This is a genomic window from Bacteroides intestinalis (assembly GCF_003464595.1).
In the GTDB taxonomy this organism is placed as follows: domain Bacteria; phylum Bacteroidota; class Bacteroidia; order Bacteroidales; family Bacteroidaceae; genus Bacteroides; species Bacteroides intestinalis_A.
This window is the reverse complement of the sequence record NZ_QRZF01000019.1, coordinates 57672-115342: the sequence shown is the minus strand read 5'-3', so window position 1 is coordinate 115342 and position 57671 is coordinate 57672. Positions and strand designations below refer to the sequence as shown.

Here is a 57671-nt window from a genome sequence, read left to right as displayed (position 1 = left end):
TTTAGAAACCTACCGTCCGAAAGGACGGCAAGGCGCTTTGCGCTTAGCCTGTGGCGGCGGAAAGACCCTCATCATGTGCTGCGGGGCCTACGAGAAGAAACGCCTCGGGCTGGCCAACAAACCCATGATTATCGGGCTGAAAGCCAATATCCATGAAATAGCCCGGACGTTCTGCACCGCTTACCCGATGGCCAAAGTCCTCTACCCGGGCAAGGAGGATTTCACGCCCCGGAAGCGTGAGCGCATCTTCCGGGAGATACGCAACAACGACTGGGACGCCGTGATCCTCTCGCACGAACAGTTCGGCATGATACCCCAGTCCCCGGAGATACAGCAGGAGATATTGCAGGCCGAGCTGGACTGTGTGGAGGAGAACCTCGAAGTGCTCAAAGCACAAGGCAGGGACGTTTCCCGCGCCATGATGAAAGGGTGTCAGAAACGCAAGGCCAACCTGGAAGCCAAGTTGCAGAAGGTGGCGCACGCGCTGGAAACACGCAAGGACGACGCCGTGGACTTCCGCCTCATGGGTATCGACCACCTCTACGTGGACGAGAGCCACAAATTCAAGAACCTGACTTTCACGACCCGGCATGACCGGGTGGCGGGCCTCGGAAATCCCGAGGGGTCGCAGCGGGCGCTCAACATGCTTTTCGCGCTGCGTACCATACAGCAGCGCACGGGCCGCGACTTGGGGGCGACGTTCCTCTCGGGAACGACCATCTCTAACTCGCTCACGGAACTGTACCTGCTTTTCAAGTACCTGCGCCCGAAGGAACTGGAGCGTCAGAATATCCGCACCTTCGATGCCTGGGCGGCCATATTTGCCAAGAAAACCATCGACTACGAGTTTTCCGTGACCAACGAGGTCGTGCAAAAAGAACGGTTCCGATATTTCATCAAGGTTCCCGAACTGGCCATGTTCTACTCCGAGATTACAGATTACCGCTCGGCGGAGGATATAGGGATCGACCGACCGCAAAAGAACGAGATATTGCACAATATCCCGCCGACACCCCAGCAGACGGAGTTCATAGAACGGCTGGTGCAGTTCGCCAAATCGGGCGATGCCACGCTCCTGGGCCGCCTGCCGCTCTCGGAGCGGGAGGAAAAGGCGAAAATGCTCATTGCCACAGACTACGCCCGCAAGATGTCGCTCGATATGCGTATGATAGACCCCGAACTATACAGCGACCACGTGGACAACAAGGCGAGCCACTGCGCCCGTATGATTGCCGGTTACTACCGCCGTTTCGAGGCGTACAAAGGTACGCAGTTCGTATTCTCCGACCTGGGAACCTACAAACCCGGAGCGGGGTGGAACGTCTATTCCGAGATACGGCGTAAACTCGCGGAGGATTACGGCATACCCCAAAGCGAGGTGCGGTTCATCCAGGAGGCGACCTCGGAAAAAGCGCGCAAGGAGATGATCGCTGGTATGAACGCCGGAAAAATCCGCGTACTCTTCGGATCGACCGAGATGCTCGGGACGGGAGTGAACGCGCAGAAACGCTGCGTGGCGATACACCACCTGGACTGCCCCTGGCGTCCCAGCGACCTGGAGCAGCGCGACGGGCGGGGAATACGCACCGGGAACGAGATCGCCAAACTCCATGCCGACAACAAGGTGGACGTGATATTATACGCCGTCGAGAAGTCGCTCGACGCCTACAAGTTCGGGCTGTTGCACAACAAGCAACTGTTCATCCGCCAGCTCAAGACCAACAACATGGGAAGCCGTACCATCGACGAGGGGGCCATCGACGAAAAGAGCGGCATGAATTTTTCCGAGTATGTCGCCGTCCTCTCGGGAAATACAGACCTGCTGGACAAGGCCCGCCTGGAGAAGAAGATTGCCACGCTCGAAAGCGAACGCCAGGCATTCGTGCGCGGTAAATCATCGAGCCGCTACAAGCTGGAGCAGATCACGGAGAAGATAGAGAAGAACAACGACCTGATACGGCGTATCGGCAAGGATCTGGAACACTTCAAGGCCCGCGTCGAGTTCAACGAGGACGGCTCGTACCGCAATCCCGTGAAACTGAACGGGCTGGAAACCTCCGACCCCAAGCTCATCGGGAAACAGCTCAACCGTATCGCCGAAACGGCACGCACGCTCGACAGGCTCGAACCCATCGGGAGCCTCTACGGGTTCGAGCTGCTCGTCCAGAGCGAAACGACCGAGAAAGACGGGCTCGACCTGGTGCAGAACCGTTTTTATGTCCGGGGTGAAGGGGATTATCTCTACCAGTACAACTACGGGAATATCGCCTCCGACCCGCGACTGGCGGCGATGAACTTCATCCACGCGCTCGCGACCATCGAGCCGACGTTGGAAAAATTCCGGAAAAAGAATGAGGAACTGGAGAAAGATATTCCTGTCCTGCGGGAAGTGGTGGAAAGTTCCTGGCGTAAAGAACCCGAACTGACGGCCCTGAAAGCTGACCTGACGGAAATAGACCGCAGGATACAGCAAAGCCTCAAACCGATGGAAGAGAGCGAGGGAAAGGAGGCGGAGGAGGATAACGACGTGTGCCGGGAACGGCATGACACGGCGGAAGAGCTCCCGGGGAAAGACAACACGGCGGCTCGTATTCCTTCCCGGCTGCGGCAGATTGCCGACGCCTCCGGGGGGCGCATCGTAATTGCAGGCGTGGGCAGCCCGCCGGAGAACGGCCCCGCGAAGAAAGGGATCAAGATGTAAGCGAAAAGCCGACGGAAGTACAGATTTCCGTCGGCTTTTTTCATATGGCCGTGAGCGTTATTGTCACACTTCCTGCAAGAGTGTTTGCAGCTCCTCCTGCGTGGGAAGATAGGTCATGTACTGGGCGGCGAAGACCTGCTTTTCATCTTCGGGCAGCGTGTAACGGACGACCGCGTCGTTTTTCTCCGCGCAGAGGACGATACCCACCGGAGGGTTATCCCCGGGATTCATCAACTCACGGGTGTAGTAATTGACATACATCTGCATCTGCCCCAAATCCTGGTGGGTCAGCTCCCCGGATTTAAGGTCTATTAAAACGAAACAGCGAGCCAGGTAATTGTAAAAGACCAGGTCGATGTAGAAATGCTTGTCGTCGAAGGAGATACGCTTCTGTCGCGCGACGAAGGCGAAGCCTTTCCCGAGTTCGAGCATGAAGCGCTGCAAGCGGCTGATGAGCAGTTGCTCCAGATCGGTTTCCAGAAAATGCTCTCCCTGGGGGATACCGAGAAACTCCAGAATATACGGGTCGCGGATGATCTCTTTGGGTTCGACACGTCCGGGTTCGGTACAGGAAATCTCCTCTTTCACAGCCTTCTTGTCTCGGCTGGCCAGCAGGCGGTCATAGAAAAGCGTGTTGATTTGGCGGTCGAGCTGCCGGACACTCCAGTTTTCCTTGACGCACTCGTGCAGGTAAAAATCACGGGCGGCATCGCCCGACACCTTGAGAAGCGTGCGGCAATGCGACCAGCTCAATTTATCACACAGCGTGTGATATTTCGGGTAGCACTGGTAAAACTGCCTCATGTACCGCAGGTTGGTGGCCGTGAACCCGTTTCCGAACTCCGCCACGAGCCGCCTGGAAAGGGTGTTGATGACAGCCTTGCCATATCCGGCACGGTCGGTTCCCTGCTGCTCGTACTCCACTATATATTTCCCTACCTGCCAGTAAGCCCTCACAAGGGTCGAATTGACATGATGTATCACCTTCGCGCGCGCTTCCTGCAAGATATGGCGCACGTTATGCAGCAGCTCTTCCTCCCCTTTGTCGGCAGGATGTATTTTATCTGTTTCTTTCATTGTTCATTATTATATAGGCTTCCAAGTGCAAACATACTGATTTTACGGCAAATATCGAGCGGTTGTACCGTCTTGTCGTGCCTTATTCCATGTATCTCCGCGTTTTTCCATGACGCCGGACGCTCGGGACAGGGCCTAACCGGAACCGGCAGGACGATCCTTTTTCAGCTTGCGGAAGTTACTGAAGTTACGCTCGATGAACCGCAGGACGTCCGATTCCCGGTAGAAGGTCTTGTGATAGATCATCTCGTAAGGCAGCTCTCCCGAGGTACGGTAACGCTGGAGTGTGCGCTTGCTGATATTGAGCATACGGCACAGGTCGTAATTGTCCAGAAGACGCTCCCCGTCAGGCAGGATGGAAAGCGGCTGCTCCACGTCCCCCGCGCACAGCTTCTCGATACGTTCCAGCCGTTCCGAGAGCCGCTGCATCCATCCGTCGAAATATTCCTTATCCAGAAACATGGCCTACTCCTTTGGTCGGTTTTTGCGCCGCACGGAACGCTCCTTCAGCACACGGCGGATTTCCGTGAGGGAATAATACAGCTTCCGGTTGATGGCCGAATAGGTGATCACGTGATCCGAGCGGAGGCGTTGAAGGGTACGCCCGCTGATGCCCAGGTAACGGCAGACCTGCTCGCCGTCCATCCATTCGTCGTTTATATACTCCTTATTCCATGCACGCCCCTTTTCAGGGAGAGAGGCGATTGCAGCCTCTATTTTCTCTATACGCCCGACAAGCTCGTTATAGGCTCGCGAACTGATCACTATGATTTTCATACTCCTTTGTTTTTTAGTCTGTTACAAAGGTCGGGCTTATATGGACAGCTTAAAACGAGGTCGGTACGACTTTTTTTTGATAATTTGCAGTGAACTGATTCTCAACGGTTCATGCGGTGAAGAAGGCAGTGTTTTTTACCGAAATCCGCGGCCCGTACTCGGTATTTTTATTGGCAGAAATGCGATAGCATACTGTGATTCAACGCTTAACGGTGTTCTAATCCGGACGGGGCTACAACGGAACACCCGTATCGGCTCCTTATACGGGTGCAAATACGGGCGTTCGGGAAAGTTCCTTTCGAGAGTTACGGGGGAAAACCGACCTCGGTTCTTTTGTTATATACAACGCTGATTATCAGTGCTTCTATAAGAAATAGAGTGCTTTACCGGTTCATGTTCTACTCGGAATTGCCGTTTTTCTTGTTTCGCTTCCACGTCTGCATACGTTTAAGCAGGGCCTCTTTCGCCTTGTCAAGCCACGGTGTCGGGTTGTTTCGGATTTTCATATCGCAGAATGTCCTCGAAAGGTTCATGTCGAGGTGTACGTTGAAAGCGTTGGAAATGTAGCTGGCAAGTTGCGTGAGTGGCACATTGCCGAAACAGCCTTTACTGTCGAGCAGGTAAATAAGTTCCGTCAGATCCGTCTTCGAGTCCTGCCATGTCGGACGCACGTCAGGCAATGGCAGAACCATGTTCCGGAGGTTCGTGCTCTCCAGTGATTCCAATTCGCCCATAAGATAAACCGACAACATATCGTTGGCCAGGATTTTCGCCACCTTGAAATCCGCGTTTGTCGAAAACTGCGGGTCGAGTTCATAGTAGAAGGTTTCCAGGTATTGCTCCGTGTCGGTCTGCCCGCGCAGGAAATAGAGGCTGTCCAGGTGTGTAGCGCCGCTGCGGAAATAGCGGATAAAGTCGAGGCGTTTCTGCGTGTACGCGTTGATGGCCCGAACATGGGCGTCCAGGTACTCCCGTTGTGCCTCGATACTTCCTACCGGACGGTTCATCTCGATATTGTAGAGCTTGCGGTAATAGATCAGACGGCAAAAAAGACGAGGTTTGATTTCTTTGAAGAACTTTATTTCCTCGTCATCGTTTTGAAAACGGTAGCCGATGATATATTGTTTCAAACGGTCGAACGCTTCTCCCAGGACACGTGACGCTTCAAGCGACTTTTTCAACACGTCGGTATCCCGCGATTCGATACGTTCGATACTCCGCAGGACTTCGCTGTTTAATTTTTCTATAAATGCAATCATAATCCGTCTTGTTACTTTCGCGTATAAAGTTAGCGAATCGAAAAACCGGCGGATTACGATTTTTATCTTTCTCTTCGTTTTTTTATCACGGAGCCGATTTTAATGTCAGATCCGACCTTCCTGGCGGATGGAAGTGGGATTGCTCCCCATATTCCGCTTGCAAAAGTCCGTAAAGTGGGATTGGGCGGAGAAACCGCACATGTAGGCTATTTCCTGCAACGTGTAGTGTGTCGTCCGCAACAACTCCCCGATACGTTCGATACGGCGCTGACGTAACCACGAGGAGGCCGAGCAGCCGAAAACCCGCTGGAAACGCCGGCGGAAGGTAATCGTGCTGGAATACCCGCAAACCCCGGCGAGTTCCGTGACGTTATCCGAGGCAAGATAATTCGATTTGACACGGGAGATGAACTCGTAATCGTCCCCCAGGTGCAACAGCTCCTCGAACTCCCCGACATCGGCGGGAGTGAGATGTTCATAAGAGGCGTCGAGCATTTTCAGCATGACAGCAGCGTTACATTCAACGGGCATACCCAATGTCTTACGGGCTTCACGCAGGTAATTCTTGAACCGCAGCCGCAGCGTGTCGTGATGCGGGTAGGAACACTCGGACAGAATGGTGCAAACCGTCCGCAGTTCATCGACACAACAGTAGCCGAAATACCACGTTACAAGACGCTCGACGTAATGGACGACATGAAATTCCTCCGAAAGCATCAGAAGAAGCAGGAACGGGGTGAAATCCTGGTATTCCCTCGTTATGGGACGGGGTGCTTCGTCAAGCAAGGAGGCGATGTCCCGCATCAGCAGAGAATCTCCCGAGTACGCTTTTATTTGTTCGGAACTGCGGGCATAATCCCGGTAACGCGATATGACCGCCGACAAAGCATTGAACTTCACGGCGTGAACGCCTTCTATAAAGGAAGGGCGAAGACTGTTGTAAATGGATAAGTCGGTTTGCATAAGTCATTTCTATAAAACGGAGCCGCATCCCCTTGTTGCCAAAACTCCGCAAGTCGTTACTTATGAACCGCTTGGAACACGGTACGAATCCTAATTACAAATATATCGCATCTGATAATCCGGAACAAATATCAGCAGGTAAAAATGAAAATAAACCTCGTTATTTTTGATTATTACCTGCAATAATATTATATTTGCAAACAAATAAGAGTTGTTTGACAGCATGAGAAATATAGTGTATCAAAGCACTTTACCAATTTCTTATCCGTTGCCCATTCTCATGCGAGTTTCTTTTAATCTATTTGTAGTCAATTAAATACCTTCAGACTACATCAAATATAGGAAAAAAATACAGAAATGAAAGTCATTGTCGACAATAAAATACCTTTTATAAAGGAAGCTATCGAAAAGATAGCGGATGAAGTAATATATGCCCCTGGGAAGGACTTCACGCCTGTCTTAGTGAAAGATGCAGACGCATTGATCATCCGCACACGCACCCATTGCAACCGGGAATTATTAGAAGGAAGCCGGGTCCGATTCATTGCCACGGCCACAATCGGCTTCGATCATATAGATACAGAATATTGTCGGCAGGCAGGCATCGTATGGAAGAATGCACCGGGCTGTAACTCCGCATCCGTAGCCCAATACCTGCAATCCACACTTTTACTGGCGAAACTCCTGAAAGGAAAGAAGTTATCCGAAATGACCATGGGCATTGTCGGTGTGGGCAACGTAGGCAGCAAAGTAGCGGAGGTGGCCCGCGAACTGGGTATGCGGGTATTATTGAACGACTTGCCACGAGAAGATAAAGAAGGAAGCACCGGCTTCACCTCTTTACAACTCCTTGCCGAAGAGTGCGATGTCCTTACATTCCACGTACCTTTATATAAAGAAGGGAAATATAGGACTTTCCACCTGGCAGACCCGTCATTCTTCCGCTCACTGAAACGCGCACCTATCATCATCAACACTTCCCGCGGAGAGGTTATTGAGACGAAAGCTTTATTGGAGGCCCTCGAAAACGGGTTAATCTCAGATGCCGTCATCGATGTATGGGAAAACGAACCGGACATTAATCTCACCTTATTAAATAAGGTATTCATCGGAACGCCGCATATTGCCGGATATTCGGCAGATGGAAAAGCGAACGCCACCCGCATGTCGTTGGATTCTCTTTGCCAGCACTTTGGCATACAGGCTGATTATCGAATTGTTCCACCCGAACCGGAAAATCCGATGATCACTGCAACTACCGAAACAGAAGCCTACCTGCAGATGTATGATCCAAGACGGGACAGTGAAGCCTTAAAACAACATCCGGAACTATTTGAGAAATTAAGAGGAGATTATCCGCTGAGAAGAGAAAAATCGGCCTTCCGCGTAATGATTTCATAACATCTTCCTACCAACTCCGTATCAAGTCCGTACCAAGTCCGTACCAACTCCAAGCGTATAGATACGGAGATGATACGGACTTGATACAGCTCTGGTAAGTCCTTGAACAGAGTCTTAGACCTCGGATTCCAGCAATTTTTCTATTACCTTGGGATAAGTATCGTATTCCAGCACATGAATACGTTGTGCCAGTTCATCGGGAGTATCTTCCGGCAACACCGGACATTTAACCTGGCAAATAATGGCACCTTCATCATAATGCTCATTCGTATAGTGTATAGTAATACCACTTTCTTTTTCACCTGCAGCAATCACAGCTTCGTGTACGCGGTCGCCATACATTCCCTTTCCACCGAACTTTGGCAACAATGAAGGATGTATATTTATCATTTTATTAGGATAAGCATGCAAAATAGTATCCGGTATGCGAGCCAGGAATCCGGCCAACACTACAAAATCAATATTATGCTCCCGCAACACCGATAAAATCGCCTCTCCGCTCTCCCAATCACCCTTGGAAAAATAAAAGCAAGGCACTCCAAGCCCGCGTGAGCGCTCTAAAACGAACGCACTCTGACGATTAGTCAAAACCAGGGCCACACAAGCCACATTTTTTTCCTGGAAATAACGAATGATATTTTCTGCATTCGTTCCGCTTCCCGATGCTAAAACCGCGATCTTTTTCCTCATAAATCTTCTTTTTAGTGCACAAAACCGTGAAAAATGTGCAAAACATTGCATTTAATTCCCCAAATATTTGCGAGTGACGATAAATATTTATTCCTTTGCCCCGCAAATTTAAAGAAATAAAACTAATTATTAATTAAAAACTTAAAGTTATGTCTGAAATTGCATCAAGAGTGAAAGCGATTATCGTCGACAAATTAGGCGTTGAAGAATCAGAAGTTACTAACGAAGCTAGCTTCACTAACGATTTAGGAGCTGATTCTCTTGACACTGTAGAACTTATCATGGAATTCGAAAAGGAATTCGGTATCTCAATTCCGGATGACCAAGCTGAAAAGATTGGTACTGTAGGCGACGCCGTTTCTTACATCGAAGAACACGCTAAGTAATTCTATCCATCAATTTAATATGGAATTAAAAAGAGTTGTAGTAACAGGTCTTGGCGCCATTACTCCCATTGGCAATAGTGTTCCCGACTTTTGGGAAAACCTTGTGAATGGGGTTAGTGGAGCTGGACCTATTACTCATTTCGATGCTTCCCTTTTCAAGACCCAATTTGCCTGCGAAGTGAAAGACTTCGATGCAACCAAATATATCGACCGCAAAGAAGCCCGCAAAATGGACTTGTATACACAATATGCCATTGCTGTAGCTAAAGAAGCGGTTAGTGATTCTGGTCTTGACGTCGAAAATGAGGACTTAAACAGAATTGGTGTCATCTTTGGCGCCGGTATCGGTGGAATCCGTACATTCGAAGAAGAGGTAGGTAATTATGCCTTGACCGGTAAAGAAAACGGTCCCAAGTTCAATCCGTTCTTCATCCCCAAGATGATTTCGGATATTGCTGCAGGACAGATTTCTATCATGTACGGTTTCCACGGGCCCAACTACGCAACTTGCTCTGCATGCGCTACTTCCACAAATGCTATCGCTGATGCCTTCAACCTAATCCGTTTAGGCAAGGCTAACGTTATTGTGAGCGGTGGTTCGGAAGCTGCAATCACCGTTGGTGGTGTAGGCGGTTTCAATGCCATGCATGCATTATCAACCCGCAATGAATCTCCCACAACAGCATCTCGTCCGTTCAGCGCAAGCCGCGACGGTTTCGTAATGGGTGAAGGTGGCGGTTGCCTGATTCTTGAAGAACTGGAACATGCCAAAGCACGTGGTGCTAAGATTTATGCAGAAGTTGCCGGTGTAGGAATGTCTGCCGACGCTCACCATCTGACCGCTTCACATCCGGAAGGATTGGGAGCCAAGTTAGTGATGAGAAACGCGTTGGAAGATGCCGAAATGAAACCCGAAGAAGTAGATTATATCAATGTTCACGGTACTTCTACTCCTGTAGGTGATATATCGGAAGCTAAAGCTATTAAAGAGGTATTTGGTCAACATGCATTTGACTTGAACATCAGTTCAACAAAATCCATGACTGGTCACTTGCTGGGTGCCGCTGGTGCGGTAGAAGCCATCGCAAGTATTCTTGCGATCAAGAATGGCATCGTACCTCCGACTATCAACCACGAAGAGGGTGATAACGACGAAAACATCGACTATGACCTGAACCTTACGTTCAACAAGGCTCAAAAGCGCGAAGTGAACGTAGCTCTGTCCAATACATTTGGATTTGGTGGTCATAACGCATGTGTTATTTTCAAAAAATACGCAGAATAATCAGTCGTGTTACGTAATCAAATAGACAAAATAAGGCTCTTATTCCGTAAGGACAAAGAGTCTTATTTTTGTTTTTATAAGATACTGGGATTCTATCCCCGCAACATCCAGCTATATCAGCAGGCATTGTTGCACAAATCTACCTCCATCCGTTCGGAGAAAGGCCGCCCTTTAAATAATGAGCGACTGGAGTTTCTGGGTGACGCCATTCTTGACGCCATCGTAGGAGATATTGTCTACAAACATTTTGAAGGCCGTCGAGAGGGGTTCCTCACAAATACACGTTCCAAAATCGTGCAACGGGAAACACTCAACAAACTGGCGGTAGAAATCGGGCTGGACAAACTGGTAAAATACTCCACCCGTTCTTCCTCGCACAACAGTTATATGTACGGAAATGCTTTCGAAGCATTTATCGGCGCTATCTACCTGGACCAGGGTTACGAGCGCTGCAAGCGGTTCATGGAAGAAAAGATATTCAAGAATTACATTGACCTCGATAAGATGTCACGCAAAGAGGTGAATTTTAAATCGAAGCTGATTGAATGGAGCCAGAAGAGCAAAGTCGAAGTTTCATTCGAACTTATCGAACAGTTCCTTGACGAAGATTATAATCCTATGTTCCACACCGAAATACGCATCGAAGGCATATCGGCAGGGAAAGGAACCGGATATTCTAAAAAAGAGTCCCAACAAAATGCTGCTCAGGCTGCTTTAAAGAAAATAAAGAATGACGCCGCCTTCAAAGAACAGATTGAGGCAACTAAAGCGCAAAACCATCAGCAGGAAAATACGGAAGAAGCAGAAGAAATTATTGAGAGTGCCCTGATTGGAGAGAATCAGGAAGTTACTTCAGTTACCGGACATGAAGTGGGCGAATAATCATTCGCCCGTATTTCAACCAAAGCAGATTCCCATCCGTCGTCCTTGAACCACAAGGTCGTTATCTTCTGTTACCAACTTCAGCTTTCCGGCTATCTCTTCCAGAGGTGCAGAAGATATTTCATCCCCTTTCAATGTGATCATTCTACCGAATTGCTCTGTAGCTATTAGTTCTGTGGCATGTCCGCCCATGCGAGTAGACAGATTTCGGTCGAAAGGTGTAGGTGAACCTCCACGTTGAATATAGCCAAGCACCGTTTCACGGGTTTCAATACCCGTCTCGTACTCTATCTCCTGAGCAATGTACTCGGCGGCACGTTTCCGTCCATCCGTCTGTATGCCTTCGGCAACCACTACAATGGAATAAGGTTTTCCTTTCTTCAGGCGATTCAGAATAGTTTCACCTATATTATGTATATTATAAGGAATCTCAGGTATCAGGATCACATCTCCACCACCTGCCATACCGGAATAAAGTGCAATCCAACCTGCTTTATGTCCCATCACTTCAATCACCATCACCCGTTTGTGCGAACTGGCGGTAGAGTGCAACCGGTCGATGGCATCCGTAGCAATGCTCACAGCAGAATCAAATCCAAAAGAGAAATCTGTCCCCCAAATATCATTATCAATTGTCTTGGGTACGGATACAATATTCAGCCCCATGGCAGCCAGTTTCGCAGCAGTCTTCTGCGTACCATTACCACCGATACAGACCACGCAATCCAGTCCTAACTCTTTAACGTTCTGTTCAATAAGTGCCGGTTTATTCACATCGGACATCACACCATTCTTCTTGAAAGGCTTTTCACGGGAAGTACCCAGCATCGTTCCACCCTGGTTCAATAGACCAGACAAAGACTTATCGGTAAACGACTCCACATCTTTAGTCAGCAATCCTTGAAAGCCGCTATGAATGCCTATTACTTCCATTCCATAATGATTGATTGCAGTCTTGCATACTCCACGAATGGTGGCATTAATGCCGGGACAATCGCCCCCCGAAGTCAAAATTCCGATTCTCATAACAATTCTTTTTTTAGGGAACAAGTTAACGAGGTTTCAGGACACAAGGAAAGTTGTCTATTCCTCTTGTCAACTGGTCAACTTGTTATCTTGTCAACTGAATACATCCGTAAAGATAGAAAAAAAAGAGAAAAAAGATAGAGAAGCCAATAAATAAGATTATTTTTGCGCTACAAAATAGTTTTAACTAAGAGAGATGAATATCACAACATTGCTGAATAAGGTGTATTTTACCCCTCGCCTGAAAAGAATCGACTTATATGCCAACCGTGCAGAAGAGCTGCAGCACCAAGTGTTGAACCGTCTGGTGCGTATGGCCGAAAATACAGAATGGGGAAAAAAATATGATTATAAAAGCATTCATACTTATGAAGACTTTAGAAACAGACTGCCCATACAGACTTACGAAGAAGTAAAGCCGTATGTGGAACGCCTGCGTGCAGGAGAACAAAACCTGCTCTGGCCATCAGAGATACGCTGGTTTGCCAAGTCTTCGGGTACTACAAACGATAAAAGCAAATTCCTGCCCGTCAGCAAAGAGGCACTGAACGATACACACTATCAAGGTGGCAAAGATGCAGTTACTCTTTATCTGGCACAGAACCCCGACAGCCGTTTCTTCTCCGGACAAGGTCTGATTTTAGGTGGAAGCCATAGCCCCAATCTCAATTCCAGACATGGGCTCGTGGGCGACCTTTCCGCTATTCTGATTCAAAATATACATCCATTAGTAAACTGCGTTCGCGTTCCAAGCAAGAAGATCGCTCTCATGAGTGACTTTGAAAAGAAAATAGAAGCTATTGCCAACAGTGCTGTTTCAAAGGATGTAACCAGCCTCTCCGGTGTTCCTTCGTGGATGTTGGTACTCATCAAGCGTATTCTTGAAAAGACTGGCAAGGAATCTCTGGAAGAAATATGGCCCAACCTGGAAGTCTTCTTCCATGGAGGTGTTGCTTTTACACCTTACCGCGAACAATACAAAGAAGTAATCCGCTCGCCCAAGATGCATTACGTAGAAACGTACAATGCTTCCGAAGGATATTTCGGCACACAGAACGATCCGAATGATCCGGCTATGCTGTTGATGATTGACTATGGTATTTTCTACGAATTTATTCCATTGGAAGATGTGGAAAAAGAGAATCCCCGCATCTATTGTCTGGAGGAAGTCGAAGTAGACAAGAATTATGCACTGGTCATTTCTACTTCTGCAGGATTGTGGCGCTATATGATTGGGGATACTGTAAAATTCACGCAGAAAGACCCATATAAGTTCGTCATCACCGGACGTACCAAGCATTTCATCAATGCCTTCGGTGAAGAATTGATTGTGGATAATGCAGAAAGAGGGTTAGCTAAAGCTTGTGAAGCAACCGGAGCATTGATTTCTGATTATTCGGCTGCTCCTGTATTTATGGACGCCAAGGCCAAATGCCGCCATCAATGGTTGATTGAGTTTGCCCAGATGCCGGATAGCGTGGAGAATTTTGCCAAGATACTGGATGATACATTGAAAGAAGTCAACTCCGATTACGAAGCTAAACGGCAAAAGAATATCGCTCTGCAACCCCTTGAAGTAATTATAGCTCGTAAAGACTTGTTCCACGATTGGCTCGCCCAAAAAGGAAAGCTGGGCGGACAACATAAAGTACCGCGCCTTAGCAATACAAGGGTATATATCGAGGAGATGTTAGAACTGAACAAATAAAATTATAAAGTAATACAATAAATAGGAAAGGCCGTACTAATCTCTCAGTACGGCCTTTCCTATTTATTGTTTCATACCTTGAAACAAACAGTTTCATTACGGGAAACAAGTAGTTTCACACCGAGAAACAAACAGTTTCAAGTAATGAAACATTTTGTTTCAGCAGGAGAAACAGACAGTTGTCCCAGGCAATCAGAAATTATAAGCCAATCCAACACCCAGTATCTCTTTGAATTGTACTTTTGGACCTCTTTCAACGCCCTCATCAGTAAAGGTTTTCACATCATTATCATACTTTAAAGTCATGTTCAGAGTTGCCGAAAGTACTTTATTAATCTTCATGCTGATAAGTACATCCCAGTTTACATCTACATTGCCAAAGTCTTTATTATAAGGAGTAAAGAAGTCAGCCGTAGTAATCAGGTTTACATTCTCCATGACAGGCAATTCTGCACGAGCTTTCAGAAAAGCACCGGCTTCAATCTTAAAGTGGTCACCCGGATCAACTCCAAAGGAACCTAAATCTGATAGATAATCATCGCACACAAAGGTCATCTTGGTAGAAGCCGGTGAAAGGAAAATAGAATAGTTACTCTTCGGTCTATATTCCATACCTAAAGCGACATTGGAATAAGCGGGAGCGAAGAAATTGGAGATATAGTGACTCTTATCCGGATAATTATAACCTTTGGCAAACTGAGTATTCAAGTCAGCCATAAGCGTATAGTACCAAACTTTGGTGGCTGCATATCCCAACTGGGTAGATAATCCAATCTTATCAGTACTCTTTCTCATCCCCTGAGATTTGGTCTTCGACAGACCATAATCCAGCACCAGATTCGTTACCCACAGCCAGTCTCCGCTCTTATGCGTCAGCGAACCATTCAGGTAAGCATTCCCGGCTACAGAGTTCTCACCACCAGCCGACCAGTTTGTCATAGCAGTTTGCGACATGTTCACACCTGTCACACCTTTCAGTACCCATGCTCCTTCTTTGTATCCTTTATCGTCCGTTTGGGCAGAGACGATCGTTGCCAAGGCGGCAAATAGTATCATCAAATATATACGTTTCATACTGTTATTCGTTTTAATTGTTTCGTAAAAAATAGACGTCTTTCTATTTCAAACAGCGTAAACTATTTTTTGTTCAGGAATAAATAAAAGAATGACGGTATAAGGATTATATGATGATCCCTCCTCCCAACAGTAGACCAACCTCATCATAAAAAGCGGCAGCTTGTCCGGAAGCTATAGATTCCAACGGTTCATGCAGTTGCACATGGAGAAGATTCTCCCCAGTAATACGGACTGTACAATGATTGGCTTGTTTACGGTAGCGAATTCTAACGATGGCGTTCCGGGAATTTAGTAAGCGTGAAGCATCCACAATGTTCCAATCCTTCAGCAACATTTCTTCTTTATAAAGGGAAACAAGGGGAGCAAGTATCACCTCATTCGATGCTTTACGTATCTCTTTCACGAAGACAGCCCGATTCATATGGATACCCAATCCTCGGCGCTGACCGATTGTGTAGAAAGGATATCCTTCATGCCATCCTAAAAAAGTACCGCTTTCATCGAGAAATCGCCCTTTCTCCGGCAAAAGCTCCTGCGGAACTTCACGTTGTAGAAAAGAGCGGTAATCCATTGGGCAAAAGCAAACTCCAAGACTATCTTTCTTTGTTGCCGCTCGTTCAAAGCCTCGTCCGGCAGCATAAGTACGGACTTTATCTTTAGTCCAATCTCCCATTGGAAGAATCATACGTTCCAGAATATCCTGTTTTAGCCCCCAAAGAAAGAAAGTCTGATCCTTATCCCGGTCGGCAGCCGGAGCTATAAAATAATGGTTATCTTGAAAGACCTTGCGAACATAGTGTCCGGTTGAAATCCAATAAACACCCATTTCATCGGCTATCTTTGCCAGTAACGGCCACTTCAGTTCATTATTACAGAGCGTGCAAGGAACAGGAGTACGGGCAGAAAGATATTCATCTATAAAGTAACGGATTATACGTTCACGGAATAATTCGCGGGCATCATGAATGATATGCGGGATATTCAGGCGGGAAGCAAGAGTACGGGCATCATCCAGCGACTCCTCAAAGCCTTCCGAATCATAGAAACGAAACGTGACACCGGTAACTTCATAACCGGCTTCCTGCAATAACATGGCGGCAACGGAGCTGTCCGTACCTCCACTCATACCCAGTAATACACGTTTCTTTGATTTCATGGGTGCAAAAATAACAAAGGAAAAAGAAAATCACTACATTTGTTATCTTTAAAAAGACAACAACGCTAATGAACTACTACATCTGTGATCATATCACCTGGAAAAAATCCCTCTCACTACTAAAAAATGATATGGAAGGGCAACGTGTCTACTCCAACCTTTGGCAAATGACACGAGACGTACTGATGCTTTCACTCAGTCTTAGCGCTATGGCAAGTCTCGTTATATTAGTATTCGGGTTAATCAAGTTCATAGCTGACATCCTGTCCGGAACTACAGAACAGGCAACGACCTTGTTCGATGTAATCATCTTCTCAATGGCTTGTCCGGCAATATTTGTCGTTCCCCTCACTTGGGGGTTAGCTTATTTCGGATGGTATAAAAACCTCCGAAAGATTAATTCCCTTTTACAAAAGTTCATAGCCTCCCTTCCCGAAGCAGAAGATGTAAAACGTACTTCCCCGGTATCTTATACCTTGCACTACCATAAAAAAGAGTTTCACGCTATGTTCGAAGAGAAGGAAAAGACTACAACAGTGGCAGTAGCAAAAGGCGATCTCATACTCTTATTACCTTATCAGGACAAACAACAACGGACTACGGATGAACTATTTGAAGAAATAAAAGGATTCCTTGAAGGAAAGCTATTCGCCTCCTTTGCTATGGGGCCGAAATATATGCTATTCGCATTCAATAGCCGCCCTATCCCCTCTCAGGCGGAAGTTAAGCAAGCCGCAGAGACACTACTCTATCTGACAGAACGTTTCCAACTACAAGACCCTGACCCTGAGGAGGAGGAATAAATTCATCCGATAGCCGCTTCCCTCTTAGCTGTCAGTAAGAAAAAAGAATGAAAGAACTTATTATCTTATGAAATTGTTGTAACTTTGTGCTTTTAAAAAAACTAAAAATCAAACGTTATGGAACATCAACTGACAATTTACAACACCTTAGATAGGAAAAAGGAGCTATTCGTGCCATTGCACGCTCCACATGTAGGTATGTATGTCTGCGGTCCTACCGTTTACGGTGACGCGCATTTGGGACATGCACGTCCTGCCATTACTTTCGATTTACTTTTCCGCTACCTTACCCATCTGGGATATAAGGTGCGCTATGTACGCAATATCACCGATGTAGGCCATCTGGAGCATGATGCAGACGACGGAGAAGACAAAATAGCCAAGAAAGCACGACTGGAGCAACTGGAGCCGATGGAAGTAGCGCAATACTACATCAACCGCTACCATAAGGCTATGGAAGCGTTAAACGTACTTTCTCCCAGCATTGAGCCGCATGCTTCAGGACATATCATCGAGCAAATAGAATTGGTGAAAGAAATCCTGAAGAACGGATATGCATATGTCAGTGAAGGTTCCGTTTACTTCGACGTTGAGAAATATAACAAGGATTATCATTACGGAAAGCTTTCCGGTCGCAACCTGGATGATGTACTGAACACCACCCGCGAGCTGGACGGACAAGCAGAAAAGCATAATCCGGCCGACTTCGCTTTGTGGAAATGCGCCCAACCGGAACACATCATGCGTTGGCCTTCTCCGTGGAGCAACGGTTTCCCGGGATGGCATGCCGAATGTACAGCCATGGGTAAGAAATATCTCGGTGAGCATTTCGACATTCACGGCGGTGGTATGGACTTGATTTTCCCTCATCATGAATGTGAGATTGCACAATCGGTAGCATCACAGGGCAATGACATGGTACACTACTGGATGCACAACAACATGATTACCATCAACGGACAGAAGATGGGTAAATCATATGGTAACTTCATCAATCTGGATGAGTTCTTCAACGGCACACACAAGTTGCTGACACAGGCTTACAGCCCGATGACCATCCGCTTCTTCATCCTGCAAGCTCACTACCGCAGTACGGTAGACTTCAGCAACGAAGCTCTGCAAGCTGCAGAAAAAGGGTTGGGCCGAATGATGGATGCCGTAAACGGACTGGAAAAAATCATCCCGTCTGCTACATCCAGCGTAGATGTGAAAGCTGTGCGTGAAAAGTGTTATGAAGCCATGAATGATGATCTGAATACTCCGATAGTCATTGCTCACCTCTTCGATGGAGCCAGAATGATTAACAATATCATTGCAGGTAATGATACCATTACTGCCGAAGACTTGAAAGACCTGAAAGAGACATTCCATCTCTTCTGTTTCGATATTCTGGGATTGAAGGAAGAAAACGATTCCAATGAAGAACGTGAAGTTGCTTTCGGAAAAGTAGTAGACATGTTGCTGGAACAGCGCATGATGGCGAAAGCCAATAAGGACTGGGCTACCTCCGACAAGATTCGCAATGAACTTACAGCCCTCGGCTTTGAAATTAAAGACGGTAAAGACGGTTCTGAGTGGAAACTGAATAAGTAAATTCCACTGCCCTATAAAAAAAGCTGCCTCCCTCTGATTCTGTAGAATCGAGGAAGGCAGTTCCATTTAAAAAAGAGAGTTTTAGTAAGGTATCATGTCGGAAAGAATACGCTCCTTATACCAGGGATCATCTATTGCTTTCAATTCCTTGCCCATTTCACGGCAAAGCTCTGCAACGATCTCTTTATTTTCTTCCAATGGAAGATTATTCATCTGGTAAGGATCTTTTTCATCATCAAACAGCAGGCTCTTCTGCAACTTACGATCTTTCTTATCGATATAGAAAGCCAAAGTATAACGTGCTGTCTTATATCCTCTTGAAGAAGGGAAGTAAGTTTGCACCTTACCATCCGCATCTTTATCTCCATCCAAATTCTGAATATACAAAGCACCACAGGGACGTTCAATTTCCGCCTTTTCATCGAAGAAAAGTGGTGCCCAGTTACGTCCTTGCACATTGGTCGGAATAGAATCACCCAAACCACACAACCCCAGGACAGTCGGCATGATATCCGGTGCAGACATCAGAAGATTATCTACACGCGGCTGTATATGACCGGGATAACGTACCAGGAACGGTATGTTCATAGATTCGGAATAAGGAGAGTTCTTCGGGTCATCAGTAAACTGGCTACACATGGTTTCACCATGATCGGAAGCAAAGATTACAATCGTATTCTTATCCAGTCCTTGCTCTTTCAGTGTTTCCAGTATTTGACCAAAAGCACGGTCTACACCGGTAACAGAAGCAAAGTAATAACGTACGCTCTCTGCCTTCTCACGTTTCCTGTCTGCATTGGGACGAATCAGAAGGCTATCCAAAGGTTGGTCTTTGTACAGGTTGAAATCTTCTTCCATACAGTCGTCCAATGAACGGTACGGGCTGTGAGGCGGATTCATACCTACCATTATAAAGAATGGTTTCTTTGGATCGCGCACATTCCCTTCGTTCTTCAGATAAGAAACTACCATCTTGGACTCGTGCAACGGTGACCATTCTTTCGGATCGTGACGAATTCCATCCTTATCCCAGTAACGAGGATTCTTATGTTCATCGAAAGTACCATAAGAGTACCAGTAATTGAAACCGTGACGGCGTTCTTTCGGCGTATAAGCATCCCAGGCAGGTACACGTTCTTCTACATAATGACCGGGGCGTTGCGGATCGTTCGGTGTAGGAAAATCAGCATGCAACTTACCAAAGTAAGCACAGTCATACCCGGACTTATTGAACACATCGCTTATGCAATCCACATCAGTACGCAGGGAACTGATAGGGCGGTTTGAATTACAATTTAAAGGAATCCCACTTTTATTGGGATACATACCCGTCAACAACATACCACGGTGAGGGCTACTCAACGGACAGTTACTCTGGGCGGAACTCAACACCAGCGCTTCACGGGCAAAGCCATTCAGGTTAGGTGTATGCACCGGGTCATTGCGGAAGTTTACCTTATCGCGGAACCCGTCTTGTCCCCAAAACTCCATTGCCTGATTGCGGTATTGGTCGGGGAAGACATAAATAACATTTGGAAGTTGTGCCTGCTCTTCTTGCTGAGTTTTGCAGCCTTGCAAGGCAAACAGGCCCAAGCCTCCCAAAAACAAACTAAACCGATTGATTATCATTTTTCTAAGTCTCTTTTACGCATGATTCCTTCCAGGAAATAATAGTCTGCATAGTTCAATGGAACATCAATTTCAGCACCATGAGGAATACTACCTACAGAGTGCATCAGGATGAAGTTGCCATTAGTACCCACTTCAGCACGGTAAGCCGGAGAACCAAGGTTTTCCATAATCTTATCTGCTGTTTCCTTATAGTTTTTACCGGGAATATACGTACTCAGTTCATATAGAGCAGATGCTGTACAAGATGCTGCAGAAACGTCACGCGGTTCATTCGGAATATTAGGAGCATCGAAATCCCAATAAGGTACAAGGTCTTCCGGCAGGTTCGGATTATTAAAGATAAAGTTATAAATCTTCTCAGCCATATCCAGATACTTCTGATCATGAGTATAGCGGTAACACATGGTATACCCATAGATAGCCCAAGCTTGTCCGCGTGCCCAAGCAGACTCATCAGCATAGCCCTGCGCAGTTTGTCTCTTACGCACCTCACCGGTTACAGGATCATAGTCCACTACATGATAACAACTATTATCGTCACGGAAATGATTCTTCATGGTTGTATCAGCATGTTTCACGGCAATGTTATAGTAAGTAGAGTCCCCTGAAAGTTTGGAAGCTTCGAATAATAGTTCCAGATTCATCATATTATCTATGATAACCGGACATTTCCAGCCACGCTGTGCCTGCCAGCCTTTATCTGCATCCCAGGATTGAAGTACTCCTGCTCCCGGACGGAAACGAGTGGAAAGGGATTTTGCTGTCTGGATAATCACAGGCTTATATTCCTCTTTATTAGCAAAGCGGTATCCGTTCAGGTAACTACTACCAACCATAAAGCCTACATCATGATGCCAGGTCAGGTATTGTACAGAATCCAGCGCTTCAGTATACTTTTCAGCCAATGGCAACCATTTCTTGTCACCTGTCAGTTCATAGGTATACCAGATATTACCGGGAAAGAAACCGGAACACCAGTCATCAATGGGTACATATACAATGCTACCGTCTTTGTTAATGGTTCTTGGATTCAGAATTTTCCCTGATTTCTCAATAATGTCGGTCTGAATGGTCTCTTGTGCCACCGCATTATCAATATTCTCTTGGATAAAGTTGCTTTCGGCCTGCTTCTGACCTGTGCAACCCACCAAAACAAGGAGAGATACTCCCAATGTCGTGAGGATTGTTTTCATAATAATGATTTATTTATTAAAGTTTCATATTCTTTCGTCAGCAAATGTAGCGCAGGTTTATAGAAAAGACCCTCCTAAATTATACAGGAAAAGGGCAAAATTGTTACATTTGCGCATAAATCATACAGATTGAACTTTTTAATCATATCGAAAACATGACTCCACAAGAATTTTTCAAGAAAGATCTCTTTGCAGAACAAACCGGTGTAGAATTGCTGGAAGTGCGCGAAGGATATAGTAAAGCACGCCTTGTTATCACAGAAAATCACCTCAATGCAGGGCATCGCACACAAGGAGGCGCTATTTTCACCCTTGCCGACCTGGCACTGGCTGCCGCAGCCAATTCTCATGGCTCACTGGCATTCTCCCTTTCTTCCAATATTACCTTTTTGCGTGCCAGTGGTCCGGGCGATACGTTGTATGCCGAAGCACGCGAACGATACATCGGACGTACTACCGGATATTATCAGATAGACATCACCAACCAAGATGGAAAGCTGATTGCTACGTTTGAATCCAGCGTATTCCGAAAAGGCGATCCGCTACCGTTTTATTAGTGATTAGGGGTTAGTGATTAGCACCGTGCGGATAGCGCAGCCTACTAATCACTAATCACTAACCCCTCATTTCTTCCTTACAGCCGAAGTCATCGGATAGCGATTCCCCTGTACACTCTTAAAGAATGCCTTTGCCGAACCGAAATTGAGATACATATCCAAACGGATTGGAAGATGATTCTTATCATCTGAGATAAAGAAAGTAATCACCTCTTTTTCTTTTCCCTTCTTATATTCTACAAAAGAGAATACAAGGCAACGGTAAATCGTATCATTATTGGCTTTCACTTCCTCTTTTCCACGATAAATCAGCGTTTGTTCTTCTACCTTGCGTCCGGTAGCCATAGGAAACAGGATGCGGTCGCCTATTTTATAATCTGCCGGATCGTAAGAACGTGCCTGCGCCAGAATACTCAGCATATCGAAGATACAACGGCTGTCACTGTATTCCATCTCTTGCGGATCGCGGACCGGATTGTGCCAGATACGCCTCTGTTTTACGTTGGATACACCATCCTTATAGGAAAACCATGCCTCATCTACCGTATAGCGGTCACCCTCTTCGGCTGCCTTACGGAAATAAAGCGGTTCCAGTTTCTCACTGACATAGCATGTCAGCGTATCACGCATCTTAAAAAAGAAGTCCGTCTTTTTACTACCCACCGAAAGCAAGTTGAAACGGTAGGCTGGTTTCGACTGATAAGTTGTGGAGAAAGTTGTCAGGCTTGCCAGCCCTACCTTCTTCCAAATAAACTTCCAGTTAAAATATAAATCATACATCACATGCTCACCGGATTGAAAAGCGGTGTTTTCTGCCGTACATTGTGCTTTGGCAGGTGTAGCAATAGTAAGTAACAGGGCTCCCAATAGGCAGAATACCCATCCGCGTTTACCGGCGATTGCCGGAATTGCGGTTATTCTGGTTTTTCTTTTTCTTGTCTTCATCTGGTTTTTGTTTTTTGAGTTCTCCCGGTTTCTGTTTATCCAGTGGCCTATCATGTATATTCCAGCTCTGCGTCAGGTCAAAATTAGCTTTCAGCTCTAACACCTGATAGTAATAATACACTTCTTCCGGTTGCCGTTTATCTTCATATTTTCCGGTGTCCCATACACCGTTTCCATTCCTGTCATTAATGAGGCGTGCACTATATTTACCTGGATTCAGGAAGTAAAAATCCGCCCTGCCATTGACGACTGGCACTGTACGCACCACCTTGTCCTGTGCATCCAGCAAGTCAACAAATGCCAGCGAGTCCGCACCGCTCACATCAAAAAATATCTGTCCATATTCCTCAGGCTTCTTCACCTTGAATTCTTTCTTTACCTTATCGGTGAAAAGGCCGTATATTCCTTGGAAAGCCGTAGAATCCACCTCAAAGGTATAACTTTCACCGGGTTCCCAATCCGCATATACATTGTAACGCATCAGGTTCAATGAGTCCGGAATAAAGTCAAAAGGAACATCACGCCACAAGCTGTCTATCTTCTGTTTCAGATGAATTGTGCTATCAGCAACACTTGCCAGCGGTTCAGTGAACGTAAGGGAAATATAATCATAAATATCCATCGTACCCGGCGCATATACATCGACGGGCAAGAATACCGTCGGTTCTACATACTCCTTGCCTTCCTTTTCGGCTTTCTTTTTGGCCTTTTCAAGCTCTTTCTCTTTCTTCTCGCGTTCTTTCTCCAGTTCTTTCTCGGATTTGGGTCTAAGCTTCGACACGAGCTTCAGCGTATCTGTACGGGGAACCAGCTGATTGAGGGTATCCGTATAAAGGTAGGTAAGGCTCATCTTCAGGGTATCCATCTGATAAACCAAGGAATCCCTTATCCAGTATTGCAGCGTATCGATGCGTCCGGTAGGTTTCTCCACGATAAAAGCATCGGTTTCATCGAAATTCAGCCCCTTCAACAATGGTAAGCTGTCTGCCGGAGCCGAAAAATAGAAGGAGAACTTCCGAGGTTCGGGCCGCTCACTCTTAATAAGACGCTGCGATAAAGTAAGTTCCTTGAAACAGCGCAATATAACATCATCCGGAGAATAATGGGTATACATCTTCTCCATAATCGTATCTATCGTCAAAGAGTCTTTCCAGAGTGTGTCAAAGCGCATCCGCTGATCCATAGAAGGAATAATCAGAGAGTCTTCGAAAGCAATCACCTCGGTGGGCTGGCTATAGTAGAAGTTCTGGTCGGCATCCTGCAATCCATAGATACGGTATTCACCCGGAGCGACACCTCGAATCGTAAAACGTCCGCGGCTATCGGTGCGACCTACACGTTCGAAAGGTAACGTTGTAAAGGCTGAATCCGCCAGATTGGAATGCATACCTACCAGCATACCTTTCACCGGTTCCAGATTGAATGCATTCAATACGGTGCCGGATACCGCCATCGAGTCAATTACAGAACCGGTAGAGAAAGTAAATCCGAAATCAGGTAGCGGATTACCTTCATTGTTGTCCTGAATAGCATCCGCAAAGTCTATCGAATAAGTCATATTCGGCTTAAGGCTATCTTTCAAGGTGATCACCACCTTTTTTCCATTGGATTTTATTTCCGGCTGCTGCACCTGTGGAGGAGAAATCACAATCTTCTCACCCGGTTTATCAAGCTTGATGAATTCATCGAATTCAATCGTTATCTTCTTCCGGCTATTATTGAGCGCACCAGGCAAAGGCGTACTACCCACAAAGCGGGGGGGAGTTTCATCAATAGCACCACCCTCCGGACGACCGATGCTGGCGCAGGAATAAAGCACGGCAGCAACGATGGCAACACCTGCCAAACGATTGAAAAGAGATTTCATATTTGAATATTTGTTACGTAACATGCTGCAAAAATAAAGGTTATCCCTTAATAAGCAGTATGCTTTACAGTATTTTAATCAAAAAAGAGCAAGAAGATAGTTAAAACATATGAGATAGAGGAAAGGTTCAGCCCGCAACATCTCTATCGGGCAGACATTCATCATAACTCTGCTTCCCTGCTTCATTAAAGCATAAGAATCTTAACAATAATTCCGATGGAGCAAGTCTTAATGCTTCACCTACCAAGGTTTATTGTTCCATTTCTAAAGCCATAAAATTTTATATTTGGAAGATTTAAGACTCAGTAATCAAATATAAACAGTGGAATAGAGCACTTTATACAGGCAGAAAAGCGCCCTATATATAATATATGTATAAAACATAGTTAAAAATAGACGCAAATAGAACTAATCTGTTCAAAAATAGATAATTTTGCAGCCGGAAAACCGGAAGAGTGCTTTTAGTTTTCCCCTTTGTTCTCCGCATAATCCAACTATGACAAGACAGAAAAAGCCTGTATTTACCAAGATGAAAAAATAAACCAAAAGACAGAGAATAATTACAAGTATGAAGAGTAGATTGATTTTATTGGCATGTTGCCTGTCACTGTTCAGTTGCGGACAGAGTGACAAAACTACGGGTAAAGTACCCGAATTTGCAGTGATTACAGTGGAAACGACCACTGCTAACCTAACAAACAGTTATCCGGCTACAATCAGAGGTAAACAAGATGTCGAAATCCGCCCCATGGTAAGCGGTTTCATCACCAAATTACATGTAGACGAAGGTTCAGTAGTACGTAAAGGACAAGTGCTGTTCAGCATCGATCCCGTACAGTATCAGGCTGCCGTGAATTCAGCCAAAGCTGCTGTTGAAACAGCTAAAGCTGCCGTAAACACGCAAGAACTTACCGTAAACAACAAGCGTGAATTAAACAAAAAAAACATCATCAGCAATTATGACTTGCAGATGGCTGAGAATCAGCTGGCACAAACAAAAGCACAATTGGCACAAGCTGAAGCACAATTAGTAAACGCCAAAAACAATCTGTCGTATACCAGTGTAACCAGCCCCAGCGACGGCGTAGTAGGTAGCATCCCCTACCGTGTAGGTAGTTTGGTGAGCCCTTCCGTTACTACTCCGCTGACTACTGTTGCCGATATTTCTGAAATGTATGCTTACTTCTCCATGACTGAAAGACAACTACTTTCACAAATACGCGAGGGTGGCAGCACCAAGGAAATTCTGGAAAAGATGCCGGACGTACAGTTGCAACTCATCGACGGAACCATGTATGCCGACAGCGGACGTGTAGAAACGATCAGTGGTGTAATTGAACAGAAAACAGGTTCTGTAACTATGCGTGCCCTCTTTCCCAACAAACGTAATGTTCTGCGCAGCGGAAGTACAGGTAATGTAGTATTCCCCAACCCGATAACAAACGTTATCATGATACCGCAATCTGCCACTACTGAAATACAGGATAAGAAATTCGTATTCGTAGTGCAGCCTGACAACACATTGAAAAATACAGAAGTGCAAGTGTTCAAGCTGAACGACGGTAAATATTACTATGTAACCGAAGGCTTGAAAGCTGGTGACAAAGTAGTAATGGAAGGTGTGCAGAACCTGAGAGACGGAGCATCTATCACTCCTATCACTCCTGCAGAGAAAGAAGCTGAATATCAGAAAGCATTGAAAGACCAGAAAGAAGGTAATATCCAAACTGCGTTCAATTAACGTTTAACGGTTAATGATTAGCGATTAGCGGCTGCGCTATTATACCGCAGGTACTTATCACTAATCACCAACCCCTAATCACTAAATAAGCATGAAATTAGATAGATTTATTAATCGTCCGGTACTATCTACGGTAATCTCCGTACTGATAGTAATCTTGGGTCTTATTGGTCTGGCAACCCTGCCTATTACCCAATACCCGGACATTGCACCGCCAACCGTATCGGTGCGCGCCACCTATACGGGTGCCAACGCCCAAACGGTGTTGAACTCCGTTATTGCACCGCTGGAAGACCAGATCAACGGTGTAGAGAACATGATGTACATGACTTCCAATGCCACCAACAGTGGTTCTGCCGATATTTCCGTTTACTTCAAGCAGGGAACCAACCCGGATATGGCTGCCGTAAACGTACAGAACCGTGTATCTATGGCACAAGGTCTGCTACCCGCCGAAGTAACCAAGGTAGGTGTGACTACACAAAAGAGACAGACTTCCATGTTGATGGTATTCTCTATTTATGATGAGACAGACCAATACAACATCGAGTTCCTGGAAAACTATGCCAACATCAACCTTATCCCTGAAGTAAAACGTGTTGCCGGTGTAGGTGACGCGATGGTGTTGGGTACCGACTACTCCATGCGTATCTGGCTGAAGCCTGACGTGATGGCTCAGTATAAACTGATACCTAATGACGTAGCGGCAGCTTTGGCAGAGCAGAATATCGAGGCTGCCCCCGGACAGTTTGGTGAACGTGGTAACCAAACATTCCAATATACAATACGTTACAAAGGACGTCTGCAACAGTCGGAAGAATTTGAGAATATCGTTATCAAAGCAATGGAAAACGGAGAAGTACTCCGCCTGAAAGATATCGCTGAAATCGAGTTGGGACGTCTGACCTATAGTTTCAATAATACTGTAAACGGTCACAAGGCCGTCAGTTGTATCGTGTTCCAGATGGCTGGTAGTAATGCTACACAAACCATCAGTGACCTAGAGACATTGCTGAATGACTATTCCGATAAACTGCCCGCAGGCTTGCATATCAATATTGCACAGAGTGCCAACGACTTCCTGTTCGCCTCTATTCATGAGGTAATCAAGACACTGATCGAGGCTTTTATCCTTGTGTTCATCGTGGTATATGTCTTCTTGCAGGACTTCCGTTCTACGTTGATTCCCGCCATCGCTATTCCGGTAGCATTGATTGCAACATTCTTCGTACTGAAACTAATCGGCTTCAGTATCAACTTGCTGACTCTTTCGGCCATGGTGCTCGCCATTGCGATAGTGGTCGACGACGCCATAGTCGTCGTCGAGGGCGTCCATGCGAAGTTGGACCAGGGGTATAAGTCTGCCCGTGCCGCTTCCATCGATGCCATGAGTGAATTGGGTGGTGCTATCGTTTCTATTACGCTGGTCATGATGTCTGTATTTATTCCTGTAAGTTTCATGGGTGGTACGGCAGGTATATTCTACCGGCAGTTCGGTCTGACGATGGCTATCGCTATCGGTTTCTCCGCATTGAACGCTTTGACGTTGAGTCCGGCATTGTGTGCCATCTTCCTGAAACCGCATGATGAACATGGCGAAAAGAAATCGACCTTCATCAGCCGCTTCCATACAGGCTTCAATGTGGCTTACGACAAGTTGCTGAAGAAATATAAGAAGAATGTATTGTTCTTCATCCAGAAGAAATGGTTGAGTTTCGGCCTTGTAGCCGGTTCCATCGTATTACTGATTTTCTTCATGAAGATCACTCCGACGGGTATGGTGCCTAATGAAGATACGGGTACCATCATGGGTGTAGTAACTCTGCCTCCGGGTACTTCACAGGAACGCGCACAAGAGGTACTGCACCGTGTGGACAGCCTTGTAGCTGCCGAGCCTGCTGTTGCATCCCGTACCGTGATTTCCGGTTACAGCTTCATCGGCGGACAGGGACCTTCTTACGGTTCTATCATCATCAAGCTGAAAAACTGGGACGAACGTTCCACAATGCAGAATTCAAACATCGTCTACATCACGCTCTTTATGCGTGCACAGAAGATTATCAAGGAAGCGCAGGTATTGTTCTTCGCTCCTCCTATGATTTCGGGTTACTCTGCATCCAGCGACATCGAGTTGAACATGCAGGATAAGACCGGTGGTGATCTGAACCACTTCTTCGATGTAGTGAAATCCTACAATGCCGCATTGGAAGCACGCCCGGAAATCAACTCGGCAAAGACTACGTTCAATCCGAGCTTCCCGCAATATATGCTGGACATCGACGCTGCCGCCTGTAAAAAGGCAGGTATCAGTCCGAGCGACATCCTCAGCACGATGCAGGGATACTTCGGAGGTCTGTATGCTTCTAATTTCAACAGTTTCGGTAAAATGTACCGTGTTATGGTTCAGGCAGAACCCGAAGCAACCAAGAATCTGGAATCATTGTCCAGCATCAAGGTGCGCAACGGCGATGAAATGGCCCCGATTACTCAGTTCGTTTCCATCAAGAAGGTATACGGACCTGACATTATCAGTCGTTTCAACCTGTATACCTCTATGAAGGTGATGGTTGCTCCTGCTTCCGGATATACTTCCGGTCAGGCACTGGCTGCTATCGCCGAGGTTGCCAAAGAGAACCTGCCTGCCGGTTTCGCTTACGAATTGGGAGGTATGGCACGTGAAGAGGCCGAAACCAGTGGTAGTACCACAGGATTAATCTTCGTACTCTGCTTCGTATTCGTTTACCTGTTGCTGAGTGCACAGTATGAAAGTTATATCCTGCCGCTTGCCGTACTTTTATCTATTCCGTTCGGTCTGTTGGGTAGCTTCCTGTTCGTCAACGGTATGAGTGCCATTGGTAATATCTCCATTCTGAAAATGATAATGGGGTCCATGTCCAACGACATTTATATGCAGATTGCATTGATCATGTTGATGGGTCTGTTGGCGAAGAATGCCATCTTGATTATTGAGTTTGCTCTCGACCGTCGTAAGATGGGTATGAGTATAACGTGGGCAGCCGTACTGGGTGCCGCAGCCCGTCTGCGTCCTATCTTGATGACATCACTGGCCATGATTGTCGGTTTGATTCCGTTAATGCTGGCATCCGGTGCAGGTGCTAATGGTAACCGTACGCTGGGTACTTCTGCCATCGGTGGTATGTTAATCGGTATGATTCTGCAGATATTTATTGTACCGGCCCTGTTCGTTGCATTCCAATACCTGCAGGAGAAGATTAAACCGATGGAATGGACAGATGTGGATAACTCTGACGCAGAACCTGAAATTGAGCAATACACGAAGTAAATTAAGAATGAAGAATGGAGGACTTCGTTCACCATTCTTCATTAATATAGAAAGATTATGAAGAAACAGATTATAACTTTGATGTGTGCAACTGCTCTTCTGAGCAGCTGCCACATCTACAAATCATACGACAGACCCGAAGATATTACGGCTGCCGGACTGTATCGCGACACAACAGTTGTGAACGATACACTTGCTGCGGATACAGCAAACTTCGGTAACCTGCCTTGGAGGGAAGTATTCACCGATCCTCAGTTACAAGCGCTCATCGAACAAGCACTTGCTAATAACCCCGATTTGCGTAGCGCCGCTTTGAATGTGAAGAAAGCAGAAGCTGCCCTTATGTCTGCACGTCTGGCTTATGCTCCCACGCTGGCATTGTCTCCGCAGGGAACCGTTAGCAGTTGGGATAAGGGAAAAGCTACACAGACCTATTCGCTTCCTGTTACAGCAAGCTGGCAGATTGACCTGTTCGGTCAGATACTAAACCCGAAACGTGGTGCACAGGTATCTCTGAAACAGACACAGTTCTATGAACAAGCTGTTCAAACTCAGGTAATCGCCAATGTAGCCAATATGTACTACACATTGTTGATGCTCGACCGCCAGTTGCAGATTACAGAATCCACAGCCGATATCCTGAAAAAGAATGTGGAAACCGTAGAAGCAATGAAGGACGCAGGCATATACAATACGACTTCTGCCGGAGTAGAACAAACCCGTGCAGCTTACGCACAAGTATTGGCATCTCTGCCCGGCATGCGTCAAAGCATTCGCGAAACAGAAAACGCTCTTTGCCTGATGCTGAATCAGCCGGCACAAGAAATAGAACGTGGTGTACTGGAAGGCCAACAATTACCGACAGAATTCTCAGCCGGTATTCCTTTGCAACTGTTGTCTAACCGCCCCGATGTAAAGGCTGCCGAAATGTCTCTTGCTGCAAGTTATTACGATACTAACAGCGCACGTGCAGCTTTCTATCCGCAGATTACCTTGAGTGGTTCGGCAGGATGGACTAACAGTGCAGGTTCTGCAATTGTGAATCCGGGCAAGTTACTGGCTTCCGCTATAGGATCGTTAACACAACCGTTGTTCTATCGCGGTGCTAATATCGCCCGTCTGAAACAGGCCAAAGCACAGGAAGAGCAATCCAAAATCCAGTTCCAGACCACTTTGCTGAAAGCAGGAAATGAAGTGAGCAATGCCTTGTATCAATATCAAATGACCTCCGAAAAGGCCGTTTCCCGTGAGATTCAGGTAAATTCTGCCCGCAAAGCTGCGGAAGATACAAAAGAATTGTTTAACTTAGGCACGTCAACGTATCTGGAAGTTCTGTCTGCTGAGCAATCTTATCTCAGTGCACAAACGTCCGAGGTATCCGACACTTTCGACCGCATGCAAGCTGTTATCAGCCTGTACCAAGCGCTCGGAGGAGGAAGGAAGAATTAATTAATTATAAATGATGAATTATGAATTATGAATTGGCTGCGCTATGATACTGCATAGCTAATTCATCATTCATAATTCATAATTCAAGATTGAAAAACATGATAAGTCCATTAGCATTTGTAGATCCTGCCGCAAAGCTCGGCAAGAATGTAACGGTCCAGCCTTTTGCATATATCGAAGGCGATGTAGAGATTGGAGATGACTGTATTATCATGTCCGGTGCGCGTATCCTCGACGGTACACGCCTGGGGCAAAAGAACAAAGTGCATCATGGCGCCGTACTCGGTACCGTCCCGCAGGATTTCCATTATACGGGTGAGAAGAGTCTGCTGATCATCGGTGACCAGAACGACATTCGCGAAAATGTAGTTGTGAGCCGCGCTACACATGAAGGAGATGCTACACGTATCGGAAACGAGAACTTTCTGATGGATGGTGTACACCTTTGTCATGACGTGCAGGTAGGTAACCACTGCGTACTGGGACTTAAGACTATTGTAGCCGGTGATTGTCGCATCAGTGACTACACCATTCTGAGTAGTAACGTCATTTTGCAACAACAATGCCACATCGGAAGCTGGGTATTGATCCAGTCAGGATGCCGCATTGCGAAAGACGTTCCTCCTTATGTGATCATGAATGGTAATCCGGCCGGTTATCATGGCATTAATGCTGTTGTGCTACAGCACAAGCATCAGGTAACAGACCGCATTCTGCGTCATATCGTAAATGCTTACCGTCTGATTTACCAAGGTAACTTCAGCATACAGGATGCTTTGCAAAAGATTGAAGACCAAGTGCCGATGAGTGACGAAATACACAATATCCTTAACTTCGTACGCGAGTCTAAAGGCATTGTAAAATAAAAGAATACTCCTTATTCAGAAGGCGGTCGGGTTTACTCGTCCGCCTTTTTTGTTATCTTTGCACCATCTTACCCGTTCAATTATGAGAAAAAAGAAGAAGAAACAAACGAATAGCAAGAAACAACTGGTGCTCCTGATTGTCCTGATCATATGCGGCATCGTTACCGCTTATCAGACAACGAATTCTAAAGAAAAGACTACCGGCCCTAAGCAGACAGAAATCATCGTTCAGAGTACTCCCCAAAATTCCGATATATACATCAAGCAAACAACTGCCCCAAGTACTCCCGAAATACTTCTGCAGCGCACCGGATACCTCGTATCCTATAACTCCAACACCCGTATAGCAAACTGGGTAGCCTGGAAACTGACTCCCGAACGTTTAAAAGAAAATACCGAGCGAATCAATAACTTCCGCCCCGACCCTGATCTGCCCAAGAGCAAAGCAGTCACCACACAAGACTATAAAGGTAGTGGTTGGGATCGTGGGCATCTTTGTCCGGCAGGTGATAACAAATGGGATCGTGAAGCCATGATAGAGAGCTTCTACATGACTAACATCTGCCCCCAGCACCACAATCTAAACCGGGGCGACTGGAACGAGCTGGAACAGAAATGCCGCAAGTGGGTGAGAAAAGACAGTTGCCTTTACATTGTAGCCGGTCCTATCTTCTATGACCGGAAGCCACAAACCATAGGCGAGCATAAAGTTGCCGTACCGGATGCTTTCTTTAAGGTGATACTTTCTCTGCACAAGAAACCGAAAGCCATCGGCTTTATCTATAAAAATAATGAAGGGAACAATCCGCTGGACTCTTATGTAAACACTGTGGACGAAGTGGAGCGGATCACAGGGATAGACTTCTTCCCCGCCCTTCCCGATGATATAGAAAGGGCGGTAGAAGCAAGTTATAATTTGAAAGACTGGAAATAATTACTCAAAGTTCAATGTGCCGAAGAATTCGGGACAGTGAAAATTAGGCTTTTCCAGACCAATAGGATTCCAAGAAAGGAAGTGAGGCGTTTGTAGTTTATCACCACATTTATAGAAATTGGCACGAACCGTCTTTCCGTCAAGACTGGTGATCTGATGCTTGAAAAAAGCAGAGTATGGAATAACCAATGCCAGTTCCCAGTTACACTCTCCCACACGCTCCTCAAAAGACTGGCGTCCCAAAGAAGACCAGCGTTGCACTTTGTCCATCACTTCTTGCGGGGCATGTTCACGGTTTTCACGTCCGGCACCGGCACCAATCAGGAGAGTTCCGGCACAGTTACATTCCACATTATAATAAATTCCATCTCCTGCAGGGATAGAAAAGAACTCTACACAAGCATCTTCCCATACTGCACCGTTATCTCCGGCAGCTACAGCACGCACACTGGCTTCTTTTACTTTGTAATGAACCAAAATCGCATCATCCGTATGAGCTATACGAAACTGCACCTCCGGCTGATAAGGGAATGCTTTCCAATTCACCGTATTGATCGACTGAAAAGCCACCTTTTCTTTATCCAACAAAGCAGGAATATTCTCTACTGCTACATTAGCCAGACTTACTTTTTTTACATTCAACTCTTTCATTTCTTTCTTTTGGGGGTTAGTTGCAGACAAGGGGAAAACACAGAGCAGAGCTATTAACAAGACTGCTGATTCCAACACCAAGCATGCAGAGTTTTTTTTATTCATATTTTGATTACATTAAAACAACTCATTGCGGATGGGTTTTGAGGGAAAGTTGACGAGTTAACAAGGGGACAAGGGGACAAGGTTCCATGCGGCACAGAAGCATTGCGCAGCCCCTTGTTCCCTTGTCAACTTATCAACTGGTTTCCTTTCTTTCCCGTTATGAACAGACCTTATACCAATGACTCCTTTATAAACTCCTGCATTTCCGGTGTATGTTCTTCCACACTCTGCAACAGTTTGAACTGCGCTTTTGTACGTACAAGATTATGCTCAGGATATTTAGTTTTATAATAAGTGTCACCATTAATATAATCCGCCAGGAAACGAACGCACTGCATATAGGGGAATAATGCAGCTGCATACGGCAGATTCTCAACCTCTATCGGAAGCAGGAAGACTTTCGCAGATTCCAGGTAACCTTTTGCAAACGCCTTGAATATCTCCATATTGAAATTCACATTATCCAGATTCTCATCATCCTCGGCACCTGTATTGGCTGCAGAACGAAGGAAATCGCCGAAATCAGAGAAGATAAAGTTAGGCATCACCGTATCAAGATCAATGACGCAGAGCACCTTGCCCTCTTCATCAAACATCATATTATTCACCTTCGTATCGCAATGACATACACGTTTTGGCAATTTGCCTTCGCGATACAAGCGTTCACCTTTGCACATCTCCTCAGCACGTTTTTCTATCTCATCCAGATAGTACTGCACTTCTTTCACCCGGCCAACCACATCCGCAGCCACCGCATCACGAAGTTGTTTCAGACGAAACTCCATATTGTGAAAATCAGGAATAGTCTCTCCCAGCTCATCAGGAATATCCGCAAGCATTGCCTGGAAATTACCAAAAGCTACACCGGCATAATAAGAATATTCTGCATCCACCGTCTCATAAGTCTTTGCATTAGGAATGAATGTCATGATACGCCAATAGTTTTCACCATCGTACCAATACGTTTTTCCGGTATCGGCAGGAATAAAAGAGAGCACTTTACGATCTATATCATCCGCACCTTGTTCCACAAGCTTTTTGCGGATATGCCGGGTTACGGCTTCAATGTTCGCCTGCAACATCTCCACATTCTGGAAAATAGCATGGTTCACACGTTGCAATACATAGTCGGGGGCATCTGCTTCAAGAGTAGTCACTTTATACGTGTCGTTAATCAGCCCGCTGCCTAAAGGCTGGATTTCATTAACTGTACCCTTCGTATTAAAATGGGATACAATGGATTGAAGGTTGTTCATGATATTCTATATATAGATTTAAAATTAGTATGCAAATATACGTCTTCCTCATCAATGAAAAAGTCCAAATTCGTCCGACAAACGCCCAAAATTATACATTTAAACAGACATAACCATAAAAATCAGATAATAAACTTCCCCCCTTTAAGCAAAACGCCTTATATTTGTGTTTGAAACCTTAAAAATACCGGAGGAAAAGTGCAAAAGTTTATCAGAACGCTGTTTCTTGTCTTAGTAAGCATAGCTACAGCAAACCTACACAGCCAGAATATTACTTTCAATCATCTGACAACCGATGACGGTTTATCTCAGTTTAGCGTCAACAGCCTGTACATTGACGAGAACGGTATCTTGTGGATTGGTACGCGTGAAGGTTTGAACCGCTACAACGGTAATGATATACAAACCTATAAACTGAGCAAAAACGACCCTTACAGTCTTTTCTGCAATACCGTGTTGCGCATGGCAGGCGATCAAAACGGTAAAATCTATCTGCTCTGTACCGAAGGCGTTGCCCAGTTCGATCTGACTACACAACGCTTTACGACTCTCCTTCAAGGTAACATTAACAGCATCTATTATAAAAACGGCCTGTTCATCGGAAAAAAGAATGAGATCTACCGTTACAATGAACAGACCGACAACTTCGACCTCTACTACCAGATGGCGGGAGAAAACATCGAGATCTCCTGCATGTTCGAGGATAAAGGACACATGTGGATAGGAACCACCAGCGAAGGAGTCTTCAACTTGAAAATAGACGGACATCAAGTCACCCATCCCATTGAAAAAGGAAACATTACCAGCATCTACCAGGACAATTCAGGCGAATTATGGATAGGCAGCTGGGAGAAAGGACTCTTCCGGATAAAAACAGACGGAACCATTGAAAACCTGCGAAACGACCCGAAGAATCCGCACAGTATATCTTCTGATTTTGTAAGAGCTTGTTGCGAAGATAATCTTGGCAATATCTGGATAGGAACCTTCAACGGCCTGAACCGCTATAACAAGACAACAGGGCTTTTCCAGAACCATACTTCCAATGACATGCAGAACGAAGGTCTTACCCACTCCTCTATCTGGTGCATCGTAAAGGATAATCAGGGGACACTATGGCTGGGCACTTACTTTGGTGGTGTCAATTACTTCAATCCTGAATATGAAATCTACACCCAGTATAAAGCCTCCATAAACGAGAAAGAAGGTCTGAGTAGTCCTGTAGTAGGGCGCACCATTGAAGATAAGAACGGCAACCTATGGATCGGTACAGAAGGTGGCGGACTCAATTTCTATAACCGCCGCACACGTGAGTTCAAATGGTATCTTGCCGGAAAGGGGGATAATAGTATCTCCCACAGCAATGTAAAAGCCCTCTATTATGATCCTGCCAAAGAAATCATCTGGATAGGTACTCATCTCGGTGGACTGAACAAGCTCGATATCCGTACAGGAGCATTCACCCACTATCTCATGGAAGAAGGTAATCCGGAAACGCTTCCATCAAACATTGTTCGTGACATAGCACCCTATCATGACCAGTTAATTGTCGCCACGCAGAATGGCGTATGTTTGTTTGATCCCCAAAGCGGAAAATGCCGGCAACTCTTCAAAGACACCAAAGAAGGACGCAAAATAACCATGGTGGCCGATGTAGAAGTAGACAACAATGGCACACTCTGGATTGCCGCCACGGGCGAAGGTATCTTCTCCTACCGTTTCGATACCAACAAACTGACCAATTACCGGCACGACGTGGCACAACCGCACAGCCTCAGCAACAACAATGTGAACAACATCATGCAAGACAATAAGGGCAATCTCTGGTTTTCCACTTCAGGAAGTGGCCTCGACCTGTATCGCCCTGCCAGCAATGACTTCGAGAACTTCGACAAAGATAAAAACGGACTCGTCAGCGATTGTATCTATGATACGCAGGAATCCCCGGTCAGCGGCAAACTGATACTTATCACCAACCAGGGGTTCTCCATTTTCGACCAGAAAACAGAAAAGTTCCAGAACTATAGCGCAGAAAACGGCTTCCCGTTGACAGCTGTCAATGAGAATGCACTGTGTGTAACGCGAGATGGCGAAGTATTCCTCGGCGGCACACAAGGTATGCTTTCGTTCAATGAGCTGGAACTTAACTTTACTCCGAAGCCCTACAAAATCATCCTTTCCCGCCTCATCGTAAACGGTTCCGAAGTGAAAGTCAGCGATGAAACGGGCATTTTGACGCAATCTTTATGCCATACACAAGAGATCACCCTGAACGCAAACCAAACCATGTTCAGCATTGAATTTGCAACTTCCAACTACGTGGCAGCCAATAAAGATGAGATCATTTACAAACTGGAAGGTTTCTCCGACGGCTGGAACAGTACGCGCGGCCAGCCCATCATCACTTATACGAACCTGAATGCCGGAACGTACAATCTGCTGATTAAGCCCAAAGGGAAAGAAGAATCCCTTTGCCCGCAGGTACATCTGACTATCCACGTATTGCCTCCTTACTATAAAACACCTCTTGCCTATCTCATTTATCTGATAGTGACAGCTATCCTTTTATGGTATCTGGTCAGAACGTACAAATCGAGAATCAAACTACGTGAATCGTTGAAGTATGAGCAAAAGCACATACAAGATGTAGAAGCCTTGAACCAGTCCAAGCTACGCTTCTTCACCAACATCTCACACGAATTCCGTACCCCGCTTACCCTTATCGTGTCGCAGGTGGAAACCCTGATGCAACTGCAGAACTTCACACCCACTATCTATAATAAGATATTGAGTATCTACCAGAATAGTATCCAATTGCGCGAACTGATCACCGAACTTCTTGACTTCCGCAAGCAGGAACAAGGACATATGAAAGTAAAAGTCAGTCCGCACAACATCGTACATTTCCTCTATGAGAACTATCTGATCTTTATGGAGTATGCCAGCAGCAAGCAGATCAGTTTCAACTTCGAGAAAGACAGCGAAAGCCTTGAAGTATGGTACGACCAGAAACAGATGCAGAAGGTTATTAACAACCTCCTGTCCAATGCCATCAAGCACACCCAGGCAGAAGATACCATTACCCTCAGTATTACCACCGAAGGTAACGAAGCCGTCATCCGTGTGACTGATACCGGCAGCGGCATCGACGCCAAAGAGATAGATAAGATATTCGACCGTTTCTATCAGACCGAACAAATGGATAGCCTTACCACTGGCGTTGGTACCGGTATCGGACTGGCCCTCACGAAAGGTATCATCGAACTGCATCACGGCACTATCAAGGTAGAGAGTGAACTCGGCAAAGGCAGTAGCTTCATCATTCGTCTCCATCTTGGAAACGCTCACTTCAGTCAGGAAGAAATCAGTAAGAAGACCGAAGCTGTACAACAAATAGAACAGGCACAAACTTCTGAAATCGATGCTTCACTCAAAGCAGAGTTGGAAGAGAATGCTCCTATAAAACGCATGCCTGATGTTAAAATGGTTATCGTAGAAGACAATGCCTCCATCCGTGAAATGCTGGAGAATATCTTCCGCCCATTCTACCAGGTACTGACTGCCGCAGACGGAGAAGAAGGTCTGGAACTGGTACAGAAGGAAATGCCGAACATCGTAGTAAGCGACGTGGTTATGCCTAAGATGTCCGGTACCGAGCTATGTAAACAGATCAAGAACGACTTCAATACCTGCCACATTCCGGTAGTGCTGCTTACAGCCCGAACCGCCGTAGAACAAAACATCGAGGGCCTGCGTATTGGTGCAGATGATTACATCACCAAGCCTTTCAATACGAACCTGCTGATTTCCCGTTGCAACAATCTGGTGAACTCACGCATCCTCCTACAAGAGAAGTTCAGCAAGCAACCGCAAGCCTATGCCCAGATGCTGGCAACGAACCCGATAGATAAGGAAATTCTGGATCGTGCTATCAGTATCATCGAGAAGAATCTGGATAATACGGAATTTAATGTCAATATCTTCGCCCGTGAAATGGCAATGGCTCGTACCAACCTGTTCACCAAGCTGAAGGCCATCACCGGACAAACACCGAATGATTTCATCCTGACCATCCGTTTGAAGAAAGGTGCCTTGATGTTACGGAACAATCCGGAACTGAACATCACCGAAATCTCAGACAAGATCGGATTTAGCTCTTCCCGCTACTTCTCAAAGTGTTTCAAGGATATATATCAGGTAAGTCCGCTGGCTTATCGCAAAGGAGAGGATGCGGATACAGGAAGTAAGGATGAGGAAGACGAAGAAGGTTAATAAGCCGTATGAATCTTCTCATCTTTCTCGCTATGGTGAGAATCTTTTCTCATCGAACAGAGAATCTATTCTCATCACATTGAGAAGAAACTCTCACCACATTGAGAAAAGATTCTCTATAAAGGGAGAATATCTTCTTCTGTACATTCTAGTGCTCTCATTAGCATTATGTACATTTTCGTCCTTCCCTTGTACTCCCTTATACACTCAATTCCGGAAAAGCCACTACCTTTGACCTCAGAAATAACAATCTAAAGTCAAAGAGCTATGAAACATTTTTCCCCTTTATGGTCCCTTCTTCCAGGCGCAGCCCTGATAGCCGGATGCGGAAATCCGTCGAAGAAAGAAGCCGCCGACACTACCCGTCAGAAACCTAATGTTATCTACCTGATTGCCGACGACCTGGGTATCGGTGACCTGAGTTGCTATGGCGCCACTAAAATAAGTACCCCCAATATCGACCGCCTTGCCGGACAAGGTGTGCAGTTCACTAATGCCTATGCCACCTCTTCCACCAGTACCCCCTCCCGCTTCGGTCTGCTGACAGGTATGTATCCCTGGCGACAGGAAAATACAGGAATCGCCCCCGGCAACTCCGAGCTCATTATCGATACAGCTTGTGTCACCATGGCTGACATGTTTAAGGCAGAAGGATATGCTACCGGAGCCGTTGGAAAATGGCATCTGGGACTTGGTCCTAAAGGAGGCACAGACTTCAACCATCTTATCAAGCCGAATACCCAGGATATAGGATTTGATTACGAATACATCATTCCCGCCACTGTGGATCGTGTGCCTTGCGTATTCGTAGAAAACGGACACGTTGTAGGCTTAGACCCCAACGATCCCATTACCGTCAATTACCACCATAAAGTAGGTGACTGGCCTACCGGACTGGAAAATCCCGAACTCGTAAAACTGAAACCCAGCCAGGGTCATAATAATACAATAGTAAATGGCATTCCCCGTATCGGTTGGATGACCGGTGGGAAATCAGCCCTTTGGGTAGATGAAGACATTGCAGATGTCATCACCGGTAAAGCCAAAGACTTTATCATAAAGCATAAAGACGAACCTTTCTTTATGTATATGGGCACACAAGACGTACACGTTCCCCGCGTACCTCACGCCCGTTTTGCCGGCAAGAGTGGCATGGGAACCCGTGGTGACGTAATCCTGCAACTGGACTGGACTGTAGGCGAGATTATGAATACTCTGGATAGTCTGAACCTTGCAGATAACACTATCTTTGTGTTCTGTAGCGATAATGGTCCCGTTATTGACGACGGCTATCAGGATCAGGCTTTCGAATTGCTGAACGGTCATACTCCTATGAAACAATACCGTGGCGGTAAGTATAGTGCTTATGAAGCCGGAACACGTATTCCATTCATTGTACGTTGGCCCGCCGGTATCCAGCCTTGCAAACAACAAGCTTTGTTCTCTATGATCGACGTATATGCCTCCTTGGCTGCCTTACTGAATCACCCGCTTACACCTGCAACCGTTGCTCCCGACAGCCGTGACCAACTGTCTACTTTCTTAGGGAAAGATAATACCGGATGTGATTACGTCGTGCAGCAGAATCTGAATAATACCTTATCAATTATTCAAGGAACATGGAAGTATATCGAGCCGAGCGATAAGCCCGCTACCGAACATTGGACGAAGATGGAATTAGGAAACAATCCAAAGCCCCAACTGTACAATATATCCATAGATCCATCGGAAAAAGACAATGTTGCAGCAGCGCATCCGGAGACTGTAAAAGCTCTCTCAGCACTACTGGAGCAAGTGAAAGCAGGTAAGAATCAGGGGACAAGGTAAGGAATCGTACAGAACAGGTCTTCTTTATCAAGAATGTACAAATTCGTACTTTTTGCGAACTATTAACGAAAGTCGTCTCCTATCTAATCACATACATTTGCATTGTGATTCGAGTCGTTTAACGAGAAAGAACAACCTTTTTAATAACTAATTAATTTAATATTTATGAAACAGAAAGTAACCTTAATGCTACTGGCAACTTTTCTCTGCTGCGTATTAGGCGTACAAGCACAGACAGGTAGCCAAGTTACAGGTAAAGTTGTTGATGCCATGGGAGAAGTTCCCGGAGTTAGCGTCGTTGTGAAAGGAACTACAAACGGAATTATTACTGCACTCGACGGTAGTTTTAAACTGGACAATGTCAAATCCTCTGATATCCTGCAATTCTCTTTTGTAGGTTATAAAACTCAAGAAATTAAAGTTGGAAATCAAAAGACTTTCAATGTTACTCTGCAAGAAGATGCACAGGCACTGGATGAGGTAGTCGTTGTGGCTGTTGGTTATGGTGACGTAAAACGTCGCGACTTAACCGGAGCTATCGGTAAGGCCAACATGAGTGACTTAACAAAAACCCCTATCAACAACGTAGCTGAAACACTGGGTGGACGTATCGCCGGTGTACAGGTATCTTCTACAGATGGTGGTCTGGGCGACAACTTCAATATCGTAATCCGTGGTGCCGGTTCTTTGACTCAAAGTACTGCTCCGCTATACGTTATCGATGGTTTCCCAAGTGAAACTTCCGGAATGAGCGCCCTCAACCCGAACGATATTGAATCTATCGACGTATTGAAGGATGCTTCTGCAACAGCAATCTACGGTTCTCGTGGTGCCAATGGTGTTGTTATCATCACAACCAAGAAGGGTAAAGCCGGAAAAGCTACTCTTACTTATAACGGTAGTGTCAGCATGAGTAAAGTGAAAAACACCATGGATATGATGAACGGTTATGACTTCGTCAACCTGCAAAAGGAAATCATGGAAGGAAACACTAAAGAAATAGATGGAGAAAAAGTAGATGAATTTGCTTATTACTACTTAAAAGATGGTATCACACTCGATGATTATAAGAGATTCAAGAGCTATGACTGGCAGGATGAAATCTATCGCACGGCTATCAGCCATAACCACTATGTAGGTTTAAGTGGTGGTAGCGATAAGATGGACTACTCAGCATCACTCTCCTACAGCAACCAGGAAGGTGTTATTATCAATTCTGATCTCTCTCGTTACCAAGGCCGTTTCAATTTTAATCAAAGAATTAACAAGAGCATAAAAGTTAATGCAAATGCAAACTTTGCAAGCAATGTACAAAATGGTCCTAATCCCTCTACTGCACAGACCAGCGTATCCAACTCACTGATGTATAGTGTATGGGGATATCGTCCGGTTTCTCCTTCCGGTTCCGACCTTCTGGCAGAATTGTACGATAGCGACGTGGACATGAGTAATGACTATCGTTTCAATCCGGTACTTTCTGCAAAAAATGAGTATCGCCGTACAACGACCAACCATCTGCAAGCCAACTTAGGTGTAGAATGGGAAATTATCAAGAATCTGAAGTTCAAAGTTACTGCCGGATATACCGGACGCGACATAAAGAGAGAAGAATTCAATGGAAGCCAAACCCGTACCGGTAATACGCATCCATCCAATACACAAAGTAAAGGCATCAATGCATTCCTAAGACAACAGGAAACACGCAATTACCTGAATGAGAATACTTTGTCCTACGTTTATGCTAAAAACGATCATAACCTGAACGCGTTGGTTGGTGCTACTTTCCAAAAGTATACCAGCTATCTTAGCAGCATTACCCAAGAACAGATTACGAACGAGGCTTTCGGAATGTCAGGCATCGGTAAAGGTTCTGCAGTTCCGGTTGTCACAGCATCACAAGGAGAAAACGCCATGATTTCTTATCTGGGACGTATCAATTACAACTACGCATCCAAGTATTATGTTACAGCTTCTATGCGTACTGACGGTTCTTCCAAGTTCGCTCCGGGCAATCGTTGGGGTTATTTCCCATCAGGTTCACTGGCTTGGGCTTTCGGACGCGAAAACTTTGTTTCCGATGCACTTCCTTGGCTGTCTAATGGTAAATTGCGTTTAAGCTGGGGTCTTACAGGTAACAACCGTATCGGTGACTTCGACTACATGGCACAGTTAGTAACCAGCTCTAATGTCTACAAATATCCTTGGGACAGTTCTTTCTATCCCGGATACGTATTAGGTTCCATGGCTAATGAAAAGCTAAAATGGGAAACCACTGAACAATATGACTTCGGTTTGGATTTAGGATTCTTCGATGGACGTATCAACGTTACTATGGACTACTATATCAAAACTACCAAAGACCTGTTGTTGGGTGCAGACGTTCCCGCAAGTTCCGGTTATTCCAGTGCAACTTTGAACGTAGGTAAATTACGTAACAAGGGTTTCGAACTTACCTTAGAAACCATAAATATCAAACAAAAGAACTTTAGCTGGACCTCTAACTTCAATATTGCTTTCAACAGCAATAAGATTGTAGAGCTTAATTATGGCCAGGATGACATGATCAGTTTTGTAAACTGGGATAATAAGTACAAAACAATGCCTGCTTATATCAGCAAAAAGGGTGACGCAGCCGGAAGCATGTACGGTTTCATCTATGATGGTACTTACAAATATGAAGACTTCAACACTTCAGTAGATGCAAACGGAAAAACAATCTATACACTGAAAGATGATGTAGTTCGTATCTCAGACTCTGCACAACCGGGTGATCCTAAATATAAGAAGTTGAGCGACAAAGAAGGTAATAAAATTACTGATGACGATCGTACTATTATTGGTAACGGACAGCCTAAGCATACAGGTGGTTTCAGCAATAACTTCGTTTACAAGAACTGGGATCTCAACATCTTCCTGCAATGGAGCTATGGCAATGATATATTGAATGCTAACCGCATGGTGTTTGAAAATCCCCAGAGCAAGAAGAATACCAACATGTTTGCTTCTTACACAAACCGTTGGAGCGCTGAAAATCCGACCAGCAATATGCCGCGTGCAAGAGCTATCGGCGCTGAATACTACAGTTCTTTGTATATAGAAGATGGATCATTCCTGAAGTTGAAAACCATTTCATTGGGTTATAATTTTACACCCAACACATTGCGTTCTTTGGGTATCAGCGCAGCCAGACTCTTTGTTTCGGCAGAGAATATAGCTACCATTACAGGTTATTCCGGTTCCGATCCTGAAGTTTCTACACGTAACAGTGTATTGACTCCCGGCTTCGACTGGTCCGCTTATCCGCGTTCATTCAACGCATCACTTGGTATTAATATAACCTTCTAATCACCTAAAATCAAGAAACTAATATGAAAAGTATCAATAATATCTTCAAGAAAGTTTGCATCCTGGCAGTAGTTGCTTCTATGGCTGGTTGCGATATGCTTGACACCAAGCCCTACGACTTTGTAGCGCCTGAAACATTCTACAAGAATGAAACTGATTGCACAATGGCATTAGCCGGTGTATACTGGACGATGGCAGCAGAACATGTATATGGAAACCGTTATTCCTGCATGTTATCCAATATTGATGATTTGAGCTATTACTATCGCCAAAACCAAACAAGTGCAGTAGTTGCCAATTCACACAATACAGGTAATACTGACTTATGGAATACATGGGAAGCCCTCTATTCAGGGATCAACAATGCCAATGTATTGCTTGACAATATCGATGGAGCCAGCATCTCTGACGACAAAGTGAAAACACGCATCAAAGGAGAAGCTAAGTTCTTGCGTGCATATTATCACTTCTTATTGGTACAAGGTTGGTACGAAGTTCCTATTCGTAAAGAAACAGTCAAAGATATCACAGTCAGCAGTCTGGAGGCTACCCCCCACGCCGAAGCACTCGACTGGATTATTCAGGAAATGGAAGACTGTATCGATATGGTAGATAACAGTAGTTATGACTTATCCCCTTCACATGTGAAGAAAACTGTAGTGGAAGGCGTTCTGGCCCGCGTATGTTTGTGGCGTGCAGGCGAACCTTCAAAAGGTGGAAAGCCATTTTATGAAAAAGCAGCCAAGTATGCCAAAGCAGTTTATGATTCCAAGAAACATAAGTTGAATCCTGACGTATATGCTACGTGGAAAGCTTTAGCTTCTGACCAATATGAAACCACATACAATGAAAGCATGTGGGAAGTGGAATTTGTTGGAACACGTGATGATGGTAGCTATACTGAAAGCCGTATAGGCAATGTAATCGGTAATCTTCAAGAGAACTCAGCTGGTACAGGTGCAGGTTACACATATGCTTTCTATGCAGGTAGCTTGATTCTCTGGGACTTGTTCGATGCTAAAGATGCACGCCGCGATTTGGCTATGGCACCTTATAAACTCAACAATAAAGACGTGCAAGTTGCATGGAAAGACAACCAGATTGTAGACCGTCGTTGTGGCAAATACCGTCGCGAATGGGAAAGCAGCAGTCCTAAGCATAAAAACTATACTCAAGAGAACTATTGCCTCTTGCGTTATGCTGATGTATTGCTCATGCTTGCTGAAGCTGAAAATGAAGCAAACCAAGGTCCTACAGCATTAGCTTATACATGCATCAACGAGGTACGTAAACGTGCAGGAATTGACGAAGTGAAAGATTTGTCATACGGTGACTTCCAGAAATTGATCCGTGATGAACGCGGTCGTGAACTCTGCTTTGAGTCTCTCCGTAAGTACGACTTGGTACGTTGGGGTATTTACTACAAGGCTATAAAAGAAGACTTGGGAGCAGCCGTAAATGATGCGCGTTGGTCTACTGCCAACAATGCTAAAGGAGCAGCTCAGTACGTAAGTAATACAACTGAAAATAACCAGTTCCTCCCCATTCCAACTAAGGAACTCGGTGTAAACACCAAATTGGAACAAAACAAATATTGGAAATAATCATTTAGTTACACAGAACTTCTAACCTTAAAATGAAATCAAATAGACCTTAATCAATTTGATATGTATGGAGGAGAGTGACCGTGAGGTTCCTCTCCTCTTTTATAACTTTAAAAAAACAATATGCCTTATGACCAGAAAACACTTGCTATTTATCCTTGCGTTGCTATGCAGCCAAGTATCTTTTGCTCAATTCATAGGTTTTGAGACTGAAATCCCCAAAGAGTTTAAAACAACCGATAAGGGAAAAATCGCCCTGTCCACCCGGTATTATAAAGAAGGGAAACAAAGCCTGGAATGGGATTTCCGTTCCGGTTCCAAGCTCAATGTTTCTCTGGAACAGCCTCTAACCCTTGATGAGCAAATGGAAAATTCATACGGAATAACCCTATGGATTTATAATGAAGTCCCCCAGCAAGATTCCATTCGCTTTGAGTTCCTTTCCCCCCAAGGAGATGTATCTTATTGGTTCAGTTTCCAGTTGGCATCGGCTGGCTGGCGCGCTTGCTGGATCGGCTTCCAGCACATGAAAGGAGATAAACAAAACAAAGAAATAGCAAGCTACCGGCTGATAGCCCCTGAACGAAAAGGCCGCATATTTCTGGATCGTTTGACTTTCCCTGTGAAAAAGATGAACGACCGCACTACCCCCGACTTGCAGATGCCTTACAATAACTCCCTCTCGTATCGAGACCTGTGGCATTGGTGCCGGGTTTGGCAATGGGAACAATATAAGTATGATATTCCACTACCTTCCGCCCTCAATCAAGCAGAAAAAGACGAGCTGCGTACTGTAGAACAGCGGTTAACCACCGCCCTTGATATTCAGAAAGCACCGAAGGAAGCAGTTTCCAAAGCATACGATGTTTTTCAGAAAGCCAATATTCAACGCTCCGGAACTGGATTCACAGGTGCTCCTATCCTGACTCCCGATGAACTGGACCGTTCCAAAGGAGAAATATCCTGGAATGACCTGGAAACAATGCTCTCCGGATTCGCTTACGATGCTTATTACAATCATTCCGAAACTTCCCGTCAGAATTACTTCACCGTCTGGGACTTCGCCATCAATCAGGGGTTCTCCTTCGGTAGCGGAATGGGAACCAATCATCATTACGGATATCAGGTACGGAAAATTTATACTACAGCCTGGTTAATGCGCGACGTCATCTGGAAAGCTCCCAACCGTGATAATATCTTATCCACCCTCATATTCTGGTCTGCCTTGCAAGAAACCCGTCAACCTTACCAATACGGCAGAGATGAACTACTGGACAGTTGGCACACCCTCTTAATGGCTAAAACAGTTTCAGCACTACTGTTCACTGACGAGCGAGAACGAGTACGCGCACTGAAAGGCCTTTCCCGTTGGGTATCCTCTTCTCTTCAATACACTCCGGGCACTATCGGAGGTATCAAAGTAGACGGAACCACTTTCCACCATGGCGGTTTCTATCCGGCCTATACCACAGGTGTCCTTGCCATGGTAGGGCAATTCATCTCCTTAACCAATAAGACAATCTATGAACCTACCGAAGAAGCCCGTCAAGTACTGAAATCCGCCTTTATTGCCATGCGCAACTACTCCAACAAATATGAATGGGGAGTTGGCATCAGCGGACGACATCCTTTCGGCGGCTCGATGAAAGCGGATGATGTAGCAGCTTTTGCTTATCTAGCCCTGTCAGGAGACTTATCAGGAGAAGGTAATGCCTTCGATCATCATCTGGCAGCAGACTATCTACGGCTTTGTGAAAAGGATACCCCGGAAGCACGTTACTTCAAAACGCAAGGTATCACTCCCGCCTCTGCCCCACAAGGCTTCTTTGTATATAACTATGGAGCAGCAGGTATTTTCCGGAGAAGCGATTGGATGGTAACCTTAAAAGGATATACCACTGACGTCTGGGGATCTGAAATTTACCGGAAAGATAACCGCTACGGACGTTATCAGAGTTATGGTTCCGTCCAGATCATGGGATACCCCTCACGCCTTGCCAGCGGTTACGATGAGAACGGTTGGGATTGGAATCGCCTACCGGGAACTACGACCATCCACTTACCATTCGAATTACTGGACAGCCCGCTACCGGGAACTACCATGGCACATTCCAAAGAAAATTTCTCAGGCAGTAGTTCATTGGAAGGGAAAAACGGCATGTTTGTTACGAAACTGATGGAACGTGAACTGAAAAACTTCACTCCGGATTTCGTAGCCCGCAAATCCGTCTTCTGCTTTGAAAACCGGATGATCTGTTTAGGAACAGGTATTCATAACAGCAATAACGAATATCCAACCGAAACAACTCTCTTCCAAAGTACATTCCAAAAGGGAAAGAGCACCATCCTCGTTAACGGAGAAGAAGAAAAAAAGATTGGTTTCAAAAAGAAACTTTCCGGTACTACTGAAAAGTTACTTTCTATCAGGGACGGTTACAATAACCATTATTTCGTGAAAGACGGTAATGTACAAATACAGATCACGGAACAAGAATCCCGTCATGAAAAAACACGCGCTGTAACACAGGGAACTTTCGCTTCAGCATGGATTGAACATGGAAAAGCCCCTAAAAACGGAACGTATGAATACCTCGTATGGATACAGCCAACCGAGCAGGAATTAAAAGAACATGAGGCTTCGCAAACATACGAAGTATTACAACGGAATGATAGTGCACATATCGTTCACGACCGATTAACCGATATTACTGCCTATGCTGTCTTCGAAACCTATCGTTCGCAACGGGATAGCCTGCTTAGTCTTATTCCGGCAGAAACAATGGTTATGTATAGGAGGGACAAAGCGAATATCATTATGAGCGTTTGCGATCCAAACCTAAATATTGAGGAAAAGGCATATACCACCAAGAATCCCAGCCGCATTCTTGAAAAGAGACTTGAATTAAAAGGAAAATGGAAGATCAGTACACCCAATGAAAAAGTAACCCTGACAGCAGACGGAGAGAATACCATTCTCACTGTTCATTGCCAACATGGACAACCTGTAGAATTCAGCCTTCAGCAAGATTGAGAATTCAGAAAGAATTTTTGTAGCAATTACTCTGCTACATACCTGAGCCATACCTGAACCGTACTTGCTCCGTACATTCTCCACTCAGAGGTACCTCTACACGGAGAAAGTACGGGGTTGGTACGGAGCAAGTATGGTTCAAGTATAGTTCAGGTATGGTTTTAATGAACATGGTTATTCCGCTAAAATAGTTACCTTTGCAGAAATATTGAATAACTGATTGATATGCAGAGTACCCTCCCCATTCATTTTGCCCCGCTGCAAGGTTACACCGAGGCTATTTACCGACAAGCACATGCCCGTATATTCGGCGGTATAGAGAGTTATTATACTCCTTTTGTACGTGTGGAGCACGGAGAAATCCGAAAAAAAGACATGCGTGAGATTACTCTGGAAAACAACCGTGGCGTGCAGCTTATTCCGCAACTCATTGCTCCCGATGTGGACAAAATGGAGCAGATAATTGCCCTATTCATCGAAAAAGGATATAAGAATGTGGACATAAATCTGGGATGTCCTTTCCCTCTTTTAGCCAAACGGCACAATGGTTCGGGAATGCTTCCTTATCCCGAAGAGGTACGGGAATTGTTGACTGCTGCCATAAAGAGTCACCCCGACCTTCAGTTCTCTGTCAAGATGAGGTTGGGTTGGGAGAACGCGGAAGAATGTCTGGCTTTGCTGCCCTTGCTGAATGAACTGCCACTGACACATATCATCATGCATCCCCGATTGGGAAAACAACAATATAAAGGGGAAGTAGACTTAAAAGGCTTTGAAACCTTCTACAACGAATGTCGCCATCCGCTTATTTATAACGGTGATTTACTTACAGTAGAAGATATACAGACTATCAGCGAACGCTTTCCACAACTGGCAGGTATCATGATAGGTCGTGGACTGCTTGCCAATCCCGCCTTAGCTTTGGAGTATCAACAGGGACATCCGCTTTCCGAAAAGGATATGCAGGAGAAACTCAGATTGTTTCATGCTGACGTATTTGCCCAGTATGGCAATCTTCTGGAAGGGGGAGACAAGCAACTGCTGACGAAAATGAAGAACTTCTGGGAATATCTGATGCCGGACGGAGACCGGAAGGCAAAAAAAGCAATTCATAAGTCCAACAAGCTGGAAACTTACCAGGCGGCAGTCCGCAGCTTGTTGGGATAATCATTGATCTCATTCCGGATTTACGCCCGGAATCGTATGTACATCTTTACGTATCTGCGCTACATGATGCAGCTTCATCCAATCGTGCAGGTACTCCCGGTGTTGCAACAGAATCTCTTTGTATTTCTCCTCGATGGCAAGGTTCCGCATTTCACCACGGTCTTTTTCCATATCAAAAAGTTGCTCACGGTAACGGCCTTTGTCATACAACACATATTTATAGCGAGAGGTACGCAAAGCCCAGCCACGTGTATTTCCACCTTTATCGAAAGTGGTTTCGGTTACGATATAGTCCTGATGCTTCAATGCCGGATCCGCTTTCTCTACCAGCGCTCTGAAAGAGACACCATGCAGCCCTTCAGGAAGCCGGATGCCTGCCCAGTCGCAAACTGCTGCAAAGAAATCGACACCATTATTCACGAGTTGCGGCATCTCCTTGCCGGCATTCTTTTTTCCCGGTAAGGTTACAATCAGAGGGATATTTACCACCTCTTCATATAAAGCCGACTTCTGGTTCCAATGGTGTGCTCCCACTCCGTCGCCATGATCACTGGTAAATATCACGACTGTATTCTTCCATAAATCCTGTTTATCTATAGCATTCAAAACCTTACCGATTTCTGCATCCACCTTTTCAACCAGACGGTAATAGAGGCTTCGGTAACGGCGCCAATCATCCGGAGTGTAGTTACGGGTAGGATAAGCCGAATAATTCAGGCTCTGCTCATAACTGATAACATCAGCGTCATAGGGATTCTTAGCGAAATTAAGAGGTAGTCCCGGCCACTCATTCTGCGGCAGGTCTTCTATATTTCCCCAAGGCAAATTCTGGCTACGTGCGTACTCACAAATATTATGCGGGTTATCGAATCCTGCCACCAGGAAGAAGGGTTTGGTATGCTTTTGTTCCAGAAAGTCGACACAGGCTTCCGCCAACCCATTATCACTATGAGGATGGATAGTAGTAAAACCGAACTCTTTATCCGGCATGGAGGCAGTATGTACATGCCATTTACCGGCATAGATACAGTCATAACCGACATCCTGCATCAGAGTTCCCAAAGTCCGGTTACGCAATGAATCCGGTATCGGCGTACCATTTCGGGCAAGTCCTACTTCGTGCGAAGTATAGCCTGTAAACATTGCCGCCCTGGCAGGTCCACTCAGGGGTGTAGAACAATAGGCATTACGGAACAGGACACCTGCCTCTGCCAGCTTATCCATATTCGGAGTATGCAAGTCATCGTTTCCCATGCAACTCATCGCAGAGGCTGTCTGTTGATCGGTTACAATGTAGATGATATTAGGCAACTCTTTCGCCCAAACCAGGGAGGGAGCGACAGCCGTTGCACACAACATTATATTCTTTACTTTCATCACAGTGCTATTTTAAGGATTAACTTCATTATTTTTTCAGCTCCACATCGAAGCTGGCGGCATCTCTGCACGTAAATTGCAAAACAGTCTGCTGCTTATCTTTGGAAATCACTTTGCAATAAGGAGTTTCTGCAACATTCCATTCACCCTTTAAAGTAACGGTTACAGGTATTTCACCACTATCATTATCAATCCAGGGACGCGAATAGATACTGCGTTCCATACGTTTGCCATCCTTGTCAAAAGCCTCATCGCTCGGACCTCGATACAGCGCCAGATCCGGTTGGGAAACGGTCAATAAGAGCTTATCTCTGTCTTCACGTATCATGACGAGGCAGGAAGTATCAGCTTTCTGTAACAATCCCTCCCCGGGCAATGCCTGTGGTGTTTCAAAAAGTACATATGAAGTCAGGTTATCAGTCATAGAACGAACGATATGAGCATTGCGGTCCTGTTGTAATACCTTATAAGACGGTTTCTTTGCGAAAGCTTTCAAGAAAACTGTATTCGTACGGGGTAGGACAGCATATTCATAAGAAGCACCTTTCGGAGCTTTTCCATGCTCTAATACCAATGAAACCCAATCACCGGAAGTAGGCTTCGGATTACGTTCACCTACGGTAACTTGTGGGAAGTTCTTTTCATATTTTGCCGCTTTCATCGAGTTTTTCGACAGATAATAACCTACTCCGTTAGGATCGATATAGGTCTGTCCGTCACTTTTATAAGCTGCCCAGTAATCATGCATTTTGGGAGTAGTGGCTGCCAACTGGAAAACGGTAGTTTCTGTCGGGAACTCTTCATTTGTATTCTCAATATCCGTTCCCAGACATACAATCGTTCCATTGAAGAAGTGATAAGATTTACGGGCACGGTGTGAACCGTTGTACTTGTCATGCTCGTGAAGCTTCATGCCGAAGTTACCATTTAATTTTGCCTGAGACAAACCACCTGCAAAAGCCTCATCAGAATATAGCATTTCTTCCATACCGGAGAAAGTATCTACATTCATCACTTTGGCACGAAGCTGATCGAATGGCAAATGAATAGTTGTCGTACCGGGGAAACGGTTCCAGTCGAAGCCTGCTTCCTGCCAGCCGCTGGTTGTAAAAGTAACCATTTCATCGGGTTTTCCGGTCAATATCTGCATACTTCCGTGAGCCAGGTAGCGACCGAAGAAATTGGCATCCAGATAATGTTCTGCTGCCCAAAGGTAACGGGAATGCCCACGTACCACAGCAGCCCAATTATCCCGGCGCTGTACTGAAACGCAGCCGTACCCTAACGCCAAATTACCTTGCGGATCGGGTTCGGGACGGAATCCCTGTGCTTCAAATAACTGTTTCAGCTTCTTTTCATAGGCAGTAGATGCTTTCGGTAGATAATCAGGAGCATTCTTATCAGGAGTTTCCGTATAAGAAACCAAACGCAGATAAGCAGCAGCCAGTTCAGGATCATATTCCTGCTTTCCATCGGGAGTGCCAGCCAATGCCAAAGTAGCATATTGTACGGGAATCAATTGTCCCTTTCCATTGGGATGGCGTCCTGACATGGAAAGAGCCCATTGCTTGGTATTACAATAGAAACGCATAGTGAGCAATACATTCTTTACTGTTTCGTGCGCTACTTCAGATACTTTGAATCCTGTTCCACTCAACAGATAAATCATATTCGTGGCACCATCCAGACCGCCGACCGCATAAGCCGGATAGTTATTGCGATGGTGGAAACAAGCACCGTCTTTTTTGAAAGAACCGGCCAATCCGAGTGCCGGGCGGCAACCATAATCTATCCAACGGGAAAAAGAACGGAGATATTGAAGTTTTTCAGGAGTATCTTCCATAATCAAGATACTTGCCATGCGCCCCTGCGTCTGTGTATTGAAAGTATCTATATCAATGCCATTGACCGTAGGTTTAGGATATACTTCATTGGTGATGGCATACCAACGCAAAGTGCGTTCCGCCTCATTCAGCTTTCCGGTTTCCCTCAATACATCTTTCATAAGGAAATAGGCCACATACAAACCGCGCATACTGTATCCGTAATGATGGATATTCCCCCAACAACTGCCATAAGCCACTCCCTGATCGGTGATGTGGTCGTACATCGCCAGGAACTTCTGTTTCAGCTCATCCTTTGTCACAGCATCCGAAGCATTGTTATAGGCATAAGCTATCCGGCGCATCAGATTGAAATACTCACTCATCTCCATCCCTAACTTGGTGAACATACCTTTATCCCAGTTGGGATACATACGTTCATAAGCTTCTGCCTGGCGTACCATGAAGATGGGTAGTCCGCTTACAACACCGTTCTTATAAGTAATCCCATAAAAATCATATTTCTTACGGATGCCTTCCATCTCTTTTTCTGTCAGTTTAGAAGGAGTATAAAGCATATCGCGGAAACGTTTTTCCATCAACTGCATGTCTTGTCTGTCCTTCTCACTAACCGGAGTAAGGGCTATTTCCGGTTTCCACAGGGAGTGTTCATAAATCACCAGCCAATGGTTGGTGGTTCCTTTATTAACGAAGGGTACCTGCACATCAGCTGTTTGCTGACGGGCATCCACTTTACTGGCAGTTATCAGATGGTCGATGAACAACTCTCCTTTCACATCAGGTGCAACGATACGCAGTTCATTCATCCCGGGTTCAGGAGTGCCTTGCATATCACGCTCGTAGCAGACCCAGGCAGCACGCCAACCTGTGAAATTAATACCGAAAGGAAAAGAAGTGCACTTCTTTCCGTCTTTCAGGAATTCAAACTCAATAGTAGTATCCTGGGCTTTTGCGTTGTACACCCAGACAATGAAAGCGGAAAGGTAAGTATCTTTTCCGGTAGGGTCTTTCTTCTCGAACTTCAGATCACGCTGAAGGGTTAGTATAGAGCCGGGGTCAAATGTCCAACGTAAACTATGCGTACCGTCTTTATAATGTTGGTCGCTGATGCCGAGCGTAGCTTTCGTTGCGCTCAGCCCGGCAGGAAGCTCTGGTTGTTCAAAAGAGAGTAACCGGTCATTCTTTACAACTTGTGCCGACAGGCTAAAGGAAAACAGTGCAGCACATGCAGCAACAAGGGTAGATTTCATCAGATTAAGTTTCGTCATCATGGTATGAGAATATTAATGGGATTAATTCAAGCGTTCGATATGGAAGTTCGTGAAACGAACATGATTTTGCAGAAGGCGCAGGCCAAAATGACCATCGCCTGCACCGGTTTCGAGAGGCAGACGGAAAAGCTCCTCACCATCTACTAAGAAAGTTGTGCTATTATTCTGAACACGAATCCGGATATGATACCATCGGTTCGGCTTCAATAGATGAACAGGATCGGTATATTCTTTAATCAAAGGTTTGATGCGAGCCTCATCCACATCGTAGAACTGACCGTAGTAACGACGGAAACGGGTAGTGGTATTATCATTACCACCATAGCCTACATAGAACAGATTCAATGTATTATAGTTACGGAAGATGCCATTTCGCCAAGTGGAGCGGGCTAATAATTTGCCTGGGTGTTTCGGATCGTTTGCAGCCCAGAAGCAGTTCATGTCGCTAAGACGATCGTGTTCCCCACCATTCATCACCATGCAGATATGATAACTGATTTCATAATCACCGGTCAGACGGTCTTTATACCATAAAGTAAGCCCTTCGGGCACGATAAGTTCAAGCGTATCTTCACGGATGGTGAAGTCCATCATCCCCGACTGGTCTTCGGCAATCCAATGGCCCAAAGAAGCGTGCTCTTGCGCCAATAAAGTACAAGGGAGAACAAGGAAAATACATTTCCACAGAATATGTATGAAAGTTGAATGTGTCATTTCCGGTATTAGTTTCGTTTTACAATATTTCCACATTGCAAAGAAACGGTACTTTTTAGAGAAAATGACACATAAATCGTACAAAAAAGGTGTAGTATAGTAATAAAAGCAGTGCAAGACTGATATATAAATAGCTTTTAGAATTATTCCGACTTCTCCTTTAAACATTGTTTTTCACTGAACTTTTCCTATCTTTCAGCATTTATATAGCTCCACTTTTAATAAAAAGTCATATGATGAACAAAACAAACTTTATGGCCTACATGGCAACCCAGATTTCTGGCTTCAGGGAAGAGCAACGCATGGGAACAGCACATGTGTATCAGAGCACCTTTAATCGTGTTAATGATTTCGTGGGTAAAGTCCCCTTTGAGTTTAAAGAAGTTACCCCTTTGTGGTTAAAGGCTTTTCAAAACTATCTGTTATCCAGACAGCTACACTGGAATACCATTTCCACGTATATGCGCATGCTGCGTGCTGTCTACTATCGTGCAGTAGATGAAGGACATGCTCCCTATCAGCCCCGATTATTCAAATGTGTCTACACGGGAACAAAGGTGACAGTCAAGCGAGCATTGGACGAAGAGATACTGCGTAAATTTAAAAAGCCCATAACGGAAAATCGGAAATTAGAGCGCGCACGTATGCTGTTCATACTCTTATTTATGCTACGTGGTATCCCTTTTGTGGATATAGCATTTATGCGACGTTGTGATCTACAAGGTAATACCATAACTTACCGCCGTCGCAAAACAGGTACTTGGCTTACGGTACATGTAGAGCCTGAAGCAATGACACTTATCCAGCAGCTAAAGAACTCGGACAACAATTCTCCTTACCTGTTTCCATTAATTCGCCATCCGGGATGCAACGAATACCGACAGTATCAAAACGCATTACGTAATTTCAATTATTTATTGGGACATTTAATCAAGATCACTGGAGCACCAGTACGATTAAGCAGTTACAGTGCCCGCCATAGTTGGGCTACTATAGCCAATTACAGAAATTACCAACAAGAGCTCATTAGCAATGCAATGGGTCACTCATCAGTCAAGGTAACCGAAACTTACTTCAAGAGACATACAGATGAAAAAATAAATGAAATGAACAGGAAAATTATTTCTCATACATTTGTGTCTAAATAAAGTACAATGATCTTATAATCAACCAATAAACAAACAGAAATGAACATCTAAATTATTATATTGCTTTCTATTACTTTGTAGGTAACAGAAAATGATTTAACATCGCAAATATCTACAATAAATATAAATCACGCAAGAAAAACATGAAGAAATTTTAGATAAAAATTAAAAAACATTCTAGAATACATTCTAAATAAGGAAACCATCCATCAATAGTGCATTACGCATATTGATTTTATGCAATACACACATAGCTGTGTTATATTAAATTAACACAGTATTCTTTTTTATGCTCTTTTCAAATCTCAGAAATCCAAAAAGATTAATCTACATATCCACAATAAATACATTTGCAGTGGCTCTCTAGCCTATTTCTGTTACCTACAAAGTAACAGAAATGTTAAGCACAAGATATTAATCGAAAAAAACTCACATTATTAAAATGAAGAGCATGAAAAAGAGTCTTTGTATTATTTTTCTATTCATCGGCATCTCTTTATCTGCACAGAATGTTGCCATCAAGACAAACCTCCTGTACGATGCCACTACGACCTTCAACCTCAGCGCTGAAATAGGTCTTACCCCTCAGTGGACGTTAGATCTGTCCGCTAATTATAATCCTTTTTCATTTTCAGATGATAAGAAGTGGAAACATTGGATGGCACAACCTGAAGCCCGCTACTGGTTATGCGAGCGTTTCAATGGTCATTTTTTAGGTTTTCATCTACTGGGGGGACAATATAATGTAGGCAATATGAAGTTCCCACTAGGGATACTCCCTTCAACA

At 45.2% G+C, this 57671-nt stretch carries 39 protein-coding genes and 1 pseudogene (1 of these 40 only partly in view); 22 read left to right on the top strand and 18 right to left on the bottom strand.

The window, feature by feature from the left end; translation table 11 throughout:
* Nucleotides 1-52: 52 nt before the first annotated feature.
* Nucleotides 53-2701 (top strand): annotated as a pseudogene (locus tag DWW10_RS20610) (helicase-related protein); the annotation flags it as partial.
* 63 nt (nucleotides 2702-2764) lie between these two features.
* Here the strand turns inward: DWW10_RS20610 and DWW10_RS20605 are convergent.
* From DWW10_RS20605 to DWW10_RS26615, 5 genes are all read right to left on the bottom strand, one after another.
* Nucleotides 2765-3778 (bottom strand): PDDEXK nuclease domain-containing protein, encoded by a 1014-nt coding sequence (locus tag DWW10_RS20605; protein WP_117929171.1) that lies wholly within the window; start codon nucleotides 3776-3778, stop codon nucleotides 2765-2767.
* 135 nt (nucleotides 3779-3913) lie between these two features.
* Nucleotides 3914-4240, bottom strand: coding sequence for a helix-turn-helix domain-containing protein (locus tag DWW10_RS20600; protein WP_004295487.1), 327 nt, complete (start codon nucleotides 4238-4240; stop codon nucleotides 3914-3916).
* A gap of 3 nt (nucleotides 4241-4243) precedes the next feature.
* Nucleotides 4244-4555, bottom strand: coding sequence for a helix-turn-helix domain-containing protein (locus DWW10_RS20595; RefSeq protein ID WP_117508529.1), 312 nt, complete (start codon nucleotides 4553-4555; stop codon nucleotides 4244-4246).
* Between the two features lie 398 nt (nucleotides 4556-4953).
* Entirely contained in the window at nucleotides 4954-5814 is an 861-nt protein-coding gene (locus DWW10_RS20590; protein WP_004295489.1) for an RteC domain-containing protein, read from the bottom strand.
* Nucleotides 5815-5919: 105 nt separating this feature from the next.
* Nucleotides 5920-6777 (bottom strand): helix-turn-helix transcriptional regulator, encoded by an 858-nt coding sequence (locus DWW10_RS26615; protein ID WP_004294809.1) that lies wholly within the window; start codon nucleotides 6775-6777, stop codon nucleotides 5920-5922.
* 357 nt (nucleotides 6778-7134) lie between these two features.
* Between DWW10_RS26615 and pdxB the strand changes: the two genes are divergently transcribed.
* On the top strand, nucleotides 7135-8178 hold the full coding sequence (gene pdxB / locus DWW10_RS20580; RefSeq protein ID WP_022392315.1) for a 4-phosphoerythronate dehydrogenase PdxB: 1044 nt from the start codon (nucleotides 7135-7137) through the stop codon (nucleotides 8176-8178).
* A gap of 114 nt (nucleotides 8179-8292) precedes the next feature.
* On the opposite strand, the gene purN is transcribed toward pdxB, so the two are convergent.
* Nucleotides 8293-8868: a phosphoribosylglycinamide formyltransferase gene (purN, locus tag DWW10_RS20575; RefSeq protein WP_022392316.1), complete on the bottom strand. Its 576-nt coding sequence runs from the start codon at nucleotides 8866-8868 to the stop codon at nucleotides 8293-8295.
* 149 nt (nucleotides 8869-9017) lie between these two features.
* Here purN and DWW10_RS20570 point away from each other — a divergent pair, with 149 nt between their 5' ends.
* Genes DWW10_RS20570 through rnc form a run of 3 tightly spaced genes read left to right on the top strand, consistent with a single transcriptional unit; the run spans nucleotide 9018 to nucleotide 11421 of the window.
* Nucleotides 9018-9254 carry an acyl carrier protein gene (locus DWW10_RS20570; RefSeq protein WP_004291965.1) on the top strand — a complete coding sequence of 79 codons (237 nt, stop codon included), beginning with the start codon at nucleotides 9018-9020 and terminating at the stop codon, nucleotides 9252-9254.
* 19 nt (nucleotides 9255-9273) lie between these two features.
* Complete coding sequence (gene fabF, locus DWW10_RS20565) at nucleotides 9274-10539, top strand: beta-ketoacyl-ACP synthase II (protein ID WP_118420666.1); 1266 nt, start codon at nucleotides 9274-9276, stop codon at nucleotides 10537-10539.
* Nucleotides 10540-10545: 6 nt separating this feature from the next.
* On the top strand, nucleotides 10546-11421 hold the full coding sequence (gene rnc, locus DWW10_RS20560) for a ribonuclease III (RefSeq protein WP_022393278.1): 876 nt from the start codon (nucleotides 10546-10548) through the stop codon (nucleotides 11419-11421).
* A gap of 15 nt (nucleotides 11422-11436) precedes the next feature.
* On the opposite strand, the gene DWW10_RS20555 is transcribed toward rnc, so the two are convergent.
* Nucleotides 11437-12447: an ATP-dependent 6-phosphofructokinase gene (locus tag DWW10_RS20555; RefSeq protein WP_022393277.1), complete on the bottom strand. Its 1011-nt coding sequence runs from the start codon at nucleotides 12445-12447 to the stop codon at nucleotides 11437-11439.
* Nucleotides 12448-12643: 196 nt separating this feature from the next.
* Between DWW10_RS20555 and DWW10_RS20545 the strand changes: the two genes are divergently transcribed.
* Nucleotides 12644-14155: a GH3 auxin-responsive promoter family protein gene (locus DWW10_RS20545; protein WP_022393276.1), complete on the top strand. Its 1512-nt coding sequence runs from the start codon at nucleotides 12644-12646 to the stop codon at nucleotides 14153-14155.
* Between the two features lie 192 nt (nucleotides 14156-14347).
* Here the strand turns inward: DWW10_RS20545 and DWW10_RS20535 are convergent, their stop codons facing one another.
* Nucleotides 14348-15229, bottom strand: coding sequence for a DUF3078 domain-containing protein (locus DWW10_RS20535; protein ID WP_022393275.1), 882 nt, complete (start codon nucleotides 15227-15229; stop codon nucleotides 14348-14350).
* Between the two features lie 106 nt (nucleotides 15230-15335).
* Nucleotides 15336-16388: a tRNA 2-thiouridine(34) synthase MnmA gene (gene mnmA / locus DWW10_RS20530; protein WP_022393274.1), complete on the bottom strand. Its 1053-nt coding sequence runs from the start codon at nucleotides 16386-16388 to the stop codon at nucleotides 15336-15338.
* 68 nt (nucleotides 16389-16456) lie between these two features.
* On the opposite strand from mnmA, the gene DWW10_RS20525 reads away from it, so the two are divergent.
* Together DWW10_RS20525 and cysS are read left to right on the top strand one after the other, a co-directional pair.
* Complete coding sequence (locus DWW10_RS20525) at nucleotides 16457-17191, top strand: hypothetical protein (protein WP_022393273.1); 735 nt, start codon at nucleotides 16457-16459, stop codon at nucleotides 17189-17191.
* A gap of 117 nt (nucleotides 17192-17308) precedes the next feature.
* Entirely contained in the window at nucleotides 17309-18784 is a 1476-nt protein-coding gene (gene cysS, locus DWW10_RS20520; protein ID WP_022393272.1) for a cysteine--tRNA ligase, read from the top strand.
* 81 nt (nucleotides 18785-18865) lie between these two features.
* On the opposite strand, the gene DWW10_RS20515 is transcribed toward cysS, so the two are convergent.
* Nucleotides 18866-20413, bottom strand: a complete 1548-nt coding sequence (locus DWW10_RS20515; protein ID WP_022393271.1) for a sulfatase family protein — start codon at nucleotides 20411-20413, stop codon at nucleotides 18866-18868.
* A complete protein-coding gene (locus DWW10_RS20510) occupies nucleotides 20410-21609 on the bottom strand; it encodes a glycoside hydrolase family 88 protein (protein WP_022393270.1) in 1200 nt (399 codons plus the stop codon). The genes DWW10_RS20515 and DWW10_RS20510 overlap by 4 nt, the downstream gene beginning before the upstream one ends.
* Nucleotides 21610-21764: 155 nt before the next feature.
* Here DWW10_RS20510 and DWW10_RS20505 point away from each other — a divergent pair, with 155 nt between their 5' ends.
* Nucleotides 21765-22166 carry a PaaI family thioesterase gene (locus DWW10_RS20505; protein WP_022393269.1) on the top strand — a complete coding sequence of 134 codons (402 nt, stop codon included), beginning with the start codon at nucleotides 21765-21767 and terminating at the stop codon, nucleotides 22164-22166.
* Nucleotides 22167-22232: 66 nt separating this feature from the next.
* On the opposite strand, the gene DWW10_RS20500 is transcribed toward DWW10_RS20505, so the two are convergent.
* Nucleotides 22233-23111, bottom strand: coding sequence for a DUF3108 domain-containing protein (locus tag DWW10_RS20500; RefSeq protein ID WP_022393268.1), 879 nt, complete (start codon nucleotides 23109-23111; stop codon nucleotides 22233-22235).
* A complete protein-coding gene (locus DWW10_RS20495; protein ID WP_022393267.1) occupies nucleotides 23056-24978 on the bottom strand; it encodes an Ig-like domain-containing domain in 1923 nt (640 codons plus the stop codon). Before DWW10_RS20495 ends, DWW10_RS20500 begins: the two co-directional genes overlap by 56 nt.
* Before the next feature lie 568 nt (nucleotides 24979-25546).
* On the opposite strand from DWW10_RS20495, the gene DWW10_RS20490 reads away from it, so the two are divergent.
* The 5 genes from DWW10_RS20490 (at nucleotide 25547) to DWW10_RS20470 (ending at nucleotide 33272) form a co-directional block, all read left to right on the top strand.
* Nucleotides 25547-26719: an efflux RND transporter periplasmic adaptor subunit gene (locus tag DWW10_RS20490; protein ID WP_022393266.1), complete on the top strand. Its 1173-nt coding sequence runs from the start codon at nucleotides 25547-25549 to the stop codon at nucleotides 26717-26719.
* 91 nt (nucleotides 26720-26810) lie between these two features.
* Nucleotides 26811-30023, top strand: a complete 3213-nt coding sequence (locus DWW10_RS20485) for an efflux RND transporter permease subunit (protein WP_022393265.1) — start codon at nucleotides 26811-26813, stop codon at nucleotides 30021-30023.
* Nucleotides 30024-30080: 57 nt separating this feature from the next.
* Nucleotides 30081-31472, top strand: coding sequence for a TolC family protein (locus DWW10_RS20480; RefSeq protein ID WP_022393264.1), 1392 nt, complete (start codon nucleotides 30081-30083; stop codon nucleotides 31470-31472).
* 98 nt (nucleotides 31473-31570) lie between these two features.
* Nucleotides 31571-32338: an acyl-ACP--UDP-N-acetylglucosamine O-acyltransferase gene (gene lpxA, locus DWW10_RS20475; protein ID WP_022393263.1), complete on the top strand. Its 768-nt coding sequence runs from the start codon at nucleotides 31571-31573 to the stop codon at nucleotides 32336-32338.
* An 82-nt stretch (nucleotides 32339-32420) separates the two neighbouring features.
* On the top strand, nucleotides 32421-33272 hold the full coding sequence (locus tag DWW10_RS20470; protein ID WP_022393262.1) for a DNA/RNA non-specific endonuclease: 852 nt from the start codon (nucleotides 32421-32423) through the stop codon (nucleotides 33270-33272).
* On the opposite strand, the gene DWW10_RS20465 is transcribed toward DWW10_RS20470, so the two are convergent.
* Together DWW10_RS20465 and DWW10_RS20460 are read right to left on the bottom strand one after the other, a co-directional pair.
* Complete coding sequence (locus DWW10_RS20465) at nucleotides 33273-34028, bottom strand: carbohydrate-binding family 9-like protein (protein ID WP_022393261.1); 756 nt, start codon at nucleotides 34026-34028, stop codon at nucleotides 33273-33275.
* 170 nt (nucleotides 34029-34198) lie between these two features.
* Nucleotides 34199-35284 carry a phosphotransferase enzyme family protein gene (locus tag DWW10_RS20460; protein WP_022393260.1) on the bottom strand — a complete coding sequence of 362 codons (1086 nt, stop codon included), beginning with the start codon at nucleotides 35282-35284 and terminating at the stop codon, nucleotides 34199-34201.
* 198 nt (nucleotides 35285-35482) lie between these two features.
* Between DWW10_RS20460 and DWW10_RS20455 the strand changes: the two genes are divergently transcribed.
* From DWW10_RS20455 to DWW10_RS20430, 6 genes are all read left to right on the top strand, one after another.
* A complete protein-coding gene (locus DWW10_RS20455) occupies nucleotides 35483-39556 on the top strand; it encodes a hybrid sensor histidine kinase/response regulator transcription factor (RefSeq protein ID WP_118420668.1) in 4074 nt (1357 codons plus the stop codon).
* Nucleotides 39557-39823: 267 nt separating this feature from the next.
* Complete coding sequence (locus DWW10_RS20450) at nucleotides 39824-41383, top strand: sulfatase family protein (RefSeq protein WP_022393257.1); 1560 nt, start codon at nucleotides 39824-39826, stop codon at nucleotides 41381-41383.
* Nucleotides 41384-41548: 165 nt separating this feature from the next.
* Nucleotides 41549-44728 carry a SusC/RagA family TonB-linked outer membrane protein gene (locus DWW10_RS20445; RefSeq protein ID WP_022393256.1) on the top strand — a complete coding sequence of 1060 codons (3180 nt, stop codon included), beginning with the start codon at nucleotides 41549-41551 and terminating at the stop codon, nucleotides 44726-44728.
* A gap of 23 nt (nucleotides 44729-44751) precedes the next feature.
* A complete protein-coding gene (locus DWW10_RS20440; protein WP_022393255.1) occupies nucleotides 44752-46332 on the top strand; it encodes a RagB/SusD family nutrient uptake outer membrane protein in 1581 nt (526 codons plus the stop codon).
* 130 nt (nucleotides 46333-46462) lie between these two features.
* Nucleotides 46463-49363 carry a chondroitinase family polysaccharide lyase gene (locus tag DWW10_RS20435; RefSeq protein WP_118420669.1) on the top strand — a complete coding sequence of 967 codons (2901 nt, stop codon included), beginning with the start codon at nucleotides 46463-46465 and terminating at the stop codon, nucleotides 49361-49363.
* 225 nt (nucleotides 49364-49588) lie between these two features.
* Entirely contained in the window at nucleotides 49589-50530 is a 942-nt protein-coding gene (locus DWW10_RS20430; protein WP_022393253.1) for a tRNA-dihydrouridine synthase family protein, read from the top strand.
* A 9-nt stretch (nucleotides 50531-50539) separates the two neighbouring features.
* On the opposite strand, the gene DWW10_RS20425 is transcribed toward DWW10_RS20430, so the two are convergent.
* Genes DWW10_RS20425 through DWW10_RS20415 form a run of 3 tightly spaced genes read right to left on the bottom strand, consistent with a single transcriptional unit; the run spans nucleotide 50540 to nucleotide 55736 of the window.
* A complete protein-coding gene (locus DWW10_RS20425; RefSeq protein ID WP_022393252.1) occupies nucleotides 50540-51907 on the bottom strand; it encodes a sulfatase family protein in 1368 nt (455 codons plus the stop codon).
* A 28-nt stretch (nucleotides 51908-51935) separates the two neighbouring features.
* Nucleotides 51936-55001 (bottom strand): chondroitinase family polysaccharide lyase, encoded by a 3066-nt coding sequence (locus tag DWW10_RS20420; RefSeq protein ID WP_182021489.1) that lies wholly within the window; start codon nucleotides 54999-55001, stop codon nucleotides 51936-51938.
* Between the two features lie 42 nt (nucleotides 55002-55043).
* On the bottom strand, nucleotides 55044-55736 hold the full coding sequence (locus tag DWW10_RS20415; RefSeq protein ID WP_118420701.1) for a DUF6250 domain-containing protein: 693 nt from the start codon (nucleotides 55734-55736) through the stop codon (nucleotides 55044-55046).
* Between the two features lie 236 nt (nucleotides 55737-55972).
* Between DWW10_RS20415 and DWW10_RS20410 the strand changes: the two genes are divergently transcribed.
* Both DWW10_RS20410 and DWW10_RS20405 read left to right on the top strand, forming a co-directional pair.
* Entirely contained in the window at nucleotides 55973-56884 is a 912-nt protein-coding gene (locus DWW10_RS20410) for a tyrosine-type recombinase/integrase (protein ID WP_118420670.1), read from the top strand.
* Between the two features lie 442 nt (nucleotides 56885-57326).
* On the top strand, nucleotides 57327-57671 hold the 5' portion of the coding sequence (locus DWW10_RS20405; RefSeq protein WP_118420671.1) for a DUF3575 domain-containing protein. Its footprint extends 228 nt past the window's final position; 345 of the gene's 573 nt are visible here — the first part of the coding sequence; its start codon is at nucleotides 57327-57329; its stop codon lies off the right edge, out of view.

Bases quoted from the DNA above. Each gene is read 5' to 3' on its own strand.
- DWW10_RS20605 (WP_117929171.1), bottom strand. From the start codon at position 3,778: ATGAAAGAAACAGATAAAATACATCCTGCCGACAAAGGGGAGGAAGAG.
- DWW10_RS20600 (WP_004295487.1), bottom strand. From the start codon at position 4,240: ATGTTTCTGGATAAGGAATATTTCGACGGATGGATGCAGCGGCTCTCG.
- DWW10_RS20595 (WP_117508529.1), bottom strand. From the start codon at position 4,555: ATGAAAATCATAGTGATCAGTTCGCGAGCCTATAACGAGCTTGTCGGG.
- DWW10_RS20590 (WP_004295489.1), bottom strand. From the start codon at position 5,814: ATGATTGCATTTATAGAAAAATTAAACAGCGAAGTCCTGCGGAGTATC.
- DWW10_RS26615 (WP_004294809.1), bottom strand. From the start codon at position 6,777: ATGCAAACCGACTTATCCATTTACAACAGTCTTCGCCCTTCCTTTATA.
- pdxB (WP_022392315.1), top strand. From the start codon at position 7,135: ATGAAAGTCATTGTCGACAATAAAATACCTTTTATAAAGGAAGCTATC.
- purN (WP_022392316.1), bottom strand. From the start codon at position 8,868: ATGAGGAAAAAGATCGCGGTTTTAGCATCGGGAAGCGGAACGAATGCA.
- DWW10_RS20570 (WP_004291965.1), top strand. From the start codon at position 9,018: ATGTCTGAAATTGCATCAAGAGTGAAAGCGATTATCGTCGACAAATTA.
- fabF (WP_118420666.1), top strand. From the start codon at position 9,274: ATGGAATTAAAAAGAGTTGTAGTAACAGGTCTTGGCGCCATTACTCCC.
- DWW10_RS20555 (WP_022393277.1), bottom strand. From the start codon at position 12,447: ATGAGAATCGGAATTTTGACTTCGGGGGGCGATTGTCCCGGCATTAAT.
- DWW10_RS20545 (WP_022393276.1), top strand. From the start codon at position 12,644: ATGAATATCACAACATTGCTGAATAAGGTGTATTTTACCCCTCGCCTG.
- DWW10_RS20535 (WP_022393275.1), bottom strand. From the start codon at position 15,229: ATGAAACGTATATATTTGATGATACTATTTGCCGCCTTGGCAACGATC.
- mnmA (WP_022393274.1), bottom strand. From the start codon at position 16,388: ATGAAATCAAAGAAACGTGTATTACTGGGTATGAGTGGAGGTACGGAC.
- DWW10_RS20525 (WP_022393273.1), top strand. From the start codon at position 16,457: ATGAACTACTACATCTGTGATCATATCACCTGGAAAAAATCCCTCTCA.
- cysS (WP_022393272.1), top strand. From the start codon at position 17,309: ATGGAACATCAACTGACAATTTACAACACCTTAGATAGGAAAAAGGAG.
- DWW10_RS20515 (WP_022393271.1), bottom strand. From the start codon at position 20,413: ATGATAATCAATCGGTTTAGTTTGTTTTTGGGAGGCTTGGGCCTGTTT.
- DWW10_RS20510 (WP_022393270.1), bottom strand. From the start codon at position 21,609: ATGAAAACAATCCTCACGACATTGGGAGTATCTCTCCTTGTTTTGGTG.
- DWW10_RS20505 (WP_022393269.1), top strand. From the start codon at position 21,765: ATGACTCCACAAGAATTTTTCAAGAAAGATCTCTTTGCAGAACAAACC.
- DWW10_RS20500 (WP_022393268.1), bottom strand. From the start codon at position 23,111: ATGAAGACAAGAAAAAGAAAAACCAGAATAACCGCAATTCCGGCAATC.
- DWW10_RS20495 (WP_022393267.1), bottom strand. From the start codon at position 24,978: ATGAAATCTCTTTTCAATCGTTTGGCAGGTGTTGCCATCGTTGCTGCC.
- DWW10_RS20490 (WP_022393266.1), top strand. From the start codon at position 25,547: ATGAAGAGTAGATTGATTTTATTGGCATGTTGCCTGTCACTGTTCAGT.
- DWW10_RS20485 (WP_022393265.1), top strand. From the start codon at position 26,811: ATGAAATTAGATAGATTTATTAATCGTCCGGTACTATCTACGGTAATC.
- DWW10_RS20480 (WP_022393264.1), top strand. From the start codon at position 30,081: ATGAAGAAACAGATTATAACTTTGATGTGTGCAACTGCTCTTCTGAGC.
- lpxA (WP_022393263.1), top strand. From the start codon at position 31,571: ATGATAAGTCCATTAGCATTTGTAGATCCTGCCGCAAAGCTCGGCAAG.
- DWW10_RS20470 (WP_022393262.1), top strand. From the start codon at position 32,421: ATGAGAAAAAAGAAGAAGAAACAAACGAATAGCAAGAAACAACTGGTG.
- DWW10_RS20465 (WP_022393261.1), bottom strand. From the start codon at position 34,028: ATGAATAAAAAAAACTCTGCATGCTTGGTGTTGGAATCAGCAGTCTTG.
- DWW10_RS20460 (WP_022393260.1), bottom strand. From the start codon at position 35,284: ATGAACAACCTTCAATCCATTGTATCCCATTTTAATACGAAGGGTACA.
- DWW10_RS20450 (WP_022393257.1), top strand. From the start codon at position 39,824: ATGAAACATTTTTCCCCTTTATGGTCCCTTCTTCCAGGCGCAGCCCTG.
- DWW10_RS20445 (WP_022393256.1), top strand. From the start codon at position 41,549: ATGAAACAGAAAGTAACCTTAATGCTACTGGCAACTTTTCTCTGCTGC.
- DWW10_RS20440 (WP_022393255.1), top strand. From the start codon at position 44,752: ATGAAAAGTATCAATAATATCTTCAAGAAAGTTTGCATCCTGGCAGTA.
- DWW10_RS20435 (WP_118420669.1), top strand. From the start codon at position 46,463: ATGACCAGAAAACACTTGCTATTTATCCTTGCGTTGCTATGCAGCCAA.
- DWW10_RS20430 (WP_022393253.1), top strand. From the start codon at position 49,589: ATGCAGAGTACCCTCCCCATTCATTTTGCCCCGCTGCAAGGTTACACC.
- DWW10_RS20425 (WP_022393252.1), bottom strand. From the start codon at position 51,907: ATGAAAGTAAAGAATATAATGTTGTGTGCAACGGCTGTCGCTCCCTCC.
- DWW10_RS20420 (WP_182021489.1), bottom strand. From the start codon at position 55,001: ATGAAATCTACCCTTGTTGCTGCATGTGCTGCACTGTTTTCCTTTAGC.
- DWW10_RS20415 (WP_118420701.1), bottom strand. From the start codon at position 55,736: ATGACACATTCAACTTTCATACATATTCTGTGGAAATGTATTTTCCTT.
- DWW10_RS20410 (WP_118420670.1), top strand. From the start codon at position 55,973: ATGAACAAAACAAACTTTATGGCCTACATGGCAACCCAGATTTCTGGC.